General features: G+C 65.3%; 54 protein-coding genes (2 of these 54 running past the window's edge). 34 read left to right on the top strand and 20 right to left on the bottom strand.

The annotated features are described in order from the left end of the window. Positions 1-412, top strand: the 3' portion of a protein-coding gene (locus XI02_RS43485) for a lipopolysaccharide assembly protein LapB (RefSeq protein WP_069280557.1). It extends 347 nt beyond the left edge of the window; only the last 412 of its 759 coding nucleotides appear in the window; the start codon falls outside the window, past its left edge; it ends in the stop codon at positions 410-412. Positions 413-797: 385 nt separating this feature from the next. Here the strand turns inward: XI02_RS43485 and XI02_RS43480 are convergent, their stop codons facing one another. Next, a complete protein-coding gene (locus XI02_RS43480; protein WP_069280463.1) occupies positions 798-1,511 on the bottom strand; it encodes a hypothetical protein in 714 nt (237 codons plus the stop codon). Positions 1,512-1,835: 324 nt separating this feature from the next. Between XI02_RS43480 and XI02_RS43475 the strand changes: the two genes are divergently transcribed. Beyond that, positions 1,836-3,371, top strand: coding sequence for an aspartate ammonia-lyase (locus XI02_RS43475; RefSeq protein ID WP_172646421.1), 1,536 nt, complete (start codon positions 1,836-1,838; stop codon positions 3,369-3,371). 182 nt (positions 3,372-3,553) lie between these two features. Beyond that, positions 3,554-4,720 (top strand): integrase core domain-containing protein, encoded by a 1,167-nt coding sequence (locus tag XI02_RS43470; protein WP_244620959.1) that lies wholly within the window; start codon positions 3,554-3,556, stop codon positions 4,718-4,720. Positions 4,721-4,940: 220 nt separating this feature from the next. Here XI02_RS43470 and XI02_RS43465 read toward each other — a convergent pair whose 3' ends face one another. Next, on the bottom strand, positions 4,941-6,776 hold the full coding sequence (locus XI02_RS43465) for a cytochrome c (RefSeq protein ID WP_172646422.1): 1,836 nt from the start codon (positions 6,774-6,776) through the stop codon (positions 4,941-4,943). 262 nt (positions 6,777-7,038) lie between these two features. Between XI02_RS43465 and XI02_RS43460 the strand changes: the two genes are divergently transcribed. Then, on the top strand, positions 7,039-7,719 hold the full coding sequence (locus XI02_RS43460) for an alpha/beta family hydrolase (protein WP_172646423.1): 681 nt from the start codon (positions 7,039-7,041) through the stop codon (positions 7,717-7,719). A 157-nt stretch (positions 7,720-7,876) separates the two neighbouring features. Next, positions 7,877-8,608 carry an aspartate/glutamate racemase family protein gene (locus tag XI02_RS43455; protein WP_172646424.1) on the top strand — a complete coding sequence of 244 codons (732 nt, stop codon included), beginning with the start codon at positions 7,877-7,879 and terminating at the stop codon, positions 8,606-8,608. Here XI02_RS43455 and XI02_RS43450 read toward each other — a convergent pair. Beyond that, positions 8,600-9,382, bottom strand: coding sequence for an SDR family oxidoreductase (locus XI02_RS43450; protein WP_172646425.1), 783 nt, complete (start codon positions 9,380-9,382; stop codon positions 8,600-8,602). The genes XI02_RS43455 and XI02_RS43450 overlap by 9 nt on opposite strands. A 40-nt stretch (positions 9,383-9,422) precedes the next feature. Further along, complete coding sequence (locus XI02_RS43445; protein ID WP_172646426.1) at positions 9,423-10,397, bottom strand: 2-dehydropantoate 2-reductase; 975 nt, start codon at positions 10,395-10,397, stop codon at positions 9,423-9,425. A 178-nt stretch (positions 10,398-10,575) separates the two neighbouring features. On the opposite strand from XI02_RS43445, the gene XI02_RS43440 reads away from it, so the two are divergent. Beyond that, positions 10,576-11,373, top strand: coding sequence for an enoyl-CoA hydratase-related protein (locus tag XI02_RS43440; protein WP_172646427.1), 798 nt, complete (start codon positions 10,576-10,578; stop codon positions 11,371-11,373). A 2-nt stretch (positions 11,374-11,375) separates the two neighbouring features. Here XI02_RS43440 and XI02_RS43435 read toward each other — a convergent pair whose 3' ends face one another. Then, positions 11,376-11,639, bottom strand: coding sequence for a type VI secretion protein (locus tag XI02_RS43435; protein WP_244980894.1), 264 nt, complete (start codon positions 11,637-11,639; stop codon positions 11,376-11,378). 63 nt (positions 11,640-11,702) lie between these two features. Next, a complete protein-coding gene (locus XI02_RS43430; RefSeq protein ID WP_172646428.1) occupies positions 11,703-12,587 on the bottom strand; it encodes a LysR family transcriptional regulator in 885 nt (294 codons plus the stop codon). A 116-nt stretch (positions 12,588-12,703) separates the two neighbouring features. On the opposite strand from XI02_RS43430, the gene XI02_RS43425 reads away from it, so the two are divergent. The 4 genes from XI02_RS43425 (at position 12,704) to XI02_RS43410 (ending at position 16,868) form a co-directional block, all read left to right on the top strand. Next, positions 12,704-14,065 carry an FAD-dependent oxidoreductase gene (locus XI02_RS43425; RefSeq protein ID WP_172649003.1) on the top strand — a complete coding sequence of 454 codons (1,362 nt, stop codon included), beginning with the start codon at positions 12,704-12,706 and terminating at the stop codon, positions 14,063-14,065. Positions 14,066-14,077: 12 nt separating this feature from the next. Further along, on the top strand, positions 14,078-15,082 hold the full coding sequence (locus XI02_RS43420; RefSeq protein WP_172646429.1) for an ABC transporter substrate-binding protein: 1,005 nt from the start codon (positions 14,078-14,080) through the stop codon (positions 15,080-15,082). 192 nt (positions 15,083-15,274) lie between these two features. Next, entirely contained in the window at positions 15,275-16,048 is a 774-nt protein-coding gene (locus XI02_RS43415; RefSeq protein ID WP_172646430.1) for an ABC transporter ATP-binding protein, read from the top strand. Beyond that, a complete protein-coding gene (locus XI02_RS43410; protein WP_172646431.1) occupies positions 16,041-16,868 on the top strand; it encodes an ABC transporter permease in 828 nt (275 codons plus the stop codon). The genes XI02_RS43415 and XI02_RS43410 overlap by 8 nt, the downstream gene beginning before the upstream one ends. Before the next feature lie 185 nt (positions 16,869-17,053). Here the strand turns inward: XI02_RS43410 and gtdA are convergent, their stop codons facing one another. Continuing rightward, complete coding sequence (gene gtdA / locus XI02_RS43405) at positions 17,054-18,094, bottom strand: gentisate 1,2-dioxygenase (RefSeq protein ID WP_016844090.1); 1,041 nt, start codon at positions 18,092-18,094, stop codon at positions 17,054-17,056. Between the two features lie 157 nt (positions 18,095-18,251). Between gtdA and maiA the strand changes: the two genes are divergently transcribed. From maiA to XI02_RS43390, 3 genes are read left to right on the top strand one after another with little or no spacing between them, the layout of a single operon-like run. Next, positions 18,252-18,884 (top strand): maleylacetoacetate isomerase, encoded by a 633-nt coding sequence (gene maiA / locus XI02_RS43400; protein WP_172646432.1) that lies wholly within the window; start codon positions 18,252-18,254, stop codon positions 18,882-18,884. Next, entirely contained in the window at positions 18,874-19,386 is a 513-nt protein-coding gene (locus tag XI02_RS43395; protein WP_026191972.1) for a MarR family winged helix-turn-helix transcriptional regulator, read from the top strand. The genes maiA and XI02_RS43395 overlap by 11 nt, the downstream gene beginning before the upstream one ends. Continuing rightward, the gene (locus XI02_RS43390) at positions 19,386-20,570 is read left to right on the top strand and encodes a 3-hydroxybenzoate 6-monooxygenase (protein ID WP_172646433.1); all 1,185 of its coding nucleotides are present in this window, start codon (positions 19,386-19,388) and stop codon (positions 20,568-20,570) included. Before XI02_RS43395 ends, XI02_RS43390 begins: the two co-directional genes overlap by 1 nt. Before the next feature lie 202 nt (positions 20,571-20,772). Here the strand turns inward: XI02_RS43390 and XI02_RS43385 are convergent, their stop codons facing one another. The 5 genes from XI02_RS43385 to XI02_RS43365 form a co-directional block, all read right to left on the bottom strand. Beyond that, entirely contained in the window at positions 20,773-22,383 is a 1,611-nt protein-coding gene (locus XI02_RS43385; protein ID WP_244980895.1) for a benzoate-CoA ligase family protein, read from the bottom strand. Beyond that, the gene (locus XI02_RS43380; RefSeq protein WP_172646434.1) at positions 22,380-23,510 is read right to left on the bottom strand and encodes an FAD-dependent monooxygenase; all 1,131 of its coding nucleotides are present in this window, start codon (positions 23,508-23,510) and stop codon (positions 22,380-22,382) included. The genes XI02_RS43385 and XI02_RS43380 overlap by 4 nt, the downstream gene beginning before the upstream one ends. A 115-nt stretch (positions 23,511-23,625) precedes the next feature. After that, positions 23,626-23,838, bottom strand: a complete 213-nt coding sequence (locus XI02_RS43375; RefSeq protein ID WP_194483341.1) for a hypothetical protein — start codon at positions 23,836-23,838, stop codon at positions 23,626-23,628. A 109-nt stretch (positions 23,839-23,947) separates the two neighbouring features. Then, positions 23,948-24,169 carry a cysteine rich repeat-containing protein gene (locus XI02_RS43370; protein WP_172646436.1) on the bottom strand — a complete coding sequence of 74 codons (222 nt, stop codon included), beginning with the start codon at positions 24,167-24,169 and terminating at the stop codon, positions 23,948-23,950. A gap of 40 nt (positions 24,170-24,209) precedes the next feature. Continuing rightward, positions 24,210-24,992, bottom strand: a complete 783-nt coding sequence (locus XI02_RS43365) for a cysteine rich repeat-containing protein (protein ID WP_194483340.1) — start codon at positions 24,990-24,992, stop codon at positions 24,210-24,212. 249 nt (positions 24,993-25,241) lie between these two features. On the opposite strand from XI02_RS43365, the gene XI02_RS43360 reads away from it, so the two are divergent. Both XI02_RS43360 and XI02_RS43355 read left to right on the top strand, forming a co-directional pair. Next, entirely contained in the window at positions 25,242-26,399 is a 1,158-nt protein-coding gene (locus XI02_RS43360; protein WP_172646437.1) for an efflux RND transporter periplasmic adaptor subunit, read from the top strand. A gap of 12 nt (positions 26,400-26,411) precedes the next feature. Next, a complete protein-coding gene (locus XI02_RS43355; RefSeq protein ID WP_172646438.1) occupies positions 26,412-29,579 on the top strand; it encodes an efflux RND transporter permease subunit in 3,168 nt (1,055 codons plus the stop codon). Between the two features lie 368 nt (positions 29,580-29,947). Here XI02_RS43355 and XI02_RS43350 read toward each other — a convergent pair whose 3' ends face one another. Then, entirely contained in the window at positions 29,948-30,949 is a 1,002-nt protein-coding gene (locus tag XI02_RS43350) for an NADP-dependent oxidoreductase (protein WP_172646439.1), read from the bottom strand. 240 nt (positions 30,950-31,189) lie between these two features. Between XI02_RS43350 and XI02_RS43345 the strand changes: the two genes are divergently transcribed. From XI02_RS43345 to XI02_RS43325, 5 genes are all read left to right on the top strand, one after another. Further along, a complete protein-coding gene (locus XI02_RS43345) occupies positions 31,190-32,479 on the top strand; it encodes a dicarboxylate/amino acid:cation symporter (protein ID WP_026191970.1) in 1,290 nt (429 codons plus the stop codon). 12 nt (positions 32,480-32,491) lie between these two features. Beyond that, positions 32,492-33,433, top strand: coding sequence for an amino acid ABC transporter substrate-binding protein (locus tag XI02_RS43340; protein ID WP_172646440.1), 942 nt, complete (start codon positions 32,492-32,494; stop codon positions 33,431-33,433). A 272-nt stretch (positions 33,434-33,705) separates the two neighbouring features. After that, positions 33,706-34,512: a hypothetical protein gene (locus tag XI02_RS43335; RefSeq protein WP_244980896.1), complete on the top strand. Its 807-nt coding sequence runs from the start codon at positions 33,706-33,708 to the stop codon at positions 34,510-34,512. 128 nt (positions 34,513-34,640) lie between these two features. Further along, on the top strand, positions 34,641-34,997 hold the full coding sequence (locus tag XI02_RS43330; protein WP_244980897.1) for a response regulator: 357 nt from the start codon (positions 34,641-34,643) through the stop codon (positions 34,995-34,997). A 20-nt stretch (positions 34,998-35,017) separates the two neighbouring features. Further along, positions 35,018-35,218, top strand: coding sequence for a hypothetical protein (locus XI02_RS43325; RefSeq protein WP_016840598.1), 201 nt, complete (start codon positions 35,018-35,020; stop codon positions 35,216-35,218). A gap of 58 nt (positions 35,219-35,276) precedes the next feature. Here XI02_RS43325 and XI02_RS43320 read toward each other — a convergent pair whose 3' ends face one another. Next, complete coding sequence (locus XI02_RS43320) at positions 35,277-36,212, bottom strand: RimK family alpha-L-glutamate ligase (protein ID WP_172646441.1); 936 nt, start codon at positions 36,210-36,212, stop codon at positions 35,277-35,279. Between the two features lie 297 nt (positions 36,213-36,509). Between XI02_RS43320 and XI02_RS43315 the strand changes: the two genes are divergently transcribed. The 3 genes from XI02_RS43315 (at position 36,510) to XI02_RS43305 (ending at position 40,737) form a co-directional block, all read left to right on the top strand. Then, positions 36,510-37,283 carry a ferredoxin--NADP reductase gene (locus XI02_RS43315; RefSeq protein WP_016840601.1) on the top strand — a complete coding sequence of 258 codons (774 nt, stop codon included), beginning with the start codon at positions 36,510-36,512 and terminating at the stop codon, positions 37,281-37,283. A gap of 390 nt (positions 37,284-37,673) precedes the next feature. Continuing rightward, a complete protein-coding gene (locus tag XI02_RS43310) occupies positions 37,674-38,543 on the top strand; it encodes a patatin-like phospholipase family protein (protein WP_172646442.1) in 870 nt (289 codons plus the stop codon). Between the two features lie 568 nt (positions 38,544-39,111). Next, positions 39,112-40,737, top strand: coding sequence for an FMN-binding glutamate synthase family protein (locus XI02_RS43305; RefSeq protein ID WP_172646443.1), 1,626 nt, complete (start codon positions 39,112-39,114; stop codon positions 40,735-40,737). A 12-nt stretch (positions 40,738-40,749) separates the two neighbouring features. On the opposite strand, the gene XI02_RS43300 is transcribed toward XI02_RS43305, so the two are convergent. The 4 genes from XI02_RS43300 to XI02_RS43285 form a co-directional block, all read right to left on the bottom strand. Continuing rightward, positions 40,750-42,222, bottom strand: coding sequence for an FAD-dependent monooxygenase (locus XI02_RS43300; protein WP_172646444.1), 1,473 nt, complete (start codon positions 42,220-42,222; stop codon positions 40,750-40,752). 103 nt (positions 42,223-42,325) lie between these two features. Further along, complete coding sequence (locus tag XI02_RS43295) at positions 42,326-44,314, bottom strand: carbohydrate porin (RefSeq protein WP_244980898.1); 1,989 nt, start codon at positions 44,312-44,314, stop codon at positions 42,326-42,328. A 374-nt stretch (positions 44,315-44,688) separates the two neighbouring features. Further along, positions 44,689-46,344, bottom strand: a complete 1,656-nt coding sequence (locus tag XI02_RS43290; protein WP_172646446.1) for an NRAMP family divalent metal transporter — start codon at positions 46,342-46,344, stop codon at positions 44,689-44,691. Positions 46,345-46,520: 176 nt separating this feature from the next. Continuing rightward, on the bottom strand, positions 46,521-46,826 hold the full coding sequence (locus tag XI02_RS43285) for a hypothetical protein (RefSeq protein WP_172646447.1): 306 nt from the start codon (positions 46,824-46,826) through the stop codon (positions 46,521-46,523). 338 nt (positions 46,827-47,164) lie between these two features. Between XI02_RS43285 and XI02_RS43280 the strand changes: the two genes are divergently transcribed. Further along, complete coding sequence (locus XI02_RS43280) at positions 47,165-47,434, top strand: metal-sensing transcriptional repressor (protein WP_016840607.1); 270 nt, start codon at positions 47,165-47,167, stop codon at positions 47,432-47,434. A 117-nt stretch (positions 47,435-47,551) separates the two neighbouring features. Here the strand turns inward: XI02_RS43280 and XI02_RS43275 are convergent, their stop codons facing one another. Both XI02_RS43275 and XI02_RS43270 read right to left on the bottom strand, forming a co-directional pair. Further along, complete coding sequence (locus XI02_RS43275; RefSeq protein ID WP_018269139.1) at positions 47,552-47,821, bottom strand: hypothetical protein; 270 nt, start codon at positions 47,819-47,821, stop codon at positions 47,552-47,554. Between the two features lie 145 nt (positions 47,822-47,966). Next, positions 47,967-48,773 (bottom strand): creatininase family protein, encoded by an 807-nt coding sequence (locus XI02_RS43270; protein ID WP_172646448.1) that lies wholly within the window; start codon positions 48,771-48,773, stop codon positions 47,967-47,969. 144 nt (positions 48,774-48,917) lie between these two features. Here XI02_RS43270 and XI02_RS43265 point away from each other — a divergent pair, with 144 nt between their 5' ends. The 10 genes from XI02_RS43265 to XI02_RS43220 all read left to right on the top strand — a co-directional run. Continuing rightward, positions 48,918-49,961, top strand: coding sequence for an ABC transporter substrate-binding protein (locus XI02_RS43265; RefSeq protein ID WP_069280433.1), 1,044 nt, complete (start codon positions 48,918-48,920; stop codon positions 49,959-49,961). Between the two features lie 328 nt (positions 49,962-50,289). Beyond that, a complete protein-coding gene (locus XI02_RS43260) occupies positions 50,290-51,096 on the top strand; it encodes an ABC transporter ATP-binding protein (RefSeq protein ID WP_172646449.1) in 807 nt (268 codons plus the stop codon). Continuing rightward, positions 51,093-51,881, top strand: a complete 789-nt coding sequence (locus XI02_RS43255; protein ID WP_016840612.1) for an ABC transporter permease — start codon at positions 51,093-51,095, stop codon at positions 51,879-51,881. Before XI02_RS43260 ends, XI02_RS43255 begins: the two co-directional genes overlap by 4 nt. Then, positions 51,881-52,864 carry a 2-hydroxyacid dehydrogenase gene (locus XI02_RS43250; RefSeq protein ID WP_016840613.1) on the top strand — a complete coding sequence of 328 codons (984 nt, stop codon included), beginning with the start codon at positions 51,881-51,883 and terminating at the stop codon, positions 52,862-52,864. The genes XI02_RS43255 and XI02_RS43250 overlap by 1 nt, the downstream gene beginning before the upstream one ends. Next, the gene (locus tag XI02_RS43245; protein ID WP_069280431.1) at positions 52,864-53,559 is read left to right on the top strand and encodes an AprI/Inh family metalloprotease inhibitor; all 696 of its coding nucleotides are present in this window, start codon (positions 52,864-52,866) and stop codon (positions 53,557-53,559) included. The genes XI02_RS43250 and XI02_RS43245 overlap by 1 nt, the downstream gene beginning before the upstream one ends. Positions 53,560-53,836: 277 nt before the next feature. Then, positions 53,837-54,232 (top strand): YciI family protein, encoded by a 396-nt coding sequence (locus XI02_RS43240; protein WP_016840615.1) that lies wholly within the window; start codon positions 53,837-53,839, stop codon positions 54,230-54,232. Between the two features lie 48 nt (positions 54,233-54,280). Beyond that, positions 54,281-54,451: a hypothetical protein gene (locus tag XI02_RS43235; protein ID WP_194483339.1), complete on the top strand. Its 171-nt coding sequence runs from the start codon at positions 54,281-54,283 to the stop codon at positions 54,449-54,451. Then, positions 54,415-55,671 (top strand): RNA polymerase sigma factor, encoded by a 1,257-nt coding sequence (locus tag XI02_RS43230; RefSeq protein ID WP_194483495.1) that lies wholly within the window; start codon positions 54,415-54,417, stop codon positions 55,669-55,671. Before XI02_RS43235 ends, XI02_RS43230 begins: the two co-directional genes overlap by 37 nt. Positions 55,672-55,866: 195 nt before the next feature. Beyond that, positions 55,867-56,244 (top strand): hypothetical protein, encoded by a 378-nt coding sequence (locus XI02_RS43225; protein ID WP_172646451.1) that lies wholly within the window; start codon positions 55,867-55,869, stop codon positions 56,242-56,244. Between the two features lie 194 nt (positions 56,245-56,438). Then, positions 56,439-56,520, top strand: the 5' portion of a protein-coding gene (locus tag XI02_RS43220; protein ID WP_018269137.1) for a putative zinc-binding metallopeptidase. The gene runs 947 nt beyond the window's last position; the window shows 82 of its 1,029 coding nt (coding positions 1-82); it begins with the start codon at positions 56,439-56,441; its stop codon lies off the right edge, out of view.

Genomic DNA, 56,520 nt, shown 5'->3' with positions numbered 1-56,520 from the left:
TGCTCTCGCGCCCGGGAGCCTCGAGTTTCAGCTCCTGCTGGCGCAGCTGCTGCCCCAGCGCAATGAGCGCGGCCGGGCGCGCGAGATTCTGGAGAAGCTGCGCATTGCGGCGCCGGGACATCCGGATGTTCTGGCCGCGCTCGCGCGTGTGCTGCTGCTCGATGGCGAATATGCTGCCGCAGCGGATCTCTACCGCCAGGTGATGGCGCAGCGCCCCGACGACCCCTTGATGCGTCTCAGCTTCTCCGCCAGTCTTCTGGAAATGGGCGACCGCGCCGCCGGCGAGGCCAATCTGCGCCTGGCGTTGCGCGGCCGGCCGCAAATGATCGGCCGCACGACCGCCGCGCTGATCATGTCATCGCACGGCCGCTTCTTCTTCCGTCGCAGCGCCTTTGCGGAATTCCTGAGCTAGCGTTTTCGGACACCCGGTTCGCGCCAGGAAAACGCGTCAAAACTACAGTCTAGAGCTTCCAGCCGCTGGGGCACGGAATTCCAGGATGGGCCGGCTTTCCCTGAGTCCTGAAAGGGGCGGAACGAAGAGCAAAGCTCGGACAGATCATGTCGCGAGAATGCGGATGTGTGACTCACAGATCGTGCAACACACTCATCGTCGTCCCGGCGAAGGCCGGGACCCATAACCACAAATGCTGCTTGTTGCGCGACGTTGGAACGACGGGTCCTGTTCACAACACCCGCTGCGGCGTCTGGGTCCCGGCTTTCGCCGGGACGACGCGTGAAGAGAGACTTGCCCCACCAAGCCCCGTCATCGCCCCGCAGCGCAGCTTCGCGCGCCCGCTCTACGTCCGGAATTGGCGCCGATAGAGTCCGGACTCGCGGGCCATCCTGTTGGTCAGTTCCTGGGCGCGCGATGTTTCATCCGGCGTCATCGCCGCGGTCTGCGCGACCCAGTTTTCGCGCTTCACGGGGAAGCACTGCGCAACCGGCGTGCCCTTGGGCAACACGCCGTTGAAACTGGTGTCGTGCCAGCGTGCCGGGAAATGAACCCAGCTGTCGTGAAACAGATCGCAATCGACCATGCCGGTCAGCGTGGTGAACGGCAGGTCGAACCGGTTGACCGGATGTGTGAAGAACAGCGAGTAGCCCGGCGGCGCCTCGATGGTCCACAGATTGATGAACTTGATGACGAAGCGGTCGGGCTCGAACAGCGGCGAGCCGACCACCTGGCTTTCGTCGTGGAATCCGACCGGCGAGCGCGGGAATTCGAGCGCGCCGCCGGCCGGAAGGTCATTGTCCCAGGTGATCGCGCCATTCTCGACCTTGAGATCGCAGACCAGCGGCAACAGGAAACCCGATGTCATCGCATCGACGAATGGCGGGCAGCGCTTGACGGTATCCTCGTCGCGATTGCTCATCGTATTGAAGGCCTGCGTCGGCATCGCCTTGAGCCATCCGGGAAGACCCAACGACGCCGGCACCGGCGGCGGAATCTTGCCCTCGAGCTCCGCCGGGCAGCGGAATTTGATGGTGATCGCTTCGTTGTTGTTGGACACGGCTTTTTGGCCCTTGGTTCGTTCAGTGTCGGCGGCGCCCTTGCGCCAGTCGATGCTCGTCTAGCACGCGACGACGGGGCGGAGAAAGCAGCCGCATCGGTCGCCAAGCGAGCCACGATATCGAGCTATAAGTTGTTGTTATCATGACGGATAAGGCAAAGCCCTTAATCTCCCGGTTCGGCGCGCGCCAATGCCGGTTTTCCGCGTCTGGCCACTCGCCGGTGTGCAAGACTCTGCCGATAGGCATTGGCTTTCGACGCGCACCGGGCGCATCATCGCCGGCGTCGCCGACGACAGGATCTGCGAGAGGTAACGGAGATACCGATGGCCGAATCGAAGGTTGAGACCGCCAAAACTGCAGCTGCCGCGTCCGCCTCCGGCGAGAGCGGCAGCCCCAGCCACCTCGCGGTCGCGACCGTCCGCACCGTGCCGATCGAGCAGGCGCAGTCCCGCACCGAGCACGATCTGCTCGGCGAGGACGACGTGCCGGCCAATGCGCTGTGGGGCATTCACACCAAGCGCGCGGTGATGAACTTTCCGATCACCGGCGTGCCGGTCGGGCACTTCCCGGAATTCGTCCGCGCGCTGGCGCTGGTGAAGCAGGCCGCCGCGCGCGCCAACAAGCGGCTCGGCTACCTTGCACCCGAGAAGGCGGATGCGATCGAAGCGGCCTGCACCCAGATTGCGACCGAAAAGGTCTATGCCGAGTCCTTCGTCGTCGACGCGATCCAGGGCGGCGCCGGCACCTCGACCAACATGAACGCCAATGAGGTGATCGCCAACGTCGCGCTGCGGCTGATGGGGCGCAAGCCCGGCGATTATCACGCGCTGCATCCGAACGACGACGTCAACATGGCGCAGTCGACCAACGACGCCTATCCGACCGCGCTGCGGCTCGCGGTGATCTTCGCCACCCAGCCGCTGGTGCGCGCGCTGGACGATCTCGCCTACTCCCTCAAGGGCAAGGCGGTGGAGTTCGCGGACGTGTTGAAGATGGGGCGGACCCAGCTTCAGGACGCGGTGCCGATGACGCTCGGCCAGGAATTCGATGCCTTCCACGTGACCGTGAAGGAGGACGTCGCGCGCTTGAACGAGATTTCCGCGCTGTTCCGCGAGGTCAATCTCGGCGCCACCGCGATCGGTACCGGCATCAATGCTGATCCGCGCTATGCGGCGCTCGCGGTCGAGGAGCTGTCGCGGCTGTCCAGCCAGCCGATGGTGCTGGCCTCCAACCTGATCGAGGCGACGTCCGATCTCGGCGCCTTCGTGCTGTTCTCCGGCGTGCTCAAGCGCGTCGCGGTCAAGCTGTCCAAGATCTGCAACGACCTGCGGCTGCTGTCGTCCGGGCCGCGCACCGGCATCGGCGAAATCCGCCTGCCGGCCGTGCAGGCCGGCTCGTCGATCATGCCCGGCAAGGTCAATCCTGTCATTCCCGAGGTGGTCAACCAGGTGGCGTTCCTGGTGATCGGGCACGACCTCACGGTGACGATGTGCGCCGAGGGTGGCCAGTTGCAGCTCAACGCGTTCGAGCCGACCATCGGCTATTGCGTCTTGAGCTCGCTGCGCATGCTGACGGCGGCGGTCGATACGCTGACCAAGCGCTGCGTCGACGGCATCGAGGCCGATCGCGAGCGCTGCCGCAGCCTGGTGCAAGGCTCGATCGGCCTGATCACGGCGCTGGCGCCGTCGCTCGGCTATGAGGCCTCATCGCGCGTGGCGCGCCGTGCGCTCAAGGAGAACCGCTCGGTCGCCGACATCGTGCTGGAGGAGAAGCTGCTGACCGAGGCGGAGCTCAACCAGTTGCTTGAACTCGAAGCAATGACCCGCCCGGCGCGCCGGCAGCCGGTGCCGAAGAGTTGAGGGACAACCGCTGCATCGGCAGTCGGCTCCCTCTCCCGCTTGCGGGGGAGGGCTGGGGTGGGGGCTCTCTCCACGGTACAGACCGGATAGATACCCGACAGTTTAGACCGGCATGATTGCCGACAGGTTTCTAGAAGCATCGGCGGGAGGGCCCGACGATGCCGTTCAGAGAGACCAGTCGGATGGAAGAGCGTATCCGGATGTTTATGGAGTACGAGAGCGGGAACTGGAACGTGTCGGAGTTGTGCCGCCGTCACGGTATCTGCCGCGACACGTTTTACGCATGGCGCCAGCGGAAGCAGAGCGGCGATCCGGAGTGGTTCAGGGACCGTTCGCACGCGCCGCAGCAATGCCGACAAACGACCGATGCAGCGATTGCAGAGAAGGTGATCGCGGCTCGGCAGCGCTTTCCCTATCTGGGACCGCGCAAGCTGCTCGCCTTGCTCGACCGCCAGGCGCCGGAGATCGATTGGCCGGCGGCGTCGACGATTGGGAGCATTCTCAAGCGCGCGGGGCTGATCTCGCCGGTGAAGCGCCGTCGCCGTCCGCTCGACCAGCGGCGTCCCTGCACGCCGGTGCAGGAGCCGAACGACGAGTGGAGCGTGGACTTCAAGGGCTGGTTTCGCACCCGCGACCAGTGCCGGGTCGATCCCCTGACGGTGGCCGACAGCCACAGCCGCTTCCTGATCGAACTGCAGATCGTCGCACCGACGACCGAGGGCGTCCGCCCCCGCTTCGAAAGAGCTTTCCGCGAGCATGGCCTGCCGCGGGCAATCCGCTGCGACAATGGTTCGCCGTTCGGCTCGCGCGGCGCCGGCGGTCTCACCACATTGTCGGTCTGGTGGCTGAAGCTCGGCATTACGCCGCGCTTCATCCGTCCGGCCTCGCCGCAGGAGAACGGTCGCCATGAGCGCATGCATCGCACCTTGAAGGCGCAAACATCGAGCCCACCGGCAGATAATGCGTCGGAGCAACAGGCCCGCTTTGACGCCTTCCGAGAGCATTACAATAGGGAACGTCCTCACGAAGCGCTGGGCCAACGGCCGCCGGAAGACGCCTATCGAGCATCTCAACGCACCATGCCGGATCGCGAGCAAGACCCCTGGTATGACGCCAATCACCAGGCCCGCCGTGTTCGCGGCAACGGAGAGATCAAATGGAAAGGCAAGTTCGTCTTTATCGGTCAGGCGCTGGTGAACGAACTTGTCGGCATCGCCGAACTCGATACCGGTGACCACGTCGTCCGCTTCTGCGACCTCGACGTCGGTCTCATCGACCGCCGCGGTCTGTTCACCCGGTTCGCTCCGCCGCGTGAGGGGCTGCGCGAACCGGGTGAACAGACCGCTTAACCCAAACTGTCGGGGATCATGCCGGTCCAAAATGTCGGGAATCATGCCGGTTGAACACACGAGTCGCATCGTGGAGAGAGCCCCCACCCGCCGCGCGCGCAGCGCGCGTCGGCCTCCCCCGCAAGCGGGAGAGGCGAAGGCAGCCCGCGGACGATTTCCGCAGACGTCATACGCGATAGGCCCCCCGCAAGCGGGAGAGTGGGCGCAGCCCCTTCGGGGCCTACAGCGTCTTGATGAACTCGATCAGGGCGCGGCGCTCGTCTTCCTTCAGCTCCGGCCCGATCACGCCGGTGCGCTTCTCGTTGGAGAATTCGTGTCCGGAATTGCTGTTGCCGCGCTTGGTGGTGTCGAGCAGGAAGGCGTTCTTGATCTTGTCCTTCCAGACATAGCCGAGATCCTTGGGATCATACTCCCGGCTGCCGAGATAGAAGGTTGCGGGACGATCCTTCACCGGCGACAGCAGTGCGTAGATGGTCGGGACCGAGCCGTTGTGCAGATAGGGCGGGGTCGCCCAGATGCCGTTGAGCGGCCGGACCTTGTAGGCGAGTGGCGCCTGGATCTCGTTCGGCCGGTAGCCGTTGATGCGCTTGCGATCCTCCGGCGGGACCTTGTTCTGGTCGTACCAATAGTCGACGGTCTTCTCGACGAGGTCGCCGAGCGCCGGACCGAAACTGCCGTCCTTGATGTTCAGATTGGCCGGCGTCTCGACGGTGCGGTGCGCGAGGCCTTCGGCTTGCGCGCTGTCGGTGCCGATATGGCTGATCGGAATCATCTCGACGTCGAGCAGCGGCTGGCCGGCCTCGTTCTTGAGCCAGCGCTTCTTGTCCTTGAACAGCGCAAAGGCTTCGCTCGCGGGCAGCGCCTTGCTGTCGATCGCCGGGCCGTGGCAGCCCTGGCAATGCGTCTTGTAGAGCTCGCCACCCTTCTTCGCGAGATCCATGTTGATTGGCGGCAGGATGTTCTCCGGCCATTTCGGCGACGCCAGTCCGCTAAAGCCCTTGTCCTCGCTGGGCGGCTCGCCGGCGATCATCCGCTCCATCTCGTGCAGCACGTCGATCCGCGCGCTCGATTTGTAAAGCCCCTTGGACTCGTCGAGCAGGTTGAGCTCGGCGCTGACGCCGAGCGCCTCGCCGGCGTTGCGCACCATCGGCTGCATGATCGAGCCGTCATATTGCACCCAGCTGAACCAGGGTGCGTTCCAGATCCGCGGGAAATGCACCGGCGCCGAATGCGAGGCGTAGTTGTTCGGGTTGTTCAGGTCGATCGAGAACACCTGGTTGCCGATCCGGTTCAGCGCGTCGAGCCGCGCATAGCCTTCCTCGACGCTGTTGGCGGCGACCCTGTTCTCGAGCGAATTGATGTTGGCGTATTGCTTCAGCACGAGGTCGAGTTGGCCGCGCAGCGCCATGCGCTCGTCGAGGCTGGCATCCTTGCCGAGGATCTCGTCGGCAAAGCGCGAGAAGCGCCCCGGCCAGAACCGCGTCAGCAGCAGCGAGACGCCGACGCTCTTCTGGAATTCGAACAGATTGGTGTTGGCCGGCCCGCCGTCGATCACGATCTCGGTGCCGCGATAGTTGAAGCTTCCGGTGTGGCAGGCGGCGCAGGTCAGCCCGACGCCGGTCATGTCGGCCTTGCTGTGCGGGTTGCGCCAGGGGGCGCCGTTGGCATCGGCCATCGGGCCGCCTTGCGCAAAGCCGATCGGCAGCGCATCCGGTTTGCCCGGAATCACCGTGTCGGGAATAAAGCCGAAGCGGCCGAGATAATTGGTCTCGCTGAGCCGCGGCGCCGCCGTGAACAGCGGCCAGACCGTCGGCTGCTCCAGCGCCATGAACCATTCATGGGGAATGCCGAAGGTCCGCGTGCCCTGGTCGGCGTGATAGAACCAGCGCAGCCGCTCGGCGCTGACATTCTGATCCAGCCACACGGTCTTTGCCGGCGGCTGGTAGTCGACGACCTTGACGCGGAAGCCGCTCGCGACCGTCTCGATATCGTCCTTGAAATAGAGGACGCCGGCGACAATCAACAGTCCGATGACGAATATCGTCTTGCGAGGCATGCCCCGTTCCCCCAATTCGCGGTACCCGCGCGTCATATGGACGAGTTGTTAAAATTCGCCGAAAACCAGTTCGCGTTAAGCGTGTGATGCGGTGTGCGCCATCCTACAGTGGCGGCGCTTGGTCTAACAACGGAAATGTTGCAAAGGAAATGCTGGTTGGCTGTGAGCCAGTTCACTTGCGGCGTGCCGGTTGCGGCGGCATTTGCGCGCATCGAGGCCTGCGACTAGAAGTAACGGCGCAACAATTCTTCGAGATGTCATCTTGAACGCGTCAGGCGCGCAACCGCTTTCGATCACCGTCTCGGACGACAGCACGGTGTCCGCGCTGCTGCTGCGGCCGGCGCAGGCCCGCAGCGCCTATGTGTTTGCCCACGGCGCCGGTGCCGGCATGACGCATCCGTCGATGGCCGTGATCGCGGAGGGTCTGGCGGAGCGCGGCATCGCGACATTGCGCTATCAGTTTCCCTACATGGAGAAGGGCAGCAAGCGGCCCGATCCGCCCGCCGTCGCCCATGCAACGGTGCGCGCCGCGGTGGCGGAAGCCGCGCGTCGTTGCGGCGAACTGCCGCTGTTCGCCGGCGGCAAGTCGTTCGGCGGACGCATGACCTCGCAGGCGCAGGGCAAGGTGCCGCTCGCCGGCGTGCGCGGGTTGGTGTTCCTCGGCTTTCCGCTGCATCCCGCCGGCAAGCCGTCGAGCGAGCGGGCCAAGCATCTCGCCGAGGTCAAGATCCCCTTGCTGTTCCTGCAGGGCACGCGCGATGCGCTGGCCGAGCTCGACCTGCTCGAGCCCGTGGTGAAGGGATTGGGCACGCGCGCGACGCTGTATCTGGTGCAGGAGGCCGACCACTCCTTCCATGTCCTCAAGCGCTCCGGCCGCAACGACCGCGAGGTGATGACCGAACTGCTCGATGCCTTCGCGGGCTGGGTGGCGAAGCATGCATAGGTGTGTAGCCCGGATGAGCGAAGCGACATCCGGGGTCTGCATGCCGAGGGCGAGATCGGTCCCGGATATCGCGGAGCCTGTCATCGGGCGCGCGTTCGCGCGACCGTTGGCTCATCCGGGCTACGCTTGGCCGCGAAAGGGATGTTATTCTCCACCCATGACAAAGATCCTGATCGTCAATCCCAACACCACCGCGTCGATGACCGCGACCATCGCGGCCGCGGCGCAAGCGGTGGCCGCACCGGGCACCGAGATCGCCGCCGCCACATCTGCGATGGGACCGGCCTCGATCGAGGGCTTCTATGACGAGGCCTTCGCCGTGCCCGGGCTGATCGAGGCGCTGCTGAAGACGCCCGATGCCGATGCCGGCATCGTCGCATGTTTCGACGACACCGGGTTAGATGCCGCGCGGTCGGCGGCGCGCTATCCGGTGGTCGGCATCTGCGAGGCGGCGCTGGTCACCGCCGGGCAGATCGCCAAGCGCATCGGCATCGTCACCACGCTGCCGCGCTCGATCGTCCCTCTGGAGGAACTGGTGCGCCGCTACGGCTTTGCCGACCGCGCGGTGGTCACCGCCTGCGACGTCGCGGTGCTCGATCTCGAGAAGCCGGGTTCGGGCGCCAAGGCCAAGCTGGAGGCCGAGATCGCGCGGGCGCTGGACAAGGGCGCGGACGCCATCGTGCTCGGCTGCGCCGGCATGGCCGATCTTGCCCATGAGCTGTCGATGCAGTTCGGCGCGCCTGTGGTCGACGGCGTGGCCGCCGCGGTGAAGCAGGCGGAGGCGCTTGCCGGCCTCAAGCTGACGACGTCGCGTCGCGGTGCTTACGCGTCGCCCGCGGCCAAGGCCTATTCCGGCCTGCTGGAGAAATTCGCGCCACCGTCAGCCTGACGCCGCACCGCCATAGATCCGGTCGCGCAGGCGGCGCATGCCGGACAGCCAGCGCTCGCGATTGGTGGCCTTGCGCTGCATGTATTCCTGCACCTGCGGATGCGACAGAATCAGGAAACGTTCCTCCGCCATCGCCTCGATCACCATCCGCGCCACCTCGCCCGGCTGCAGCACGCCGTCGACGCGCGCGGCACTCGGGCCCGGCGTCGTCATCCCCGTCTGCACCGACTGCGGACAGAGCACGGAGACGCGGATGCCGCGATCGCTATACTGGATGGCGAGATGCTCGGCGAGCGCGACCGCGGCGTTCTTGGTCACGCCGTAAGGCATCGAGTTCAGCGAGGCCAATAGCCCCGCGGCGGATGCGGTGTTGATGAGATAGCCGGAGCCGCGCGCGAGCATGCCGGGCACCAGCGCGCGCGCCGCGAACACGTGGCTCATCACGTGCACGCGCCAGCTCACGTCCCAGTCGGCATCGGACGCGGTCTCTTGTCCCTTGCGCGACAGTCCGGCGTTGGAGAAGAACACGTCGACTGGGCCATATTTGTCCTCGGCCGCGGCGATCAACGCCTTGATGTCCTCGTCGAGCCCGACATCGGCGGTGACCGCGAGCCCGTCGATATCGCCGGCGACGCTGGCGAGCCGGTCGCGCGAGGTCCTGAGGTCGGCGACCACGACGCCGCGCGCGCCGGCCTCCGCATAGGCCCGCGCCACCGCTTCGCCGATCCCGCTCGCGCCGCCGGTGACGACGCAGACCTTGTCCTTGACTTGCATGGTTCGATGTCCCTGCTTGTTATCGTGGTGGGTCGGATTTTCAGCCCTGATACAGGCCCTTGTCACGCGCCTTCTGGATCGCGAGCGCGGCCATCAGGTCGAGCATCGGGGTGGAAATGTCGGCCGCGCTGGCAAATGCCGCCGGTGCGCGCACCAGCACGTCGATCTCCATGGCGCGCCCGAGCTCGTAATCCTGCAGGATCGATGGCTTGTGGTCCGGCGCCGGCCCGCTGCGGGTGACGCGCTTGACCGCGGGGATATAGCGTGTCGACACCGCATTGGCTTCGTCGAGCAGGCGCGGGATCACGTCCTGCATGTCAGGATCGTCGCGGACGCCGCGCGCGGTCAGTCCGGTCAACAGGCAGAGCACCGACATCGACATGTTGGTCAATAGCTTCGACCAGATCGTCTCGCGGATCTCCCTGACCTCGGGCGATTCGATTGAGGCGTCGTTGAGCGCCGCGCGCAGGCGGACGATGCGCTCGCTCTGCCGATCGTCGCATTCGCCGATCAAGAGGCGGTTGCGGTCCGGCGACAGGTTGGCGACGACGCCGGGCGCGACCACCTCGTTGGAGGAGAAGATCACGCCGCCGATGATCCGCTCCTTCGGGACGGCGCTGCGCAAATGCCCGTCGGGATCGAGGAAGCCGAGGTCGGGGATGGCGGGATGCTGCGGCGGCAGGCCGAGATCATACCACCAGGGAATGCCGTTCTGCGCGAACACGATTGATGTGTCGCGCTGAAGCAGCGGCGGGAGCCCGGTTGCGAGCACGCCGATGCCGGTCGCCTTCAGTGTGCTGATGACGACGTCCTGTGCCCCCAGATCGGCAGGATCGGCTGAGGCCTTCACCTTCGCGGTGGCGCTGCTATCGCCGACCTTCAGCGTCAGTCCGCTGGTCCTGACCGCGTCGAGATGCGGCCCGCGCATCACGCAGGACACATCGTGGCCGGCGCGCGCGAGCCGGACCGCGAAGTGGCTGCCGACGGCGCCCGCGCCGAAAATGCAAATACGCATGAGTGGAACAATTCTCCGCAATGTGCCCCGTCAGTTTCCACAAGCGCGGGGCATCGCGCAACCCGTCATGCGCGTGGCGCGGTCGCGCGCGCTCGAAAGTGATGGATCAAGGCATCTGCTCTCGCCATAGTGCAAGCTGGTACAAGACAACAGCAATGCCGAACGAGGGAGAAACGTCATGTCGGCCAGCCCAGTCCTGTGGAGCCTCGATGCGCGCGGGGTCGCGACCGTCACGCTGAATCGTCCCGAGGTCAACAATGCCTATGACGGCGCGCTGATTGCGGGCGTGCTCGCCGCGATCGACGATCTCTCGACCAGGCCGGTGCGCGTCGTCGTGCTGAACGGCAACGGCAAGCATTTCCAGGCCGGCGCCGACCTGAAATGGATCAACGGCGTGCGGCCGAAATCGTTCGAGGAGAACGAGGCGGCATCGCGCGCCACCTTCGAGGCGGTGCAGCGTCTCAACACGCTGCCGGTCCCGACCGTGGCGCTGGTGCAGGGCGGCTGCTTCGGCGGCGGCACCGGCGTGATCTCGGCCTGCGATATCGTGATCGCGGCCGACAATGCGCTGTTCTCGATCACCGAGGTGCGCTGGGGTCTGACCGCGGCGATCATCGTCCCGCAGCTCTGCGATGCGATCGGCGTCCGCCAGGTGCGCCGCTACGCGCTGACCGGCGAACGGTTCGGCGCCGAGGATGCCCGCCGCATCGGCCTCGTCCATGAGGTGGTGCCGCTGGCCGATCTTGACCGCGCCGGCGCCAAGGTCGTCGAGCAGCTGCTCGGCAATGCCCCTGATGCGATGGCCGAGACCAAGAAGCTTGCGATGGAAAGCTCGTTCGGCGGCATGGCGGTGGACGATGAGGCCTACAAACGCCTCGTTCATCTGCATTCGGCCAAGCGGCAGACCGCGGAAGCTGCCGAGGGGCTTGCGTCCTTCGCCGAGAAGCGCGCGGGCCGCTGGGGCGGCGGCGCGTAAGCTCAGCAGCCGCGGCAGATGCCGCGCATGCTGCGATAGACCTCTTCGTCGTCGCGGCGCATCTGCTGCAGCTGATCGAACGTCTTCGATTCGCTCGACCGTGTCGCCGGCGGCTCGGGCTTGCGCTTCGCCGCAAGTTCCTGCTCCTGCCTATGGTAGCAGGCCTCGCGCTCCGCCCTGGCCTCAATGAAGCGGCAGGTCTCGATCGCCGCCGCGGGCGTCGCAACGATGATGAGACCAAACGACATTGAGATCAGGCGTTTCAAGCGGGGGATCCCTTTCGCGTCCTTGTCTCAGGTCGGCATGCCGACGGCAAGGCCGGCGTCGCATTACAGCGGCAGCGACAGCGATTTTTTCAATGTCTTGAGCAGCGCCTGCACCGCGGCGGCATCGATGCGACGCTCGGGAACGGCGGCCTTGACCCACAATTCGGGGATCGGAAAGTCGGTGAGGACCGGCTGCAAGGCGCCGTCGCGCAGCGCGTCCGCGACCAGATAATGCGAGAGCAGCGCAATGCCGTTGCCGGCGATGGCGCTTTGAGTCAGCACGCGGCCTTCGTTCGAGGAGAGGATCGGGCGCACCTGGATATTGATGCGGCCGCGCGGTCCCTCGAACGGCCATTCCGGTCCGGTCGGCAAAAAGCTGAGGCAGCGATGATCGACCAGGTCGCGCGGATGCTTCGGTATGCCGTGCTTCTTCAGATAGGCCGGCGAGGCGCATACGAGGCGCGGCAGCCGGCACAAAGGTTCATCTACGACGCCGCCAAAGGAATGCGGGAAGGCGCCGATCGCGAGGTCGAAACCTTCGGTGACCGGATCGACCGGGCGGTCGATCATCACGATCTCGAGCTTCACGCTTCCGTTCTGCTTCTGGAAGATCGTGAAGGCATCGGCGAGCCGCGCAACCGTCAGCGAGGTCGGCGCCTTGACCCGCAGATGATCGGAGAGGTCGCGCTGCTTCTCGCCCATCCGCGACAAGAGATCGCCGACATCGGCAACCACGCCACGGGCGCGATGCACATATTGCTGCCCGGCCTCGGTCAGCCGCAACTGGCGGGTCGAGCGGTGGAACAGCGCGGTGCCGATCCGCTCCTCGAGCTGGGTGACGCGCTTGGCGACAACGGATGTCGCGATATTGAGCTTGCGCGCCGCGGCGGAAAAGCCGCCGGCGTCGGCGGTGGCGAGAAAGGCTTCGAGATTAACCAGCGTATCCATCTGCCTTGCTCGGGCCTTTCTCGATTCGCGACAGCTGATTACATAATTTGGTGGATTGTACTGCAATCTGCATCAATTCATAGTTGGCCCAATCAACTTTGTTCAGGGCGGAAATGATGCGAGCGAGCACGATCGAAGAACCTGCGCGGCAGGTTCCGGTCTATGGCGAATATGACGTGGTGGTGCTTGGCGGCGGACCGGCCGGCATCGCGGCAGCGGTCGGCGCGGCGCGTGCCGGACGGCGGACCTTGCTGATCGAGCGGTACGGATTTCTCGGCGGCATGGGCACCGCGGCCGGCGTGACCAACTTCTGCGGACTGCACGCCAACATCTTCGGCGAGATGCACCGCGTGGTGCAGGGCATCGCCTCCGACCTGCTGGCGCGGATCGACCGGCTCGGCGGGCTGAACGCGCCGCATCTGATCCTCGGCAAGATCTTCGCGCAGGCGTACGACACCGCGGCCTACAAGATCGCGGCCGATGATCTGCTGGCGTATCACAAGGTCGACATCCTGTTCCACGCGCTCGGCGCCGGCGTCGTCATGGACGGTTCGCACATCCGTGCGCTGATGGTGGAAACCAAGGCCGGGCGGCAGGCGGTGCGGGCCGGCATCTTCATCGATTGCTCCGGCGACGGCGATCTCGCGGTGTGGGCCGGCGCGCCCCATGAGGTCGGCGACAACCAGGGCGGCATGCTCTACCCCTCGATGATGTTTCGCCTCAACGGCATCGATCCCGCGAAGGCCGGCGATGCCTGGCGCACCATCCCGGCGCGGATGGCGCAGGCCGAGGCTGCCGGCACGCATAAATTCCCGCGCAAATCCGCCATCGTGCGGCCGCAGAAATCGCAGATCGAATGGCGGGTGAATTTCACCCAGGTGACGCGCAACGACGGCGGCGCCATCTCCGGCATCGATCCTGATGACATGACGCGCGGCGAGATCGAGGGGCGCCGCCAGGCAGTCGAGGCGTTCAAGTTCCTGCGCACGGTGCCCGGCTTCGAGAATTCCTACATCGTCGATCTGCCGCCGCAGCTCGGCATCCGCGAGACGCGGCGTGTGATCGGCGGCTACATGCTGTCCGGCGAGGATGTGCTGGGCTGCGCCTCGTTCGAAGATTCGATCGGCGTCAATGGCTGGCCGAAGGAATCCCATGTGCCAGGCGATGTGATCTTCGAGTTTCCGCCGATCCCGGAGAGCCGCGGCTACAATGAATTGCCGTACCGCATGCTGGTGCCCGAAGGCGTTGACAATCTGTTGATCGCCGGCCGCTGCGCCTCGATGACCCATGAAGGGCAATCGGCGGCGCGGGTCTCCGGTGCCTGCTTTGTGATGGGCGAGGCAGCGGGAACCGCTGCCGCGCTCGCATTGTCGGGCAATACGATTCCGCGCGACATTTCCGTCGAAAAGTTGCAACAACAGCTCGGCAAGCAGGGCGCGTTCATCGGCCGCGATCAGGCCGTGCCTGAAGGATTATGAGTGGAGACGGCAATGAAGGGTTGGGCGCGGCTCGCACTCGCGGGTCTCCTGGTGTGGGCTGCGAGCGGCCTCGCGCGGGCCGATGATCTCCTGAAGGCGAAGATCGGCGTGTTGCGGCTGTCGTCCTCGGCGCCGGTGTTCATCGCGCAGGATAAGGGCTATTTCCGCGACGCCGGGCTCGATGTCGAGCTGAAGTTCTTCGACGCGGCACAGCCGATCGCGGTCGCGACCGCGTCGGGCGACGTCGATTTCGGCATCACCGCCGTCACCGCGGGGCTCTACAATCTCGCCGGAAAGGGCACGCTGAAGGTGATCGGCGGCATGAGCCGCGAGAAGGCCGGCTATCCCCTCATCGGCTACTTCGCCAGCAACAACGCCTATGCGAGCGGCCTCAAGACGCCGAAGGATCTGGCGGGCAAGCGCGTCGCGGTGACCCAGGTCGGCTCCAGCTTCCATTATTCGCTCGGCCTGCTCGCCGACAAATACGGCTTCAAGCTGTCCGACGTGAAGGTGGTGCCGCTGCAGTCGCTGTCGAACGCGGCCGCGGCGCTGAAGGGCGAAACCGTCGACGCCGCGCTGCTGCCGGTCTCGACCGCGCGGACGCTGATGGATTCCAACGGCGCGAAATTGCTCGGCTGGGTCGGCGACGAGACGCCGTGGCAGCTGGGGGCCATCTTCGCGTCGCCGAAGGCGCTGACCAATGCACCGCTGGTGACCAGGCTGCTCACCGCGCTGACCCGTGCCGACCACGAATATCACGACGTGATCCTGACTGCGATCAAGGACGGCGTGGCGCCGATCAACGACAAGACCGGGCCGCTGCTCGAGATCATCGCCAAATACACCAACCTGCCGGTGGCGCAGGTGGTCGGCAACTGCGCCTATATCGATCCCGACGGCAAGCTCGACGTGAAGAACCTCGACAACCAGATCAAATGGCTGCAGGGGCAGGGTTTCGTCGACAAGGGTTTCGATGCCAATGCGATCATCGCCAAGGATTATGTGAAGGCGGATTGATGTGGGACCGCGTGCACAACTCTATCCCAGTCACCCTGAGGAGCGCGCACTTGCGCGCGTCTCGAAGGGTCGACGGCCGAGCTGCTACATCCGGGCCGTCGACCCTTCGAGACGCCGCTGCGCGGCTCCTCCAGCGACAAAGGCGTAGCCTTTGCGCGGGGGTGACGGGTCTGGCAGTGAGTTCATGACGCCATGGACCTGATCGCCGACCATATCAGCCATCGCTTCGGCGCGCTCGACGTGCTCGACGATGTCTCCTTCACGATGCGCGCCGGCGAGATCGTCGCGATCGTCGGTCCGTCCGGCTGCGGCAAGAGCACGCTGCTTTCCATTCTTGGTGGCTTGCTGCGGCCGAGCAAAGGCGTCGCCGAGCTGCGCGGCGCGGCGCCGGCCGGCAGCCTCAATCCGCTGACCTTCGTGTTCCAGGATTTTGCGCTGCTGCCGTGGAGCACGGTCGAGCAGAATGTCGCGTTTCCGCTGCTCCATACGGGCTTGAGTGCCGGCGAGCGCCGCGCCGTGATCGACGATGCGCTGCGCCGCACCGGGCTGTCGGATTTTCGCGCCGCCTATCCGAAGCAGCTGTCCGGCGGCATGCGCCAGCGCGTCGGCATTGCGCGGGCACTCGCGGTTCGTCCCGCGATCCTGCTGATGGACGAGCCGCTGTCGGCGCTGGATTCGCAGACCCGCGAGCTCCTGATGGAGGATTTCGTGCGTCTGCTCGCCGACGGTGCAATGGGCGCGGTCTATGTCACGCATAATCTCGAGGAGGCGGTGCGGCTCGCCGATCGCGTCGTGGTGCTGTCGCGCCGTCCCGGCCGCATCCGGGAGATCGTGGCCATCCCGATGACGCGCGCCGAGCGTGGCATGGCGGATGCCCGCGGACAAATGGCCGCGCTGCAAGGTGAGCTGTGGTCGCTGATCCGCAAGGAAGCGATCGATGCCGAGCGCGAGGTCCAGCATGCTTGAGCGCTCTCCGCAGGATACCAAGGACCAATCGGTGGAAGCGACGCGCCCCGTCGCGTTTCGTGGCGCCGGCTTTACGCCCGGCGGCAGCCGCCGTGCCGGTTGGATCGCGCTCGCGCTGGTGATCGCGATCTGGCAGCTCGCCGGCAGCGCAGGCTGGGTCAATCCGCTGTTCCTGCCGGCGCCGTCGGCGATCGCGGTCGCGATCTATAAGCTCGCGATGTCGGGCGCGCTGTGGCAGCACTTGTCGTGGTCGATCATGCGGATCGGTACCGGCTGGCTCATCGGCACGGCCGCCGGCGTCGTGGTCGGCTTTGCGATCGGGCTGTCGACCATGGCGCGCGGCGTCGGCATCACCTTCATCTCGGCGCTGTTCCCGATCCCGAAGATCGCGCTGCTGCCGTTGCTCATTCTGTGGCTCGGGATCGGCGAGGAGCCGAAGATTGCGACCATTGCGCTAGGCGTGTTCTTCTCGACCGCGATCTCGGTCTATAGCGGCGTCGATGCGGTGCCGCGCAACCTGATCCGGATGGCGCAAAGCTTCAACGTGCCGTTCCACGCCATCGTGCGCCGCGTGATCTGGCCCGGCGCGCTGCCCTCGATCCTCGCCGGCTTCCGCATCACCGCGTCGGTGGCGCTCTTGCTCGTGGTCAGCGCCGAGATGATCGGCGCGCAATACGGCATCGGCGCCTTCGTGCTGCAGGCCGGCAATCTGATGCAGACTGATCAGCTGCTCGCCGGCGTCGTGATCCTGTCGCTGTTCGGGCTTGCGGTGGGTAAGTTGATCAATTTGCTCGAGACGCGGTTGCTGCACTGGCGGTGAGAGCACGCTGCCGCCACACACAAGGTGTCGTCCCGGCGAAAGCCGGGACCCATAACCACGGGGCGTGGTTGTTAGAAAAAGGCTGGGGCCCCAACGCGTTCAACCAATCGAGATTGGTGGTAATGGGTCCCGGCCTTCGCCGGGACGACGTGAGGTGAGCGCTGCGTGCCTTGCGCAGACGATCGTTACGCGTTGCCCCTGTCCTCGCGGAACAGGTCGAGCTTCTGCTGCACCGGGCGGTCGGAGAACGAGAACAGCACGGAGTCGGCATCGGCCTCGTGGGTGACCCAGTGCCAGCTCGGCACCACGAACAGGTCGCGCGGTCCCCACTCGAAGGTCTGGTCGCCGACCCTTGTGCGGCCCTTGCCTTCGATCGCGGCGAACACGGTTGCATCGGTTGCGCGATAGCGCGCGGTCTTGAAACCCTTAGGCAGCAGCTGGATGAAGGTGCCGATGGTCGGCATCGCGAAATCGCCGGTCTCGGGGTTGGAGAATTTCAGCTTCAGGCCGTGGCAGGCATCCCACTCGTCGCCGACCTTGGCCTTCTCCAGCGCCTCGCGGGTGTATTCATAGGGGTAGTTGAAGATCGGCGAGGTCTTCGACGTCCGCTTCTGGTCGATCGGCAGCAGATTGTGTCCGTAACGCGCGAAGCTCGCGCCGGCCGGCTTGGAGATCGACTGCTGGTCCTCCTTGGCGCCTTCGGCAAACGAGCAGTCGAAGAACTGCACCATCGGAATGTCGAGCCCGTCGAGCCAGAACATCGGCTCATTGGTTTCGTTGGAATGGTCGTGCCAGGTCATCGACGGCGTGATGACGAAGTCGCCCGGCGACATCGCTGTGCGCTCGCCGTCGACGGCAGTGAACGCGCCCTTGCCCTCGAGCACGAAGCGCAGCGCCGATTGGGCATGGCGATGGGCGGGAGCGATGTCGCCCGGCACCACCATCTGCACGCCGGCGAACAGCGAGGTCGTGATCTTGGACTGGCCGCGCAGGCCGGGATTTTCCAGCACCAGCACGCGGCGCTCGGCTTCCTTGGCCGTGATCAGCTTGCCGGCCTCGTTCATGTAGTCGCGGATCTGGTCGAACTTCCATAAGTGAGGACGGCAGGCGCTTTTCGGCTCCGGCGTGATCAGATCGTTCATCACGTTCCACAGCGCCGAGAGGTTCTGGCCGTCGATCTTCTTGTAGAATGCCTCGCGCTCCGGGGTCTTCTGCACGGCTTCCATGGCAAGCCTCCCATCATTCTTGTCGGTGCAATTTAATTGACAGTATACTGACAATATGGCTAGGGTCAATCAACCAGGCCGTAGCGTTTTCGAGCGAAGTGGATACGGTTCGCGCAAAGAAAACGCGTCAAACCAGAACAATGCAAGGGAGGTTCCGATGAAGCTGCATGGCTATTTCCGGAGCAGCGCGTCCTACCGGGTCCGGATCGCCCTCAACCTGAAGGGGCTCACGTCCGAGCATCTGCCGCATCATCTGCGCAAGGGCGAGCAGTGCGCGCCGGCCTATCTCGCGATCAATCCGCAGGGGCTGGTGCCGACCCTGGAGAGCGACGCCGGCGCGATCCTCACCCAGTCGCTCGCGATCATCGAATGGCTCGACGAGACCAATCCCAATCCGCCGCTGCTGCCGAACGATCCGCTGCGGCGCGCCAAGGTGCGGGCGTTCGCGCAGGCGATCGCCTGCGACACCCATCCGGTGCAGAATTTGAAGGTGCTGGCGCGGCTGCGTCAGCTCGGCCTTCCCGAAGCGCAGGTGACCGAATGGGCGGCCTGGGCCAATCGCGAGGGACTGTCGGCCTGCGAGACCCTGATCGCGGCGGAGTCCGGCCCGTTCTGCTTTGGAGACCAGCCGACGCTTGCCGATCTCTGCCTGGTGCCGCAGCTCGCCAATGCGCGGCGCTTCGGCGTCGACGTCTCGGCCTATCCGCGCCTGCTCAAGGCCGAGGCCGCGGCCAAACAGGTCAAGGCGTTCGCCGACGCCGCCCCGGACAAGCAGCCCGATGCCGAATAACAAGCCAACGCCCGTCACGATGGACGCGGTCTACACCGCGCCCGGCTACCTGTTCCGGCGGATGCAGCAGATCGCGGTCGCGCTGTTCATCGAGGAGTGCAAGGCATTCGACCTGACGCCGGTGCAATATGCCGCGCTGGTCACGATCTCGACCCATCCCGGCATCGACGCCACAAGGCTTTCGGCGGTGATCGCGTTCGATCGCTCCACGCTCGGCAACGTGATCGAGCGGCTGCAGGCCAAGGAGTTCATCGTGCGCAAGCCGGCGCCCGAGGACAAGCGTGTCAAGCTGCTCTATCTCACCAAGGCCGGCGCGGCGGTGCTGAGCGATATCATGCCCTCGGTCGACAAGGCACAGGCGCGGATGCTGCAGCCGCTGAAGCCGGCCGACCGCAAGACGTTGCTGGCGCTGTTGACCCAACTCGTCGACCTCAACAATGAGGCCTCGCGGGTGCCGCTGCGCGCCGAGGATGCGCTTGAGCATCTCGGGAGGTCGGGCTGATGGCGCAGACGAGACCGGTCCTGATCGCGGGCGGCGGCATCGGCGGTCTCGCCGTCGCGCTCGGCCTCGCGCAGAAGGGCATTCGCTCCATCCTGCTGGAGAAGGCCTCAGCGCTCGGTGAGATCGGCGCCGGCATCCAACTTGGGCCGAACGCGTTCCACGCCTTCGACTATCTCGGCGTCGGCGAGGCCGCGCGCAACATGGCGGTCTATATCGACCAGCTCCGGCTGATGGATGCGCTGACCGCCGATGAGATCACCCATATCGATCTCGGCGATGCCTTCCGCGCTCGGTTCGGCAATCCCTATGCCGTGGTGCATCGCGGCGATTTGCACGGCGTGTTCCTGCGCGCCTGCCAAAATCACGAGCTGATCGAACTGCGCGTGTCCAGCGAGGTGACAGGCTACGAGCAGGATGGCTCGTCCGTGACCGCAAAGCTCGCCGGTGGCGAGCGGATCACCGGCCGTCTTCTGATCGGCGCCGATGGCTTGTGGTCGAACATCCGCAAGCAGGTCACGGCCGATGGCCCGCCGCGCGTCTCCGGCCACACCACCTATCGCTCGGTGATTCCGACCGAGCAGATGCCGGAGGATCTGCGCTGGAACGCGGCCACGCTATGGGCCGGCCCGAAATGCCACATCGTGCATTACCCGTTGTCGGGCTGGAAGGTGTTCAACCTCGTCGTCACCTATCACAACAATGCGCCGGAGCCGGTCGCGGGCAAGCCGGTGTCCGAAGCCGAGGTGATGAAGGGTTTTACCCACGTCCATGAGCGGGCGCAGAACATCATCCGCCACGGCACCAACTGGAAGCTCTGGGTGCTGTGCGACCGCGATCCGAACGCGCAGTGGATCGACGGCCGCGTGGTGCTGCTCGGCGACGCCGCGCATCCGATGCTGCAATATTTCGCGCAGGGCGCCTGCCAGGCGATGGAGGACGCGGTCTGCCTGTCGCACATGCTGGCCAGTCACGATGATCAGGCTATGGCGCTTGAGGCCTACAGCGCGCAGCGCTTCCCGCGCACTGCCCGCGTGCAGCTGATGTCACGCGCGATCGGCGAACACGTCTACCATCCCTCGGGCGAGCACGCCCGCATCCGCAACGCGATCATGAGCGCGAAGTCGCAGGCCGAGTGGTGCGACGATATCGCCTGGCTGTATGGTGGGACGGGGCTGAAGGCGTAGCCGCCGGTGGCTAATGTAGACGAGCAATTGCCACATCTTCAGTCGTCGTCCTGGCGAAAGCCAGGACCCATAACCACAGATGTGTGTGGTGCGAAGGCTGGGGCCCCAGCTTACCTCAACAAGGACTATTCGTGGTTATGGGTCCTGGCTTTCGCCAGGACGACACCGAATTTTTGGCCGCCGCGCCCTACGAAACGCGCCCTCACATCCGCATCACCGCCTGCCGGTCGATCTTGCCGGTGCCGGTCTTCGGCAGCTCGTCGATGAATTTGACCTCGCGCGGATATTTGTACGGCAACAGCTTCGTCTTGACGTAATCCTGCAGCCGCCGCGTCGTTTCGGCCGTGTCGAAGCCGGCCTTGTTCATGACAACCACGGCGCGCAGCGTCATGCGCCGGTCGGGCAATTCGGCGGCGTAGACGGCGCATTCGCGGACGTCGGGGTGATCGGCGAGACAGAGCTCGACTTCCAGCGGATAGACCCACTGGCCGGAGATCTTGATCAGATCGTCGGCGCGGCCGCGGAAGAAGTGGAAGCCGTCGCTGTCGCGCATGAAGCGGTCGCCGGTGTAGATCCAGCCGTCCTCGCGCACGGTCTCGACGGTCTTGTCCGGCCGGTTCCAGTACAGTGGCGTCGCGGAATCGCCGCGCACCCACAAGATGCCTTCCTCATTGTCGCCGACCTCGCGGCCGTCGCTGTCGCGCAGCATGATCTCGTAGCCGGGCACGCGCAGGCCGGCGGCGCCGAGCTTCTTTCGTTCCGCGCGGTTGCTGAGATAGACGTGCAGCACTTCGGTCGAGCCGAGGCCTTCGATGATCTCGAGCCCGGTGAGCCGCTTCCAGCCGTTGAACACATCGGCCGACAGCACCTCGGCGGCCGAGACCGCCATTCGCAGCGACGAGAAATCGGTCTGCTCGGCGCCCTCGGCCTTGGTCAGCGAGATGTAGAGCGTCGGCAGGCCGAAGAACACGGTCGGGCGATATTGTCCGATCGCCGCGAAGATCGCAGCCGGCTTCGGCTGGCCCGGCAGCAGCAGCGTCGCGGCGCCGACCGAGAAGGGAAACGTGATCGAATTGCCGAAACCGTAGGCGAAGAAGATCTTCGGCACCGAGAAGCAGATGTCACCGGGCTCTAGGTTCAGCACATTGCGGGCAAAGGCGCGCTCGCTATAGGCCATGTCGTGCTGCAGATGCACGATGCCCTTGGGACGGCCGGTCGACCCGGACGAATACATCCAGAACGCCATCTCGTTGCGGTGGGTGTCGGGCGCGTCGAGCTCGATCGGAAATCCTTGCAGCCAGTCGCCGGCGTTGCGCGCCTCGGCGACGGCGTGATCGCCGGCGGCGCCGTTGACCACGACCAGCGTGCGCAGCGGCGTGTCCTTGCAGGCTTCCGCGTTGAAGCGCGCACAGAATTCCGCATCGGTGACGGCGACCTGCGCGCCGGCGTCGGACAGGTAGAATTGCAGCAGCTCGGGCGTGGTCAGCGTGTTGATCAAGAGCGGCACGAAGCCGGCACGCACCGCGCCGAAGAATGCCGCGGGATAGGCCGGGGTATCGTCGAGGAACAGCAGGATGCGGTCGCCGCGCTGCAGTCCAAGCGACCGGAAGGCGTGGCCCCAGCGTGCGGCCTCAGTGCAGAGCTCGCGATAGGTCCGCGTGCCGGCCGGGCCGGTCAGCGCCAGGCGCTCGGCATTCCCGTTGCCGAGATTGTCGAACAGGATGCAGCTCGCGTTGTAGCGCTCGGAGATCGTAAAGCCGATCTCGCGCGCACCGGGATTGTCCAGCGGAACCTGGTCGGCGATCCCGGTCATGATTGTCCCTTTGCGGCTGCGTAGCGGGCCATGAAGGCGGGCGACATCGCGCGCAGCCGCGCGTCATCGATCCGGCCGGAGCGGGTGATGTAGCTGTAGGCGAAATCCATCAGATCGAGCTTCATGTGCGCGGGGAAATGCTCGTACCAGTCGGCACTCGTCCGCGCCGCGGTGACGAGCTTCTTCACGATCGGCTTGCGCTCGCTCTCGTAGCGGGCAAGCGCGGTGGCGATGCCGCTCTCGGTCTCCAGCGCCTTGGTCAGTGCGATCGCATCCTCGATCGCAAGCCGCGTGCCCGAGCCGATCGAGAAATGCGCCGAATGCAGTGCGTCGCCGACCAGCACCATGTTGCCGTGCGACCAGCGCTCGTTCCAGATCCACGGGAAATTGCGCCACACCGATTTGTTCGAGATCAGCCGGTGGCCGTCCAGCGTCGCTGCGAACACGTCTTCGCAAATCGCCTGCGACTCCTCGATGCTCTTGTCGGCGAAGCCATAGGCCGCCCAGGTCGCCGCGTCGCATTCGACCAGGAAGGTGCTCATGTCCTTCGCATAGCGATAGTGATGGGCGTTGAAGCTGCCGCGCTCGGTCGCCACGAAGGTCTGCGACAGCGTCGCGAAGGTTTTCGTGGTGCCGTACCAGGCGAACTTGTTTGAGGACTGCGAGACCGACGCGCCGAAGGCGGACTCATAGCCGCGGCGGACCATCGAGTTCAGCCCGTCGGCGGCGACGATCAGGTCGTAACCTGCGAGCTGGTCGACCGACTGCACCACGGTGTCGAAGCGCGGCGTGACGCCTGTGCTGCGGACGCGCTCCTGCAGGATCGTCAGCAGCGCCAGCCGGCCGATCGAGGAGAACCCGACGCCGTCGATCTCGACGCTCTCGCCGCGCAGATTGAGGGTGATGTTCTTCCAGCTCTCCATAAGCGGGGCGATGGCGTCGACCGTCTCGCGGTCGTCGGCGCGCAGGAAGTCCAGCGCCTGCTCGGAGAACACCACGCCGAAGCCCCAGGTGGCGCCGGCGGCGTTCTGCTCGAACAGGTCGATCTCGGCGTCGGGATGACGCTTCTTCCAGAGATAGGCGAAATAGAGCCCGCCGGGCCCTCCGCCGATCACGGCGATCCGCAACGTCTGCCTCCCAGATTGACAGTGTACTTACAATTTGAGCCCAGACTAATCGCCCTCTGGCGGGAACGCCAGAGGGAAAATGCGCGCGGCGACTAGCCGCCTGGGGCTGAAAGTCTCAGTAGCAGCGGCGGACCTTGACCCCGTCGACCCACACCCAGCGGCAGCCGGCGGCGACGGGTTTGCGGGCGACGACCGCACCGTTGGGACCGGCGCAGCCGGCGCGATAGACGCCGCGCGCGCAAACGACCGCGTTGGCGTCGGAGGACTCAAAGATCATGGTCGCGGCAAAGGACAGCAGGGCTGCGGCGATCAGCACTATTGAACGCATGAAATTCCCTCTCCCGGGTGAGGTATGCTTGCCCTGTAGGTGACAACAAAGTGCTACGGTTCCGTGCCCCGGCGATCGCCGGGCACATGTCGTCTCACCGCCTGCGCGGCTATTTCTTTTCCGCTTCCGCCAGCACCTTCTTGCAGGCGGGCGCCAGCTTGTCGCTCTGCTTGGCGAGACAGGCGATGATGCGGCCGCCGCCGGGCGTCACGCTTTTGCAAAACTTCTCGTAATCACCCATGCAGGCGTCGCGTTGCGCTGATGTCAGCTCCTGGGCGTAGGCGGCGGTTGCGCCGCAGAGCAGCGCGGTGGTCAGGATAATGCGCAGCATTGTTCGCTCCCCTTTTCCGGTCGATCGCGTGACGACAGGATTACCGCGCCGCGAACGGCGCCAGCACGTCGCGGCACGCCGGCGACAGCGAGCCGGCATTGGTCGCGAGGCACTGCACGATCCGCCCGCCGCCCGGCTGGACGCCGCCACAGATCGAGCGGACGTCGGCGCCGCAGGCCGAGCGCAGCACGAGCAACTCTTCGCGCGGCCGCAGTGGCCGCAACGCGATCACGGCCGGCGCCGCGGCTGGCGCTGCCGTCGTCGCTGCAGCGCCCGCGGCCGGCGCGGCGGCACCGCCACCGGCGGCGGCCACGGCCTTCTCGCAGGCCAGCGAAAGCTTGCCCTTGTTCTTTTCGAGGCACTGCAGCGCCGGCGCGCCGCCGGTCGGCACGCCCGCGCAAACCTTGGGATAATCGGAGCGGCATGCGCTGCGGACCGCGGAGATCTGCGCGTTGGACGGCGTCCCGGCCGCCCTCGGTGCGGCGGCTTCGGTGGCAGGCTTGGCCGTTGCCGCCGGAGCAGCTTCGGTCTTGGCCGCCGCGGGCGCAGAGTCTGCCTTCGGTGCGGCGGCGGGCGCTTCGACGGCCTTCACCGCGCTGGCGCAGCCCGGCCCGAGGCTCGCCATGTTCTTCTGCAGACATTGCAGCGAGGCTTCGCCGCCCGGCGGTACGCTGGAGCAGTGGGCGATGTAGTCGTTGCGACATTGCGACTTGATGGCGTCGCGCTGCGTCGGCGCCTGCGACAAGACCGGTGCGGTGCTCATGAATGCCGCAAGCGCAAGACATGCGGACAGCTTCGTTGCTCGTGTCAACGCATTGATCATCTGAATAAATCCTCTGGTCGCGCCGGATGCGTCCGGCTCAACTGAACTGAGTTCTGAAAAGTCTTTGTTGTAACAACCTCGGCGCGCGACATCATTTTCGCTTTCGAGTTCCGCCGCAAGCGGATTGTTGCTATGGATGAAGCAGGCGGATTTTTTGCCCGTCACGAGATCTTTGAATTTGGTCATTTGAATCGAGGCTCGGAAATGAGGCATGCGCGCGCGTCGGCACATTTCGGTCGGAGCAGTTTTGTGCGGCTGCGAAATGCACCGCTTGCGCGCATCGCGTTCGTCGTATCGGCCTTCGTCAGTTTAAGTGCCTGCGAGCAAAACAGTTTTGTTGCACCGCCGCCGCCCAAGGTCGAGGTTGCGCCGCCGGTGCAGCGCGCGATCACACGTTATCTGGACGCCACCGGAAACACCGCGCCGATCCAGACCGTCGATCTGGTCGCGCGCGTGCAGGGCTTTCTGCAGGCGATCAACTATCAGGACGGCTCTTTCGTGAAGGAGGGGACCACGCTGTTCACGATCGAGCCGGAGACCTACAAGCTGAAGCTGGAACAGGCGCAGGCCGCAGAGGTCGGCGCGCAGGCGACGCTGAAGCAGGCCGAGCTCGACTTCAAGCGGCAGACCGATCTGGTGCAGCGGCAGGCGGTCTCGCAGGCGACCCTTGATACCTCGACCTCCACCCGGGACAACGCCCAGGCCAGCCTGCAGCAGGCCCAGGTCAACACCAGGATCGCCGCGGTCAACTACGGCTACACCAACGTCGCCGCGCCGTTCGACGGCATCGTCAGCAACCACCTTGTGTCGGTCGGCGAGCTGGTCGGCGTGGCATCGCCGACCCAGCTTGCCACCATCGTGCAGCTCGATCCGATCTATGTGAATTTCAACGTCAACGAACAGGACGTGCAGCGGGTGCGGGATGAAGCGCGCCGTCGTGGTCTGACGGTCAACGAACTCAGGCAGTTGCCGGTCGAGGTCGGCCTGCAGACCGAGACCGGCTATCCGCACAAGGGCAAGCTCGATTACATCTCGCCGACCCTCAACCAGTCGACCGGCACGCTCGCGGTCCGCGGCGTGTTCCCAAATCCGGACCGGACCTTGCTGCCCGGCTTCTATGTCCGCGTTCGCGTGCCGTTCGAAAAGCAGGACGACGCGCTGCTGGTGCCCGACGTCGCGATCGGCAGCGACCAGGCCGGCCGCTACGTGCTGGTCGTCAATGCCGAGAATGTGGTCGAGCAGCGCAAGGTGACAACCGGCCCGCTCGATGAGGGGCTGCGCGTCATCGAAAGCGGCCTCAAGCCGGACGACCGCATCGTGACCGCCGGATTGCTGCGCGCGATCCCCGGGCAGAAGGTCGATCCGCAGGTGCAGAAGGCCGACGCGGCGCCGACAGCCGCCAAATAGGACGCACGCGCCATGATCTCGAAATTCTTCATCGAGCGCCCGGTCCTTTCCAACGTCATCGCGATCCTGATGATCCTGATCGGCGGCGTGGCGCTGTACAATCTTGCAGTCGCGCAATATCCCGACGTGGTGCCGCCGACGGTGCAGGTGACGACGCGCTATCCCGGCGCCTCGGCCAAGACGGTGGTCGATACCGTGGCGCTGCCGATCGAGCAGCAGGTCAACGGCGTCGAGGACATGCTGTACATGCAGTCCTACAGCGGCGCCGACGGCACCTATACGCTCACGGTGACCTTCAAGATCGGCACCGATCTCAATTTCGCGCAGGTGCTGGTGCAGAACCGTGTCTCCAGCGCGCTGTCGCAGCTGCCGACCTCGGTGCAGAACCAGGGCGTCACGGTCCAGAAGCGGTCGACCTCGATCCTGCTGTTCGTGACGCTGACCTCGCCGAACGAGACCTATGACAGCCTGTTCCTGTCGAACTACGCCACCATCAACATCCGGGACGAGCTGTCGCGCCTTCCGGGCGTCGGCAACGTCACGGTGTTCGGCGCCGGGCAGTATTCGATGCGGGTCTGGCTCGATCCGAACAAGCTGCAGGTGCGCGGGCTGGTGCCGCAGGACGTCATCCAGGCGATCCAGCAGCAGAGCCAGCAGGTCACCGCCGGCCAGGTCGGCGCGCCGCCGACGCCGGCGGGCCAGGCGTTCCAGTACACGCTGAACGTCAACGGCCGGCTCGACGACAAGAGCCAGTTCGAGGACATCATCGTGAAGACAGGCAATGTCGGCGACGTCACCCGGGTGCGCGACGTCGGCTGGGTCGAACTCGGCGCGCAGACCTACAGCCAGATCTTCTCGCTGAACCAGAAGCCCGCGACCGGCATCGGCGTGTTCCAGTCGCCGGGCGCCAATGCCTTGCAGGTCGAGAAGGCCGTCGAGAAGAAGATGGCGGAGCTCGCCAAGCAGTTCCCGCAGGACATCAAATACGACACGCCGTTCGACACCACCAAATTCGTCAACGCCTCGATCGAGGAGGTCTACAAGACCCTGTTCGAGGCCGGCCTCCTGGTGCTGGTCGTGATCCTGGTTTTCCTGCAGGACTGGCGGGCGATGCTGGTGCCGGCAACCACCGTGCCGGTCACGATCATCGGCGCGTTCGCGGCCATGGCCGCGCTCGGCTTCACCATCAACCTGTCGACGCTGTTTGCGATCGTGCTGGCGATCGGCATCGTGGTCGACGACGCCATCGTCGTGGTCGAGGGCGCGGCGCACAATATCGAGCGCGGCATGTCGGGCCACGACGCCGCGATCAAGGCGATGGACGAGTTGTTCGCGCCGATCGTCGGCATCACGCTGGTCTTGATCTCGGTGTTTTTGCCGGCGGCGTTCCTGCCCGGGCTGACCGGACGGATGTACGCGCAATTCGCGCTGGTGATCGCCGCCACCGCGCTGCTCAGCGCCGTCAATGCCGCGACGCTGAAGCCGACACAATGCGCGCTATGGCTGCGTCCCCCCGCTCCGCCCGAGCAGCGCAACTTCTTCTATCGCGGCTTCAACGCGGTCTATGACCGGCTGGAGCGCGGCTACACCCGGCTGGTCAGCGGCATCGCCGGGCATGCCAAGACCTCGGTCGCCGTTGCGCTCGTCATCATCGGGCTTGCCGGCTACGGCCTGTCGCGGGTGCCGACCGGATTCATTCCGATCGAGGACCAGGGTTATCTGCTCGCCGCGGTGCAATTGCCCGACGGCGCGGCCCTCGACCGCACCCAGCACGTGCTCGACGAGGTCACCAGGATCGCCGGCAAGACCCCCGGCGTCGACCAGGTGGTCAGCATCGCCGGCATCTCGGCGCTCGACAACTCCTCGAGCCTCGCCAATGCCGGCGTCGCCTATCTGATCCTGAAGGACTGGGGCGCGCGCGGGCCGGGCGAGGACCTGCGTTCGCTGGTCTATGGGCTCAACGACAAGCTCGCGGTGATCCCGGAGGCGCGCATCCTGGTGATCCCGCCGCCGCCGATCCAGGGCATCGGCAACGCCGCCGGCTTTGCCATGCAGGTCGAGCTGCGCGACGGCAATGCCGATTACGGCAAGCTGCAGGCGGTCACCGGCGCGATCGTGGCCAATGCGCAGACCCAGAGCGCGCTGCAGCGGGTCCAGTCGTCGTTCCGCTCGATGGTGCCGCAGTTCGACGTCGACGTCGATCGCATCAAGACGCAGACCCTGCACGTCACCCCCGACCAGATCTTCGCGGCGCTGTCGACCTATCTCGGCGCCAGCTACGTCAACCAGTTCACCAAGTTCGGCCGCACCTTCCAGGTCTATACCCAGGCCGACGCACAGTACCGCCTGAGCCTGCGCGACATCGAGAACATGATGGTGCGCAACAGCAACGGCGACATGATCCCGCTCGGCACGGTCGCCAGGATCACGCCCTCGATCGGACCGTCGCTGATCAGCCTTTACAACCTCTATCCGTCCGCCTCCATCATCGGGCTGCCGGCGCAGGGTTACTCGTCCGGCCAGTCGATGGCGTTGATGGAAGAGATCGCGGCAAAGACGCTGCCGCCCGGCTCGGGCTTCGAGTGGACGGCGATGTCGTACCAGGAGAAGGAGGTCGGCAGCCAGATCTACTATGTGTTCGCGCTGGCGCTGCTCCTGGTCTATCTCGTGCTCGCCGGACAATATGAGAGCTGGTACGCGCCGATCTCGGTGATCCTGGCCGTGCCGCTGTCGCTGCTCGGCCCGACGCTGGTGTTGCTGAGCCTGAATATCGAGAACAACCTCTACACCCAGATCGGCACCATCCTGCTGATCGCGCTGTCGGCCAAGAACGCGATCCTGATCGTCGAGGTTGCGCTGGAGCGTCATCTGCGCGACGGACGGTCGGTGCTGGATTCGGCCATCGACGCGGCGCGCGCGCGATTCCGGCCGATCCTGATGACGTCGTTTGCCTTCATCCTCGGCGTGCTGCCGCTGGTGATCGCGACCGGCGCCGGCGCCAACGCCCGCAAGTCGATCGGCATCACCGTGTTCTCCGGCATGATCGCCTCGACCTGCCTCGCCGTGCTGTTCGTGCCGGCGTTCTTCGTCGTGGTGCAGGGTTTCGAGAACTGGCGCAAGGCGAAAAAGGGCAAGACGGCGCCGCAAGCTGCACCGCAGGCGTCGGGCACGGCGCATTAAGTTTGGTGCCGAGTGCATTCAGATCTCTCCCCGTCACCCTGAGAGAATGTGAATGTATTCACCGTCGTCCTGGCGAAAGCCAGGACCCATTTACCCCAACCGCTTGTTGTTGTGTGACGCCGGGGCCACTATCGCACTCTCAATCGAATTCGGTGGTTATGGGTCCTGGCTTTCGCCAGGACGACGACGTTGGGAAGCCACTCGCTACAACTCTTACACCGTCACCCTGAGGAGGCCGCGAAGCGGCCGTCTCGAAGGGTCGACGGCCACCAGCCGGGCTGTGCATCCTTCGAGACGCGCTACGCGCTCCTCCAGCGACAAAGGCGAAGCCTTTGCGCGGGGATGACGGGTTCGGAGATGTTCCCCAGCTACACCTTCACCATGCGCTTGCCGCGGTTTTCGCCGGCGAGCAGGCCGATCAGCGCCTGCGGCGTGTTCTCGATGCCGTCGATGACGTCCTCCTGCACCTTGAGCTTGCCCGAGGCGACCCAGGACTGCAGGTCGGCGAGTGCGGCGTCGCGTTGGTCCATGTAATCCATCACGATGAAGCCCTGCATGATCAGCCGCTTCACCACGATCAGGCCGGGCACGCCGCGCGGGCCGTGCGCGGAGGGGACGCCGTCATATTGCGAGATCGCGCCGCAGCAGGCGATCCGGCCGCGATTGTTCATCTGCGCCAGGCAGGCTTCCAGAATGTCGCCGCCGACATTGTCGAAATAGACGTCGATGCCCTTGGGCGCCGCCGCGCGCAGCGCCTTGTAGGTGGCGCCGTCCTTGTAGTCGACCGCGGCGTCGAAGCCGAGCTCGCTGGTCAGCCAATGGCACTTGTCCTTGCCGCCGGCGATGCCGACGACGCGGCAGCCCTTGATCCCAGCGATCTGGCCGACGATCGAGCCGACCGAGCCCGCGGCCGCCGACACCACCACGGTCTCGCCTTCCCTGGGCTTGCCGACATGGAGCAGGCCGAAATAGGCGGTCAGGCCGGCAACGCCGTAGACGCTGAGCAGATGCGTCATCGGCTGGAGCTTCGGCATCTTCGCCAGGTGCTTGGCGGGCACGGCGGCATAATCCTGCCAGCCGGTGTCGCCGAACACGATATCGCCGGGCTTCAGGCCGGGATCCTTCGACGAGATCACCTCGGCGATGCTGCCGCCGGCCATCACGGTGTTGGCTTCCACCGCAGCGCGGTAAGTGGCGCCGTGCATCCAGGCGCGGTTGGCGGCATCGAGCGAGATGTAGCGCGTCCGCACCAGCGCCTCGCCGTCCTTCGGCGTGGGGATCGTCCCCTTGGTCAGACGAAAATGTTCGGGGCCAAGCTTGCCGGTCGGCTTTTCGACAAGCAGGATCTGGCGATTGACGGTGTCGTTCATTGCAATGTCTCCCCCTTTTGCCTTCCCTTTGCCTTCCCTTGGCGTTGGTTGTTTCGCATGCAATTGACTGCGACGCGCGCAGCGCCTTGCACAGATTGTGCGCTGCATGAACGCTAATCCGCGCGCTGACATTCCACAACGGGAACGTTTCGGCAAAGTCGCGCTGGACGCGAAGCGTGTTGCGTAGCTGCGTAAATCTGCCACACTTGCCCTTCGCCGGGAACTTACGGGGGTAAGAGAATGTCCAGCAGGTTTACGCAGTATATCCTGATTGCGATGGTCCTTGGCATCGCGATGGGGACGATTGTCTTCAACTACTTTCCTGACAGCCGTGCCGAGATCGCAGCAGACGTCAACCTGATCGCGATGCTGTTCCTGCGCCTGATCAAGATGATCATCGCGCCGCTGGTTTTCGCGACCCTTGTCGGCGGCATCGCCCATATGGGAAGCGGCGCCAAGCTCGGGCGCATCTTCGCCAAGACCATGGGCTGGTTCGTCTCCGCCTCCTTCGTCTCGCTGCTGCTCGGCCTCGTGATGGTCAATCTGCTGCAGCCCGGCGCCAACTTCCCCGGCACGCTGCCCGACAAGGCGCAGTCGACCGGCCTGCCGGTGTCGGCGTTCTCGATCGAGAAATTCCTCACCCATCTGATCCCGACCTCGATCGCGGATGCGATGGCGCAGAACGAGATTCTGCAGATCGTCGTGTTCGCGGTGTTCTTCGCGGTTGCACTCGGCGCGATGCCTGAACGGGCCAAGCCGATCATGAGCCTGATCGACGACCTCGCGCACATCATGCTCAAGGTCACCGGCTACGTGATGTTGTTCGCCCCGCTCGCGGTGTGGGCCGCGATCATGGCGACCGTCTCGAAGAACGGCCTCGGCGTGCTCTGGAAGCTCATCGTCTTCATGGGCGGCTTCTATCTCTCGCTCCTGATCCTGTGGGGCATCCTGGTCGTCGTCGGGTTCATCGTGATCGGGCCGCGCTACAGCCATCTCTTGCGGCTGATCCGCGAGCCGCTGATGATCGCGTTCTCGACCGCCTCGTCGGAGGCGGCCTATCCGAAGACGCTGGAGGGGCTGAACAGGTTCGGCGCTTCCTCGCGCATCTCGGCCTTCGTGCTGCCGCTCGGCTATTCCTTCAACCTCGACGGCACGATGATGTACTGCACCTTCGCGAGCATCTTCATCGCGCAGACCTACCACATCGAGATGTCGATCGGCACGCAGCTCGCGATGCTGGCGACGCTGATGATCACCTCGAAGGGCGTCGCCGGCGTGCCGCGCGCCTCGCTGGTGGTGATCGCCTCGACGCTGGCGCAGTTCAACATCCCCGAGGCGGGCCTGCTGATGATCATGGGCATCGACACCTTCCTCGACATGGGCCGCAGCGCCACCAACGTGATCGGCAACTCGCTGGCGACCGCCGTGGTCGCGAAGTGGGAGGGCGAGCTGAAGGCCGAGCACGAGCTCGGGCCCGACGACGCGGTGCCGCAGGATGCGGTGCCCGGCGCCGTGATGGCCGGCCATTGAGGGGAGGGATGCATGCATCGCGCCCGCTGGAGGCCGATACGGGCTGAGGCGCCTCTGCTGTCAGCGTGTCTGCTGGCGGCAAGCCTGCTCGCCGCACCGGCCTCCGCGCAGCCGGCGGGCGAGGGGCTCAGCCCGACGCTCGCCAACATCAAGGCCACGCACACGGTGCGGATCGGCTATCGCGAAAGTTCGCCGCCGTTCTCGTTCCTCGACCACTCCAACCGGCCGATCGGCTACAGCCTCGAGCTGTGCGATGCGATCGTCGAGGAGATCGGGACCGAGGTCGACGACGCCAATCTCAAGGTCGACTACGTCAAGGTCACTTCCGACGACCGCATTCCGGCGGTCGTCGACAAGAAGATCGACCTCGAATGCGGATCGACTACGGCGAATGCCGAGCGCGGCAAGCTGGTCGCGTTCTCGCCGCTGATGTTCGTGGCCGGCACCAAGCTGATGGTGCCGAAAGCCTCGGGGGTCACCCAGGTCGCCGACCTCAAGGGCAAGACGGTGGTGGTGACCAAGGGCACCACCAACGAGCAGGCGATGCACAATGTCGACGCCAAGCAAAAGCTCGGCCTCAACATCGTCACGGCGCCCGACCACGAGCAGTCCTACCAGATGCTTGTGGACGGCAAGGCGGATGCGTTCGCGACCGACGACATCCTGCTCTACGGCCTGATCGCGCGGCACAAGTCGCAGGACAAATTCCGCGTCACCGGCGACTACCTGTCCTACGACCCCTACGGCATCATGTACCGCAAGGGCGAGCCGCAGATGAAGGACGTGGTCGAGCGCGCGTTCCGCAGGCTCGCCTCGAATCGCGACATCGTCCCGCTCTACAACAAATGGTTCGTCGCCCGGCTGCCGACCGGCGAGAAGCTCAACGTCGCGCTGTCGCCGCAGCTCGAAGAGGCCTTCAAGGCGCTCGACGATTCACCGGGCGGGTCGAACTAGAGCGTTTTCGAGCGAAGTGGGCACCGGTTCGCGTGAGGAAAACGCGTCAAGACAAGAATCTAGAGCTTCGGTTCTGATTCAATCAGAACCGAAAATGCTCTAGCCGCGAATTTCGACCTCTCCCCTCGCGGGAGAGGTCTGAATCCCGGCGCGGCATCGTTCACCGCCAATAGCGCCGCGACAAATCCAGGCACTGCCGGACCCAGTATCCGTTCACATGGATCAGCTGGCATGTGCTCGGAGGCGGCTCCTTGATGATCGGGTAGCCGTGGATGTCGATATTCGTCGGGGCCGTGACGCCGCGCCAAAACACCGCATTGGCGGCCGGAGGATTGAAGGCGGCGGCGAACGCCGCCAGTGCGACGAAGCTCAAAAGAAGTTTGCGCATAATCTGTTTCCGGATCAATCAATGCACGGAAGCGTACTCCCTTGCGCAGGATGAGCAAGGCGCCGAATCGATCAAAATGACGGCCAGAGCTTCCGTGCCGGCCGCACCATGGTCCCCCGCGTCAGCCGCCGCGGACCGCTATGCATGCGAGGGCAACGATGCCGACCGCCGCCAGAACAACCATGACCTGGAAAATCGCGCGCCCAAGAATCGCTCCAATCGCTCCCATCAAAGCTCCGTCGATCCGGCGGGATCTTCCTTCGAGTGTCCACGCGCCGCGATCTCTGGAGCATCATCGGCAGGCAAGATTCGGCTGTTGAAGTCGGCGAACTCGTCGCTTCACCAGCTAATGTCGTTCGGCGACAAGTCGATCGACCTGTTGCTTCAGCTCTGCTTCCATTTCGGAAATGACGTCGTGCGGCAGACGAGCGCGAAGCGGATCGGTCGTCTCGTGCCGCATCCTGGGCTGCTTGGCGAGCGCGGGTCGTTCAAGCGCCTGATCCTCGATCGATCGTCGAGAGGACGCATAGCCTGTCGCGCCAGCCGTCACGTCAGCGCCGTAGGGCTCGCAAGAATCCTGATCCGACTGCACAGCGTTCTTCATGAGCTCTGCCTCCTGGCACTATCTCGCAAGAATTCCCTTGCTCAGGCTCGAACCGTTCGGCTCGTCCGGCTTGTCGCCCATCAATGACGCTGAAACCTCCAAAGTTGTTCCGCTTGGAACTTGCAAAGGTTCGCCGGAGCAGTCCCTCATGAAGCGGGAACCAGAACCATAAACATCCTCATTCGTTAACTCTGGTTGATCGTTCGGAGGTCGCCATGGCTTACGCGAGACCAGTTCGTCAAATAGCAATTGTGGTCGAAGACGACACGATCCAGCGCGACATGATTGCGCTGTTGTTGCAGGAAGGCCATTTCGACGTCATCCAGTGCGAGGACGCCGAGACGGCAGCGCTGGCCATCAAGATGCGTCACCCGTCGCTGGTGGTTACCGATATCAAGCTCACGGGCAAAATGGATGGCGTCGAGCTTGCACGTTTGGCCGTCGATTGCGATCCGGGTGTGCGCGTTATGGTCATCTCGGGTCGGCCCCCGGACAGCGCGCTGCCCGAGGGCGTCAAGTTTTTCGAGAAGCCGGTTTATCCACCCATGCTGCTGCGAGAGCTGGCGTCGTAATTCTCGCCGACGGGTGGCCCATGCAAGACGATCCTGAAATCGATTGGCACCGGGAGCAGATTGCGAAGAACCGGGAGCTGATCGCGGAATTGCAATCCGGAAATACGGCGGGGGCTGACGTGTTTCCAGAGACGCAAGCCGAGATCGACCGTCTCACCGCACAGATCGAGCAATCGGAACTGATCGTCGCCGCCTATGAAAAGGAGCACCCGCAAGCCTGATCGGGCGTTCACAGTGCAGGATAGCGCCGTCGAGCCCGCGTCATCGGGCGGGGAGACGCTACGCGAACACTTCGTCCAGCGCCGCCGAATAGGCCGCCTCGACCAGCGCCGGATGCCGGCGCCCCAGCGCTTCCATCTTCACCCCGGAATTCACCTCGAGGATTTTCCACACGCCCTCCGTGCGCACGACGTCGATCGAGGCGAAGCGGATGCCGACGGCTTGCGCGGCCCTGATCGCGAGCGCGACGCAGGCCCCGCGCGTCGCGTCATCGGCGAGCAGCACGGGCTCCGCGCCGGCATCGAGGTTGTGCCGCCAGTTGAGCAGAAGTCGTTCGCCGGCGGGCGGAACGGCGTCGAGTGCGGCGGCATCGAAATCCTCGGTGATGGTCTTGAGTTGCTCGGCCGTCGCGTTCGCCTGCGCCAGCGCGCGCAGCGACTGGATGCCGTCGCCAACCACCGACGGGCGCGTCTTGCCGTAGACGATCAGCGCGCGCGCATCGAGCAGCACCACGCGCACCTCGTCTGCGATCTCGACGTAGGGCGAGATGGCAAGACTTGGATGCGCGGCAAGGATGCGCGCAACCGCCGTCTCCAGCTGCGCCCGCGTCGTGACGCGGAAGACAAGCTCGCCGGAGGTCCCCTCATTGGGCTTGACGACCAGCCCCTGCGGATGCTGTTCGAGGAGACGCTGCATCGCGTCCAGCGAGTCCGATCCCGGAATGTGCTTGCTGAACTTCGCGCCCAGAAACAGCGTGTGCGGAATGGCGGGAACGCCGGCCAATGCCAGCACGTCCGCGCAGGCCGATTTGTCATTGGCGACCTGATGCGCGACCGCGCTGTTCAGCCCGACGTCATAGCCGATCGCGAGCCGCCGCGCGTTGCCCTTGGTCATGGTGACCAGCCAGCCGCCGGACCGCACCTCGACGGCAATCGCGTGCGCCAAACAATATTTTTTGATGGTTTCCAGGAAGATTCGCTGGCTGATCAGGACCACGAGATCATTTTCCCTTCACCGCGGTTTTCGTAGCAATTAATTGCCAGATCGATGCCGATCCCAGCAAGTAAATTACGTGCAGCACCACGTGTTAACGATGACGCGGTTGAACCTCTGCGCGAAATCGAACGACTGCCATTCTGAGATCGCATTTGCACGCCAGTTGATCTTGACTATCTCCTGCATTGGCGCAATGGACACGCGAGATCTTCAGTGATTTCGGCCACTTCCGCGCCGTCGCGAGCCGTCTAGAAATCAAACTATTCTAATTCTGGTCAGTCGAGAAAACGAAAACCCATGAGCGCGTTCTATCGAGAGAAAGTTCTTTCCGTTCAGCATTGGACCGATACGCTTTTCAGCTTCCGGGCGACCCGCGATTCCGGTTTCCGCTTCCAGAACGGGCAGTTTGCCATGATCGGCCTCGAGGTCGACGGAAGGCCGCTGCTGCGCGCCTATTCGATGGCGAGCGCCAATCACGAGGAAGAGCTCGAGTTCTTCTCGATCAAGGTGCAGGACGGCCCGCTCACCTCCAAGCTGCAGAGGATCCGCGAGGGCGACACCATCCTGGTCGGCCGCAAGGCGACCGGCACGCTGATCACCGACAACCTGATTCCCGGCAAGCGGCTGATGCTGCTGTCGACCGGCACCGGCCTCGCGCCGTTCGCCAGCTTGATCAAGGACCCCGAGGTCTATGATCGCTACGAGCAGATCCTGCTGGTGCATGGCTGCCGCCAGGTCTCCGAGCTCGCCTATGGCGAGGAGCTGGTCGCCAAGCTGCGCGACGACGAGCTGTTCGGGCCGCTGCTGTCCGAGAAGCTCTCCTACTACCCGACCGTGACGCGCGAGCCGTTCCGCAACCGCGGCCGCATCACCGATCTGATCACCTCCAACCAGCTGTTCACCGATCTGCATCAGGGTCCGCTCGATATCGAGACCGACCGCATCATGATGTGCGGCAGCCCGGCGATGCTGGAAGAGCTGAAGCAGCTGTTCGAGACGCGCGGCTTCAAGGAAGGCAGCGGCAACACCCCCGGTCACTTCGTGATCGAGAAGGCGTTCGTCGAGCGCTAAGGCCGCCGAGCGTTAAGATTGTCGTCCTGGCGAAAGCCAGGACCCATTACCACCGCTCCCTGTTTTGCGAAGGCTGGGGCCCCATCGGGCTCCAGCCTTTTGCATTTGGAAGGTACAGCGGCGAACTCGGTCCGCCTCTCCCGCTTGCGGGGGAGGCCGTATCGCATCGAAGATGCGATACGGGTGGGGGCTTTCTCCACGCAATGAACAGCCTCGTTGCGGCGATACCCCCACCCCAGCCCTCCCCCGCAAGCGGGAGAGGGAGCGCAGCTTGCCTGCGGTCACCACTCGGCAAAACATCGGACCGTGGCACTACTCATTCCCCCATTGCTATAAATCCCCCAACGCCGCGCGGCCGTTGCCCGAACGCGGCGATCTGGGAGCAGCACCTTGGCCATCACCGATCCGGATGCACCGAAGACCGCCTTTGTGTTCGCCGGCGGTGGCAGCTTTGGCGCGATCCAGGTCGGCATGCTGCAGGCGCTGGCCGCGCATGGCGTGGTCGCCGACATGGTGGTCGGCTCCAGCGTCGGCGCACTGAACGGCGCGTTCTATGCCGGCGACCCGACGGTCTCGGGCGTGGCGCGGCTGGCCGAGATCTGGCGCGGCCTCGACCGGCAGGACGTGTTTCCGGTAACCTGGCGGACGCTGGTGAGCTTCCTGTGGCGGCGCGACTTCCTGATCCCGCATGACGGCGTCCGCAAGCTGATCGACGACTACATTCCGTTCCGCAATCTCGAGGACGCGCGGATCCCGATCCACATCGTCACCACAGACATCATCAGCGGCGACAGCGTGGTGCTGTCGGAAGGTTCGGCCGCGGAGGCGATCGTCGCATCGACCGCGATTCCCGGTGCGTTCACGCCGGTGCACTACCGCGATCATTTCCTGGCCGATGGCGCGATCTCCAGCAACACGCCGGTCCGCGTCGCGCTCAGGCACGGCGCCAAGCGCCTGATCGTGCTGCCGACCGGGCATGCCTGCGCCAACCAGGCGCCGCCGGTCGGCGCGCTCGCCAATGCCCTGCACGCGCTGACGCTCCTGATCGCGCGGCAGCTCGTCAACGAGCTCGAGAACATCGCGCCCGATGTCGAGTATTTCGTGGTGCCGCCGCTCTGCCCGCTGGTCGGCTCGCCCTACGATTTCTCGCGGACCGCAGATCACATCACCCGGGCGCTGGACACCACCAACGCCTGGCTTGACGGCGACGGTCTGAAGCCCGGGCACATCCCGCACGAACTGCAGCCGCACGAGCATTGATGCGGACGGTGCTCTCTCCTCATCTCCCCCGCAAGCGCACTCACATGCGCGGCACCGCGTGGTGTGACGCCTTGAATCGAGAACCATCCTCATCGTCGTCCCTGCGAAAGCAGGGACCCATACGCCGCGGCGGATCTTGTTGAAGGGACTCGTCGTTCCAGCGTGGCCCAACAATTGGCATTTGTGGTTATGGGTCCCTGCTTTCGCAGGGACGACGGGTTAGAGGAGCCGCAGACTCACACCACGATTTCGGAATAGTGGAATTGTGCCGGTGAGTTGCCCGACGTGTCAAGTCGCCCTGTCGAGCACCGGCCGCAGCCGGCTCCTTTGCATGGGGTTGTTTTCGATATTTTGGCAGCGCGCCCCTGCGACGGCAGGTTGTCGCATCCGCTCCGCTTCGTTGCAGTGCAAAAGCCGGTCTCGTTTCAATTTGACCGGTATCCGCACCCGCCGATTCGGGCGGTTGTCACATCTGTGACTGCTCGGCCGTATAACCGTAGTGCACTTGTTCCGCGAGTTGGATTAGGCTCGCGGCCGACAGGGTATTTGGCCAGACCGGAGGAATTTCATGGATACGATGCTGCTTCCGTTCTCGCCACGCTTCATCGTGCTGACGATCTGCGCCGTCGTCACCGCACTGCTGCTGCTGGTTGGAATTTTCGATCACAAGGTCTTCAAGATCGTCCTGATTCCGCTGGTCATCTTCGGCGCCCTGACATTGCTCGGCATCCGCGACCTCACCCAGAAGAACCACGCGGTGCTGCGCAACTACCCGATCTCGGCGCATGTCCGCTTCCTGCTCGAGGAAATCCGCCCCGAGATGCGGCAGTATTTCTTCGAGAGCGAGAAGGACGGCATGCCGTTCTCCCGCGACACCCGCGCGGTGGTCTACCAGCGCGCCAAGATGGTGCTCGACAAGCGGCCGTTCGGCACCCAGGAGGACGTCTATCGCGAGGGCTATGAGTGGATGCACCACTCGGTGGCGCCGAAGCCGCGTGCCGACCAGAAATTCCGAATCACCATCGGCGGCCCCGACTGCACCAAGCCGTATTCGGCCTCGGTCTTCAACATATCCGCCATGAGCTTTGGCGCGCTGAGCCCGAATGCGGTGCGGGCGCTCAATGCCGGCGCCAAGAAGGGCGGCTTCGCCCACGACACCGGCGAGGGCGGTGTCAGCCCGTATCATCGTGAGATGGGCGGCGACATCATCTGGGAGATCGGCTCCGGCTATTTCGGCTGCCGCAATCGCGACGGCACCTTCAATCCGGATCTCTTCGCAAGCGTCGCGGGCGAAGACCAGATCAAGATGGTCGAGCTCAAGATCAGCCAGGGTGCCAAGCCCGGGCATGGCGGCGTGCTGCCGGCGGCGAAGGTTTCCGAGGAGATTTCCAAGATCCGGGGCGTGCCGATGGGCGAGGACTGCATCTCGCCGGCCTACCACAAGGCGTTCTCGACGCCGCTGCAGATGATGGAATTCGTCGCCCGGATGCGCAAACTGTCCGGCGGCAAGCCGGCCGGCTTCAAGATGTGCATCGGCCATCCCTGGGAATTCCTCGCGATCTGCAAGGCGATGCATGAGAGCGGGCTCTATCCCGACTTCATCGTGGTCGACGGCAATGAGGGCGGCACCGGCGCCGCGCCGCTCGAGTTCATGGACCATCTCGGCATGCCGATGCGCGAGGGCGTCAATTTCGTCCACAATGCGCTGATCGGCATCGGCGCGCGCGATCGCATCAAGATCGGTGCCTCCGGCAAGATCGCGACCGCCTTCGACATGGCGCGCGCGATGGCGATCGGGGCCGACTGGTGCAATTCGGCGCGCGGCTTCATGTTCGCGCTCGGCTGCATCCAGTCCCTGAGCTGCCACACCGATCGCTGTCCGACCGGCGTGACTTCGCAGGACCCGATCCGCAACCGCGCGCTCTATGTGCCCGACAAGATCGACCGCGTGTACAACTACCATCACTCGACCCTGCACGCGCTGACCGAGCTGCTCGCCGCCGCCGGCCTCGAGCACACCAAGGAGCTGCGCCCGATCCACTTCTCGCAGCGGAGTTCGACCACCGAGGTCTCTTCCTTCGCCGGGCTCTATCCGACGCTGCGCCCCGGCGAGCTGCTCGAAGGCACCCAGGACCGCCGCTTCCGCGACGCCTGGGCGATGGCGCGCGCGGATTCGTTCCAGCCGGCGGGGTAGGGGCTACGCTCGCTACGTACCAGCGGACGGGCCGAACCATTTGATCAGCGCCTCGGTTAGCCCGGCCTGCGTTCCCTCGCCGACCCACGCCGCATAGCCATCGGGCCGCACCAGCACCGCGGTCGGCGCCGAAACCGTGCCGCGCACAGGAAGCTCCCATGCGCCGCGATACGCGGCATCGACCAGCTGAACCCGGTCGGTCCATCCCGCGATGGCGATGCTGCCGGGCGCGCCGAAATTCAGCAGCACCGGCCGCGCGCAGTGCAGCAGCGCGAAGACCTGTATCGGGCCGTCGGCGGTGACGAGATCGAGATCGGGCATGCGGCGTCCGAGCAGCGGATGGCCCTCGCCAAGATCGTAGTGAAGGTCGAGGCCGGACATCATCGCGGCGAAGCATCTGCGCGGCTCGTCCATGCGCAGCAGGTCGGAGACGATCTCGTTCAGCGCCCTGGTGCGCGGATCGGTGCGGTTGAGCGCGACATGCGCCATGGTGTTGCGCAGCACGCGGGCCGCCACCTTTTGCCGTTCGGCCTCGTAGGTGTCGAGCAGGTTGTCCGGCGCGATCCGCTTGATTACCTGGGCGAGCTTCCAGCCCAGATTCACCGCGTCCTGCACGCCGATATTGAGACCTTGGCCGCCCATCGGCGGATGCACATGGGCGGCGTCGCCGGCCAGCAGCACGCGCTGCTTGCGATAGGTCACGGCCTGCCGGGTCATGTCGGTGAAGCGCGAGATCCAGACCGGACTGTGGATGCCGAAATTGGTGCCGTACGCGGCGACCAGCGCCTCGCTGACGTCGCGCAAGGTCGGCTCCCTGTCGGTGCCGAGTTGCCGCTCGGTCAGCACCAGCCGCACCCGCCCGCCATCTTCCGCCTTGCCGATCGCCGAGATGCCGGTGTCGTTCTGGCGAAAGCCCCATTCCGGCTCGCCCGACATCTCGGCCTCGGCGATCAGCCAGCTCGTGGTCGGATCCCATCCGGCGAATTCGATGTCGGCCGCTTTGCGGACGACACTCCGGCCGCCGTCGCAGCCGACGAGATATTGTGCCCGGAGCAATTGGCCATCCGACAGTTCGACGTCGACGCCGGCGTCGTCCTGCGTGAAGCCGGTCACGTCGCGCGCGCGATAGGTCTGCACCGCCAGTTCGCCGACCCATTCGCCGAGCAGGCGCTCGATATGGTTCTGCCGGAGCCCCAGCGTGAAATTGCGCCGGGTCGGAAAGTCGGTGATATCCAGTGGCACCAGGTGCGAATGGAACAGCACTGCCGGATGGCGCGTTCCCAGCGCGACGAAGCGGTCGCCGATGCCGCGCTGATCGAGCACCTCGATGGTGCGCGCGTGCAGGCCGCCGGCCCGCGCGCCGATCAGGTCCTCCCTCGCGCGACGCTCGACAATCGCAACATCTATTCCCGCCAGCGCCAGCTCGCCCGCCAGCATCAGCCCGGTCGGACCTCCGCCGGCAATCACCACAGCATGTTCCCGCATCCCGCACTCCTCCGTTCGATTGGGCGCGCGTTCTACGGGATGACCCCGGGCTTGCGGCAAGCCCGGGGGGCCTACATATATCTGAGTGGGGAGAGGGTGCGCCTCAGAACTCGCCGTGGACGCGGCCGGAGAAGATGTGCACCGGGCCGCGGTCGGCGTTGTAGGCGGGGTTGGTGATGAACTGATAGTCCGCAGTCAGCGTCAGGTTCTTGTTCACCTGATAGGCGTAGTAGGTCTCGAAGATCCGCTCCGGGCTGTAGTTCAGCGCACCGTCGCCGATCAACAGGCCGAGGCCGCCGGCGGCAAGGTAGTCGCGATGCGCTGATGACAGCCCGTTGATCGCGCCGCCGATGCCGATCGTGTCGTTCGCCCGTCCCCACCTGCTGCCCTTGATCGACAGGCCGCCCGAGACGCTGCGGTCGACATCGGTGAACGACAGGATCTCGGTCCGGCCGTCGTTCCAGCTGAGGCGGCCGAACAGGCCGACGTCGGTTGCGATCTGCTGCTCGCCGTTCAGATAGAAGCCGTATTTCAGATTGTCCTTGCGGATGCCGGCCATCACGTCGTTGATGTCGAGCCCCGGATTGGCGTCCTCGATCGCGAGCGCTTGGGCGTAATTGCCGGTGTTGCCGCGGTTGCCGAACATGCCGACGCGGAGCTTGCCGGGTTGGTCGAAGATCGAATAGCGGCCCTCGAACTCGACCACCGCGCCGCCGGTGTCGAACACCAAAACGTCGCTGTTCGGCGCGTTCGGCACCTGGAACACGCCGGCGCGCACCGCCCAGTCCTTGCGGTTGAGTTCGACCACCGCGCCGCGGGTGTAACCGGGCAGGTCGGCCGGGAAGTCGTAGGCCGCGGACGCCCACATCGCCCAGTTCATGAAATCGGCGCGCGGGTCCTTGGCGTAGGAATTGCCGTCGAAGAAATCGCCGACCGCAAAGCGCCCGACCACGAGCGTGAGGCGGTCGATGTCGCGCTTGCCCGCGATCTGGTTCGGGCCGTCGGCGACGTCTTGCTGCTCGCCGCCAAAGCCGAAGGTCTGCTTGAAGTAGTAGCGCTGCGGCCGGATTTTCGGAAACGGCGCGCCGGCCTTCTGCGCTTCGCCGTTCGAGAAGCCGGCGAGGCCGAGCGTGCCGTTGAGGCCAAATCCCTGCGCGGTTTCCGGGTTGAAGTAGAACTCGCCGCCTTCCCAGAGCCGCACGCCGAGAAACGCCGTCGTGGTCCAGGTCTGCTGTAACTGCCCGGCGCCGGGAAGGCTGTTGGTGCCGGCATAGGGCGAACGGAACGACGCATAGGTCTGCGGCAGCAGCGTCGTCTGGCCGTGCACGCTCCAGTCGCTCGATTCAGGCAGCGCGGTGCGCGTCGGCGTCGCCGACCATGGCGAGTCGCCGAGCTGATAGTTGAGGCCGAATTTCAGCAGATGAATGCGCGGGTCGATGCTGACGCCGGGCATGCCGAATTCATTGAGGCCGAGCGTGCGGCGCGACAGGTCGACATAGTCGTATTCGACCTTGGCGGTCCAATTGCCGCTCACCGCGAATTCGGCGCCGGCGCCGACGGTCCAGCCGGTGTGGTACTGGCCGGGCTCCGAGATCACCTCGCCCGCGGCGTCGTTGACCCGCACCTGGCTGTGGCCCCAGGCGAAACCGCCGGTCACGTAAGGCATCCAGGTGCCGAAAGAGTAGCCGGCGCGGCCGCGCAGCGTGCCGACATAGTCGATCGACGAATTGAAGGGGCCGAGCACCCGCCGCGGCAGGTCGGTCGGGCCGGTGAAGGTCGCATCCGCCTCGACACCGAGCACGAAGCGGTTGGCGAATTCCTTGTTGTATCCGACCTGGAAGCCGCCGATCCCGCCGGTGATGGTGGGCGGAAAGAACACGCCCTGTTCCAGGATCGGGTTGGTGCCGGGACCGAGCGTGCCGTCGCCATAGCCGACATGGGCGCCGACATAGAACCCGGTCCAGCTGTAGACCGCCCTGGCGGCGGGGGATTTGAGGGCCAGATCGGCCGCGGTCGCCGGCGCGCCGAAGGTTGCCGCACCGAGGGCTGCGCCGGCGGCGATCTGGACCCGGAAGAGGCGGACGCAGGTCATGACGCGGCTTTCCGCGAGCAAGTGGCGGTTTCGCCCGGCATCACTGCAGATTTGGTGGCCGCTTGCCACCCGAGATTTGAAATCATCGCCCGTCGTCCCCGGTCCGATCCGTGTCGTCCCATCCAAAGCCAGATCAGCACCTAGCATCCCCTGCTGCTTATTGCAAATAATTCGCAATAGCAACTGAGGCGCGCCCAATACCGCTCCGATTTGCACGCCACCGTGACAGTCACGTAACAGCGCGAGGCGGCAGGCCGCATCGGCTGCGATCGACCACGTGTCTGCGGCAAATCGGTCGAGACCCGACCGTTCAATCGACGCCGCCATTGTCCTCATCCTTTGTGTCGATGAATGCCGGCCGCGACTGAGCGCAGTCACGCCCCCACCGTGGCGAGCTGGACGATCCGCAGCAGCACGAGGCCGGCGGCGACGACGAGATAGCCGCGCAGCACGATCATCCAGATCCGGCTCAGCGCGCTGAGCCGCGCCGGCGGCAGCCGGTCAAGCGGCGGCATCCGCCAGCTGTCGCGGTCGATCAAACAAGGCTCTTGCGAGGGCTTGCGCTTGAAGCGGAAGGACGCGTTTCCGCGCGACGACATCTCGTCGAACTTGACGGCTGCGGTGACCGCCAGTGCCAGCAGGCCGCCGCCGACGAGGATGCCGATGATCCATTCCTCGCCGAGATCGGGGAACAGCACCGCCGCGGTCAGGATCACCGACAGCATCACCAGCCCCGCGACCACCGCGCCGGTGAACAGGTTGAGTTTGGTCGAATTGACCCAGGGCCCGAGGATGTGACGGTCGTTGCACAGCAGCAGCAGGAACACGGTCGCGCTCGGCAGCAGCACGCCGGCCAGCGTCTGCACCGCATTGGTGAGCAGCCCGAGCGGCGTGCCCGGCGTCAGCACCAGCACCGCCGCGAGCACGATCAGGCCGCAATAGACGCTGTAGAAGCCTTTCGCATCCGACGGCTTGCGATGCAGCGAATGCTTGACCGCGAACACGTCGCCGAGCGCATACGCCGTTGCCAGCGAAACCGCTGCCGCGCCAATGATGCAGGCATCGAACAACGCGAGGGCGAACAGGATGGCCGGCAGCCGTCCGGCATATGTCTCGAGCCCGGCCGCGATCCCCAGCGCGTCGGTGTAATTGCCGAATTCGGGCTTTCCCGCGAACACTGCCGCACAGAACGAGATCATCGCCACCGCGCCGACCACGACCAGCACGATGCCGATGCACAGGTCCATCCGCTCATAACGGATGAAGCGCGGCGTGATCCGCTTGTCGACGATGTAGCTCTGCTGGAAGAACAATTGCCACGGCGCCACCGTGGTGCCGACAATGGCGACGATCAGCAGCATCACCTCGCTGAGCTTGGCGTCTTGCGGCATCTTCGGCACGAAGAAGTCCGCCGCGATCTGGCCGATCGGAGGGTGCACCATCAGGATCACGGGCACCAGCAGCAGGCTGCCGGCGACCAGCACGATGCCGAAGCGTTCGAAGCGGCGGAAGTCGCCGGTCGAGACCGCCAGCATCACGATGACAGCCGAGGTCAATACGCCCCAGAACTGCGAGACGCCGAGGAAATGAAGTGCGAGCGTGATGCCGATGAACTCGGTGACGATGGTCAGCGCGTTCAATACCAGGAGGTCGATGACGCTGAAGGCACCCCAGAACTTGCCGAAGCGCTCGAAGATCAGCCGCGCATGGCCGACCCCGGTGACCGCGCCGAGCCGCACCACCATCTCCTGGTTGACGTAGAGCACCGGGATCAGCAGCAGCAGTGTCCACAGCAGCGTGGTGCCGTAATTCTGTCCGGCCTGGGTATAGGTGCCGAACGCGCCGGCGTCGTTGTCGCCGACCATCACGATCAGGCCGGGGCCGACGATCGCCAGCAGCGTCTTCAGCCGGGCCGGCAAGGTCGCGCGCGGCGCGGTGTCGTCGCGCGCGATGCTGCCGAGCGCGCCGTGGATGTCGCCGGCATGCGCGCTATCAAGAATGGCGGTTTGTGTGGTCTTGCTTTCGGTCATTTCGCGTCTCCTCGCCGCCTTTCGGCACGGCGGGAGGGACGCAGGCCCCGTCAGGCGCGGACGTCTCCGCTGCCGTGAGCAGCAGCTTTTCCAGATCTGATGCGGTTCAATGGTCCCGCTGCCGCGCCGCGATGGCGCGCAACGGGACGACTAGGTCCTTCGTCCATGTCGGCCTCCTAGGCGCACAGCCGCGGCTTTGCCGCGGCGTGGCGCGTGGCTGTTGCGCGCGGGCCGAAACGCCGGCCCACACGTCGCTGCTGATCGAGATCACCGCTGGCGTCTTCGACGATCCAACGGCATTCCAGGCGGCCGTCGATCAGGACCCAATGACAGGCCGGGGTTGGACGCCGGCGGCGGCCCGCCAGGCGGCGAAAGCCCGGCAGATTGTCATTGCAATGAATGGTGGCCGGCGGCGGCATGCGCCGCGGCTCGACAACGCGCCGCGGCCCTGCTTGCCGGAATTTTGCGAGCTTCTCGAACATCGCTCACCTCCACTTCCGCTGGTCGCGGCAGGCCGGTGAGGAGCAGTGGTCAGCTTGGGCGCGACCACCCGTCCACGCAGGCGAGATCTGCGCGATCAGTCTTGCTGTGTTGCGGCGTCACCAGTCCCGGCATCGCCGGTCTACTGTCGCCTGAGTTGCTACTGCCCATGTGCCTTCTGTGCTGGCTCGTGGATCGACTTGTCTCCGGGCCAAAGCCCCGGGGCGGAACGAACGTTCCGGTCATCGGGCACTACGCCCGCGACAACGGTCTGTCAAGCCGATTCCGCTATCCTCCGGGGAGGATCATGATTATCCTCCGGGGAGGATAGGAGAGCCAGATGTCCGACGACCATCCGCACGCTGCGATCGCCCGGCGCCTCAAGCGCGCCAACGGCCATCTCGACACCATCGTCGAGATGATCGAGCAGGGCAGGCCCTGTGCGCAGATCGCCCAGCAATTGCAGGCGGTGGAGAGCGCGATCGAGAGCGCCAAGAAGGCGCTGATCCACGATCACATCGGTCATAGCCTGGAGGAGACTCTGAAGGCGTCAGGGCCGAAGGGCCGCGCCGTGCTGCGCGATTTCAGGCTGGTCGCGAAGTATCTGTGATTGCCGCGTTCAAGGAATTGACCCGCCCGGGGGGATCACCGGACGGGTCGGTTGCGACACGGGGTGGATGAGGACCCGTGCCGAACACAGGATCCGCAACCTTAAGAATTGTGTCGATCAGTAGTAGCAGCTGCGCACGCGGCCGATGTAATTGCCGTAGGCGTCGAACTGGCGCACCCAGCCGCAGCGCCGATAGCCGCCGCCGTAGTAATAGCCGTCGCTGGCCGCGATCGCGCTGCCGACAACGGCGGCGCCGACGAGGCCTGCGCCAACGCCCCAGCCCCAGCCATAGGGCTTCGCTTCAGCCTGCGACGTCGTGGACGCGATGGTGCCGGTCACGGCGAGCGCGGTGAGGGCGAGAGCGGCGAACTTGGTCTTGATCGACATGGAATACTCCATCCTGTGTGGGGCGGCGCCGGTGTGGTCCGCATGCCCGTTGGACGGAGGCTGTCCGGTTCCGGTTCGAAGACCTTGCCGGAAATATGGTTTCGCGAATTGTTTCGTCGCGTTTGTCAGGACGAAGCAATCGCGGTCAGTGGTCGCGAAATGCGCTCGGATCGAACCGGTCCACGTCGGCAAGCAGCTCGCAGAACGCGCGCGCGCCGTGCTCGATCAGCTTCGCGCCCTTCTCGGCCGAGGCCTTGGTCGCATCGCCGATCGCGCCGCTCGGATTGAGGTCCTGCGCCTGCCAGGCGAACGGCGCCGGCCGCTGCGTCGACAGAAAACGATGATCCTTCTCGATCTGCACGCTCGCCGGCTTGAAGTCCGCGATCGCTTCCTTGCGCACGGCGTGCGGATATTTCGCCAGCATGATCGAGGTCTCGACCGCGCCGCCATGAATGCCGTGGCGCAATTCGCCGGCGTCGAACAGCCCGTCCGGCGCGCCGAAGCGCGACCAGCCCGTGGTCACCACCAGCATCTGATGGTGCGCGCGCAGATCCTGCGCCACCAGCTGCATCGCGGCGGAATTGCCGCCATGGCTGGTCACGATCACGAGCTTCCTGACGCCCGCGCGCGCCACGCTCTCGCCGAGCGCCATCCAGCTCTTGAGCGCGACGTTGGTCGGCAAGGTCAAGGTGCCCGGAAAATCGATGTGCTCGGTTGAGATGCCGACCGGCTGCAACGGCAGGAACGTGGCGGGAGTGGTCGCCGGCAGCAACTCTCGCACCCGCGAAAGATAGGCCTCGCCGATCATGACGTCGGTTCCGAGCGGCAGATGCGGCCCGTGCTGCTCGGTCGCGGCCAGCGGCAGCACCGCGATCCAGCGCGCGGCGGCATCCCTGGCGATATCGGGCCAGTGGATGGCGGTCCAGTCGCGGGACGGAAGCTGAGAAGTCATCAAGCCGGTCGTTTCAATACAAGCGTTTCACGGGATGGATTTGCAGGCTAGTTTGTTTAACATCATAACGGGTTCGCGTCTCCGGGCGCGGTCCGCGTCTTCCCGCCTTCCATCATGGGCCATAATGATCGACGGAGTCCAACCATGATCCCGGCCTTTTTGCTGCGAGCGTTAACCACAAGTCTTCTGACCGCCGCGCTTTGCGTCGCCGCGGCGCTTGCCCCGGCGCGGGCGCAGACCTCAGACAAGACCTTGGACAAGGTCTCGTTCGGCACCAATTGGGTCGCCGAGGGCGAGCATGGCGGCTTCTTCCAGGCGCTCGCCGACGGCACCTACAAAAAATACGGCCTCGACGTCACCATCGTGCCCGGCGGTCCCAACGAGAACAACCGTATGCTGCTGATCGCGGGCAAGCTCGACTTCTTCATGAGCGCGAACTCGCTGCAGACCTTCGACGCCGTGACCAACAACGTGCCGCTGGTCGCCGTCGCCGCCATGTTCCAGAAGGATCCGCAGGTCTTCCTGACCCATCCCGAGGTCAAGGCGACAAAGATCGAGGATCTGAAGCCGCTCACGCTTTTGATCTCGAAGGAGGGCATTACCAGCTACTTCCAGTGGCTGAAGTCCGAATACGGTTTCGACGAGAACAAGGTGAAGCCCTACACCTTCAACCCGCAGCCCTTCATCGTGAACAAGCAGACCGCGATGCAGGGCTACGTCACCTCGGAGCCCTTCGCGGTCGAGAAGGCCGCCGGCTTCAAGCCGAACGTGCTGCTGCTCGCCGATTACGGCTTCAACTCCTACTCGACGCTGATCGAGACCCGCCGCGACCTGGTCGACAAGAAGCCTGACCTGGTGCAGCGCTTCGTCGATGCCTCGATCGTCGGCTGGTACCACTACGTCTACGGCGACAACTCGGCCGGCAATGCGATGATCAAGAAGCTCAATCCCGACATGAACGACGAACTGCTCGCCTATTGCGTCGCCAAGATGCGCGAGCACGGCATCGTCGATTCCGGCGATTCCATCAAGAACGGCATCGGCGCCATGACCGATGAGCGGATGGCGAGCTTCTTCGACAAGATGGTGCGCGCCGGCGTGGTCAAGAGCGCTATCGACTATCGCCAGGGCTACACGCTGCGCTTTGTCAACAAGGCGGTCGGCGCCGAGCTCCGGCCGAAGAACTGACTATGATCCGATCTGTTTCAGCATCGGCAGTCGACCTCTCCGTTGATAGGAGAAAGCAATCGCGCGTGGCGTCCGCGAAGTTTGCCCGCGGGCTTCCTTCGCCTCTCGCGCTTGCGGGGGAGGCCGGCGCGCGCATAGCGCGGGCCGGGTGGGGGCTCTCTCCCCGATACGAAAAGCGGAGAGAGCCCCCACCCCAGCCCTCCCCCGCAAGCGGGAGAGGGAGCCGACTGCCGCTGCCTCCCGAATCTCTTATGCGGTCGTCACGTTGTTCGACGCGTGCAGAGGTATCTTTCGCGGCTCGGCTGCGCTCACCACTATTCCGCCGTCGATGGTAGAGAGCACCGTGCTGGAAACCGATGCCGGTGACCTCGCCGTGTGCCTGCGCGGCGTCAGCAAGACCTATGACAGCGGCGTGAGGGCGCTCGGGCCGCTCGACCTCGATGTGAGGCGCGGCGAGTTCGTCTCGCTGCTCGGGCCCTCCGGTTGCGGCAAGTCCACCGCGCTGCGGCTCATTGCAGGTCTCGCCACGCCAAGCGCCGGCACGGTCGAGGTCTCGCATCATGGCGCGGAGCAGCGCGGCAGCCACCGCATCGGTTTCGTCTTTCAGGAGCCGACCCTGATGCCGTGGGCTACCGTGCGCGACAATGTCCGCCTGCCGCTGAAGCTCGCCCGGCTGCCTGCGACCGACGCCGACGCGCGCATCGATGCGGCGCTGGATCAGGTCGGGCTTGCGGAGTTCGCGAGAGCCTATCCGCGCGAATTGTCCGGCGGCATGAAGATGCGGGCGTCGCTGGCGCGCGCGCTGGTGACCGATCCGGATGTCCTTCTGATGGACGAGCCGTTCGCGGCGCTCGACGAGATCACGCGGTTTCGCCTCAACAACGACCTGCTGTCGCTGTGGCGCAGCCTGCACAAGACCGTCATCTTCGTGACGCACTCGGTGTTCGAGTCGGTCTATCTTTCGCAGCGCGTGATCGTGATGACCGCGCGCCCGGGCCGGATCGGCGCGGAGTTTCGCATCACCTCGCCGGAGCCGCGCGGTGAGGAGTTCCGCACCTCGGCCGAATATGCCGCGTTCTGCCGCGAGGTCTCCAGCGCGCTGGCGCCATCCTATGCAGGGCAGGCGGGCGCATGAAATCTCCGCAGGACATTGTCCGTTTTCTGCTGCCGCTTGCGGTGTTCGCCGCTGGCCTCGTGCTCTGGGAAGCCATCGTCCGCGGCTATGGCATCCAACCTTACGTGTTGCCGAGCCCGCTGTTGGTGCTGAAGACGCTGGTTGCGGACTGGCCGGTGCTGTCGCAATCGCTCGGCGTCACGCTCCTGACCACGCTCGAAGGCTTCGTTGCCGCCGCAATCGGCGGCATCGTGCTGGCGCTATTGTTCAACCAGTCGAAATGGCTGGAATATTCGCTGTTCCCCTATGCCGTGGTGCTGCAGGTCACGCCCGTCATCGCGATCGCGCCGCTGCTCCTGATCTATCTGCAGCAGCAGACTGCGGTGATCGTCTGCGCCTGGATCGTGGCGTTCTTTCCGGTGCTGTCGAACACGACGCTCGGCCTCAACTCGGTCGATCGCAACCTCGCCGGATTGTTTCAACTTTACGGCGCCTCACAGCTGCAGACGCTGCTGTTCCTGAAGCTGCCCGCGGCGCTGCCCTATATCCTCGGCGGCCTGCGCATCGCCGGCGGGCTGTCGCTGATCGGCGCCGTGGTCGCGGAGATCGCGGCGGGCAGCGCCGGTGCCGGCTCGGGCCTCGCCTTCCGGATCGCTGAATCAGGCTACCGGCTGAATATTCCCCGCATGTTCGCAGCACTTCTGCTGCTATCGCTGGCCGGGATTGTCATCTATGGGTTGCTGGCGCTAGTTTCGCACCTGTTGTTGCGGCGTTGGCATGAAAGCGCGTTAGGAAAGGACAGTTGATGGCCCCGATTTCTTCCGAAAAGATCGATCTGTTGATCTATGGACCGATCCGGCCAATCCTCGAAAACGGCTTTCCCGATCAATTCGTGCTGCATCGCGCCGAGAGCCGCGGCGACCTCGAGCGGCTGACGCCCGATACGTTGGCCAAGATCCGCGGCATCGCCGTCACCTATCACACGATGGCGACCGACAAGACCGCGCTGGCGCTGTTTCCCAAGCTGGAAATCGTCGGCAGCTTCGGCGTCGGCTACGACCACGTCGATTCCGCCTATGCGCGCGATCACAATATCGTGGTCACCAACACGCCCGACGTGCTGACCGAGGAGGTCGCCGACGTCGCGATGGGCTTGTTGATCGCGACGTTGCGCGAATTCGTCAAGGCCGACCGCTATGTGCGCTCCGGGCTGTGGCAGACCCAGAATTATCCGCTCAGCGTCGGCTCGCTGCGCGACCGCAAGATCGGCATCGTCGGCATGGGCCGGATCGGCCAGGCGATCGGACGCCGGCTGGACGCCTCGCGGGTGCCGGTGTCCTATCACTCGCGCAATCCGTCGAAAGACGTCTCCTACAAGCACTATCCCGATCTGATCGAGATGGCGAAGGCGGTCGACACCTTGATCGTCATCGTGCCGGGCGGCGCCTCGACGGCGAAGATGATCAATGCCGACGTCTTGAAGGCGCTCGGTCCGCGCGGCGTGCTGATCAATGTCGCGCGCGGCTCGGTGGTCGACGAGCCGGCGCTGGTCGCGGCGCTGAAGTCCGGCACCATCCTGGCCGCCGGTCTCGACGTGTTCGCGGCCGAGCCGAACGTGCCGGACGAATTGAAGGCGATGCAGAACGTCGTGCTGCTGCCGCATATCGGCTCGGCCTCGGTGGTCACGCGCAACGCGATGGACCAGCTCGTGGTCGACAACATCAAGAACTGGTTTGCCGGCAAGCCGCCGCTGACGCCGGTTGCCGAAACGCCCGTCAAGGATCGCTGATGTCGTTGTCCCGCTTCAATGCCGTGCTGTGTCTGCTGCTGGCCGCATGCGGTCCGGCAGCGGCGCAGGACGTCACGACGTTGAAGAGGGACATGATCGGGCAGTGGGAGCTCGCCACCACCGAGCGCAGCAAGACCTGCGTCGTGACGCTGAAGGGCGATACGGCGCCGCAAGGCTTCAAGCTCGAGCTCGAGCCCGCCTGCGCCGCCGCGCTGCCCTTCACCAAGGACATCACCGGCTGGAGCATCAAGGGCCTCGGCGACATCGTGCGGCTGCAGAACGCGGCCGGCGAGGCGGTGATCGATTTCACCGAGGTCGAGACCGGCATCTTCGAAGGCATGCGCACCAACGAGGGTGTCTATATCCTGCAAAACCTTGCCGCGGCGCGCTCGCTCGCCAAGTCGATGGACCAGATGATCGGCGACTGGTCGATGGTGCGCGGCAACGGCCAGGCGATCTGCACGCTGGTGCTGACCAACACCGACGCCGGCAACGACAATTTCCAGGTGTTCCTGAAGGGCAAATGCGATCCGGCGGTTGCGGCCTTCAACCCGGCCATGTGGCGGCTCGATCACGGCCAGATGATCCTGATGTCGGCCAAGGGCGAGACCTGGCAGTTCGAGGCCGACGACAACGCCCAGTGGCGCCGCGTCCCCGACAGCGCCGACCCGCTGATCATGCTGCGGGAGCAGTAGGTCGGGCGCTGCTTCGTAGCCCGCATGAGCGCAAGCGATATGCGGGGTGTCTCGCGCGGCTCCGGGTATCGCTTCGCTCACCCGGGCTACGGGACTGCCACAAGCTCCGGTCGTCCCTGCTTTCGCAGGGTCGACGATGGGGGCCGGTACGATCTGCTTTTGCCCGAAAAATAATTCCCTTTCCCCTGTCGATTCACCCTCTCCCGGATCGTCGTTCCCCATAGCGAGCCGGTCTTGCGGCGATCATCGCCGCGTCTCGCCCAACAGGAGATTTCCGATGCGCTTCATGTATATCGTCACCTCGCCCCAGCCCCCGGGCCCGCCGACGCCGGCTCTGATGGAGGCGATGGGCAGGCTTGCCGAGCGGGAAATCAAGGCGGGCCGCATGATCGACACCGGCGGGCTGCTGCCGGTCGCGATGGGCGCCCAGGTCCGCATCACCGACGGCAAGCTCAACGTCGTCGATGGGCCCTTCGTCGAGACCAAGGAGATGATCGGCGGCTACGCGATCTTCGAGCTCCGCAACAAGGAGGAGGCGGTCGCCGCCGCGGTGGAGTTCATGCAGCTGCACAAGGAGCATATGCCGGGCTGGGAGGGCACCTGCGAGGTTCGCCCGTTCGCCACCCCTGGCGCCGACGGCGGCTGTCAGATCGATGTGTCCGCCTGCGCCTGATGCGCCGCGCGAACGGGGCGTCCTCAAGCGAAGTGGACGCCGGTTCGCGTGAAGAAAGCGCGTCAGGCAATAATCCAGGTCGGCGGCGATGACGGCGCGTCCGGCCGATCCGCGGTGGCGCATCGGCATGCCGCGGCTGATGGCGAGCAGCCGGCCAAGGCGCTCGGACCGCGCCGGCCCGCATCCGCCGCCTGCGGCGCATCGAGACGCCGCGGCTGATCACCAGCCTGTCGCGGATGCTGCGCGACGTGCCGCTCGCCGAGGACCTGACCCAGGAGGCGCTGGTCGCCGCGCTCGAGCACTGGCCGGCGGATGGCGTGCCGGAGAAACCGGGTGCCTGGCTGATGGCGACCGCCAAGCGCCGCGCGCTCGACCATCTGCGCCGCAATCGCATGCTGGCCGAGAAGCATGGCGTGATCGCGCACGACCTGGCGCGGGAGCAGGAGACCATGCCCGACTTCGATGCCGCGCTCGACGACGATATCGGCGACGAATTGCTGCGGCTGATCTTCACCGCGTGCCATCCGCGCCTGTCGCGGGAGGCGCGCGCCGCGCTGGCGCTTCGGATGATCTGCGGCCTCACCACCGAGGAGATCGCGCGCGCCTTCCTGCAGGCGGAGGCGACCATCGCCCAGCGCATCGTGCGCGCCAAGCGCACACTGTCGGAATCGGGGCTTGCCTACGAGACGCCGCGCGGCGAGGAGCTGTCGGAGCGGCTCGCCTCCGTGCTCGAGGTCGTCTATCTCATTTTCAACGAGGGCTATACCGCGGCAAGCGGCGACGAATGGCTGCGGCCGCAGCTCTGCAACGAGGCGCTGCGCATGGGCCGCGTGCTGACCTCGATCGCGCCATCGGAGCCGGAGGCGCACGGGCTGCTGGCGCTGATGGAGTTCAACGCCTCGCGGATGGCGGCGCGCACCGATGCGTCCGGCGAACCGATTCTGCTGATGGACCAGAACCGCGCGCGGTGGGATCGCCTGCAGGTCCGCCGCGGGCAGCTCGCTTTGGCGCGCGCCCGCGAGCTCGGCGGCGCCGGCGGCTTCTATGCGCTGCAGGCCGCGATCGCCGCCTGCCACGCCGCGGCCGGCACGCCTGATGCGACCGACTGGAACCGCATCGCCGCGCTGTACGGCGATCTCGCCGCGCTGCTGGATTCACCCGTGATCGAGCTCAACCGCGCGGTTGCGATCGGCATGGCCGAGGGGCCGCTTGCCGCGCTCGCGATCGTCGACAGCCTCGCGGATGAGCCGGTGCTGAAATCCTATCATCTGCTGCCGAGCGTGCGCGGCGATCTGCTGCACAGGCTGAGCCGTTTCGCGGAGGCGCATGCCGCGTTCGAGGCCGCCGCCGCGCTGGCCGGCAATTCGCGCGAGCGTGAGTTCCTCAAGCGGCGCGCCGCGATCGCCGCGCGTGCCGCGCAGGATCATGGCTGCCGCTGACGGCTCCGCGATTCGGCGGAGCGAAACCACGTAGCCCGCATGAGCGAAGCGACATGCGGGTCTTTGCCACGAGTGACCCCGGGTGTCGCTTCGCTCACCCGGGCTACAAGGTTGCTGCGGGTCGTCGTGTCCGCGATTTCGACTCAAACCTGCGGCATGCTCGGACGAAATTCTTTTGGACCGGGAACTGCCACCATGACGAAGCCATCCGTGCTGGCGATCGGCCTCGACCCGACCTTCGTCGATCTGTCCGTCATGCCGCAGTTCACGCCCGAACTGGTGCGCGGCTATCTCGACGCACAGATCGAGGGCCTGCGGACGCTCGGCTACGACGTCGAGAGCTGTCTGATCGACCTCGGCGATACGGCGGAAGCCGTAACGGCGGCGGCCCTCAACGCGCGCCGCTACGACTGCGTCGTGATCGGTGCCGGGCTGCGCGAGCCGCCGGAGCGGCTCTTGCTGTTCGAGACGGTCCTCAATCTGGTGCACCGGCTCGCCCCCGATGCCGCCATCTGCTTCAACACCAGGCCGGCCGACACCGCCGCGGCCGTGCAACGCTGGGTCAAGCCCTAGGACGCAAGATGAGCGTCGCCTCGAGCCGGCGAATCGGGGTCGGCGCGCTGCCCGCCGCCCAAGGCGGACGCTCGGGCCGGGTCCGGCCCGCTGCCGGCATTGGCCGGGGGCGCGGCGCGAAGGCCCGGCGGTTGTTGCCGGCGGCAACCTATGACACCATTCAGAGTCCGATTTGTTTTAGACTTTGGAAGCCTATGCCGCGCCGCAAATTTGACTGGGAAAAGCTGACGGACGAGCAGTTGCTCGCGCAACCGCTCAGCCGTCTGAGGGTTGCCG

Source organism: Bradyrhizobium sp. CCBAU 21365, from assembly GCF_015291305.1.
Lineage (GTDB): Bacteria > Pseudomonadota > Alphaproteobacteria > Rhizobiales > Xanthobacteraceae > Bradyrhizobium > Bradyrhizobium elkanii.
Note: the sequence above shows the minus strand (reverse complement) of the source record. Positions and strands in the feature narration are given on the sequence as shown.

Excerpts from the sequence above, each read along its gene's own strand:
- XI02_RS43455 (WP_172646424.1), top strand. The coding sequence starts at position 7,877 with ATGACAAAGATCCTGATCGTCAATCCCAACACCACCGCGTCGATGACC.
- XI02_RS43290 (WP_172646446.1), bottom strand. The coding sequence starts at position 46,344 with ATGACCGAAAGCAAGACCACACAAACCGCCATTCTTGATAGCGCGCAT.
- XI02_RS43440 (WP_172646427.1), top strand. The coding sequence starts at position 10,576 with ATGTCGGCCAGCCCAGTCCTGTGGAGCCTCGATGCGCGCGGGGTCGCG.
- XI02_RS43395 (WP_026191972.1), top strand. The coding sequence starts at position 18,874 with ATGCCGAATAACAAGCCAACGCCCGTCACGATGGACGCGGTCTACACC.
- XI02_RS43450 (WP_172646425.1), bottom strand. The coding sequence starts at position 9,382 with ATGCAAGTCAAGGACAAGGTCTGCGTCGTCACCGGCGGCGCGAGCGGG.
- XI02_RS43465 (WP_172646422.1), bottom strand. The coding sequence starts at position 6,776 with ATGCCTCGCAAGACGATATTCGTCATCGGACTGTTGATTGTCGCCGGC.
- XI02_RS43250 (WP_016840613.1), top strand. The coding sequence starts at position 51,881 with ATGGCCCCGATTTCTTCCGAAAAGATCGATCTGTTGATCTATGGACCG.
- gtdA (WP_016844090.1), bottom strand. The coding sequence starts at position 18,094 with ATGGAAGCCGTGCAGAAGACCCCGGAGCGCGAGGCATTCTACAAGAAG.
- XI02_RS43335 (WP_244980896.1), top strand. The coding sequence starts at position 33,706 with ATGTCGATATTCGTCGGGGCCGTGACGCCGCGCCAAAACACCGCATTG.
- XI02_RS43370 (WP_172646436.1), bottom strand. The coding sequence starts at position 24,169 with ATGCTGCGCATTATCCTGACCACCGCGCTGCTCTGCGGCGCAACCGCC.
- XI02_RS43390 (WP_172646433.1), top strand. The coding sequence starts at position 19,386 with ATGGCGCAGACGAGACCGGTCCTGATCGCGGGCGGCGGCATCGGCGGT.
- XI02_RS43270 (WP_172646448.1), bottom strand. The coding sequence starts at position 48,773 with ATGACTTCTCAGCTTCCGTCCCGCGACTGGACCGCCATCCACTGGCCC.
- XI02_RS43475 (WP_172646421.1), top strand. The coding sequence starts at position 1,836 with ATGGCCGAATCGAAGGTTGAGACCGCCAAAACTGCAGCTGCCGCGTCC.
- XI02_RS43345 (WP_026191970.1), top strand. The coding sequence starts at position 31,190 with ATGTCCAGCAGGTTTACGCAGTATATCCTGATTGCGATGGTCCTTGGC.
- XI02_RS43225 (WP_172646451.1), top strand. The coding sequence starts at position 55,867 with ATGACGAAGCCATCCGTGCTGGCGATCGGCCTCGACCCGACCTTCGTC.
- XI02_RS43305 (WP_172646443.1), top strand. The coding sequence starts at position 39,112 with ATGGATACGATGCTGCTTCCGTTCTCGCCACGCTTCATCGTGCTGACG.
- XI02_RS43365 (WP_194483340.1), bottom strand. The coding sequence starts at position 24,992 with ATGATCAATGCGTTGACACGAGCAACGAAGCTGTCCGCATGTCTTGCG.
- XI02_RS43385 (WP_244980895.1), bottom strand. The coding sequence starts at position 22,383 with ATGACCGGGATCGCCGACCAGGTTCCGCTGGACAATCCCGGTGCGCGC.
- XI02_RS43255 (WP_016840612.1), top strand. The coding sequence starts at position 51,093 with ATGAAATCTCCGCAGGACATTGTCCGTTTTCTGCTGCCGCTTGCGGTG.
- XI02_RS43265 (WP_069280433.1), top strand. The coding sequence starts at position 48,918 with ATGATCCCGGCCTTTTTGCTGCGAGCGTTAACCACAAGTCTTCTGACC.
- XI02_RS43260 (WP_172646449.1), top strand. The coding sequence starts at position 50,290 with ATGGTAGAGAGCACCGTGCTGGAAACCGATGCCGGTGACCTCGCCGTG.
- XI02_RS43430 (WP_172646428.1), bottom strand. The coding sequence starts at position 12,587 with ATGGATACGCTGGTTAATCTCGAAGCCTTTCTCGCCACCGCCGACGCC.
- XI02_RS43280 (WP_016840607.1), top strand. The coding sequence starts at position 47,165 with ATGTCCGACGACCATCCGCACGCTGCGATCGCCCGGCGCCTCAAGCGC.
- XI02_RS43355 (WP_172646438.1), top strand. The coding sequence starts at position 26,412 with ATGATCTCGAAATTCTTCATCGAGCGCCCGGTCCTTTCCAACGTCATC.
- XI02_RS43350 (WP_172646439.1), bottom strand. The coding sequence starts at position 30,949 with ATGAACGACACCGTCAATCGCCAGATCCTGCTTGTCGAAAAGCCGACC.
- XI02_RS43340 (WP_172646440.1), top strand. The coding sequence starts at position 32,492 with ATGCATCGCGCCCGCTGGAGGCCGATACGGGCTGAGGCGCCTCTGCTG.
- XI02_RS43240 (WP_016840615.1), top strand. The coding sequence starts at position 53,837 with ATGCGCTTCATGTATATCGTCACCTCGCCCCAGCCCCCGGGCCCGCCG.
- XI02_RS43445 (WP_172646426.1), bottom strand. The coding sequence starts at position 10,397 with ATGCGTATTTGCATTTTCGGCGCGGGCGCCGTCGGCAGCCACTTCGCG.
- XI02_RS43275 (WP_018269139.1), bottom strand. The coding sequence starts at position 47,821 with ATGTCGATCAAGACCAAGTTCGCCGCTCTCGCCCTCACCGCGCTCGCC.
- XI02_RS43420 (WP_172646429.1), top strand. The coding sequence starts at position 14,078 with ATGAAGGGTTGGGCGCGGCTCGCACTCGCGGGTCTCCTGGTGTGGGCT.
- XI02_RS43425 (WP_172649003.1), top strand. The coding sequence starts at position 12,704 with ATGCGAGCGAGCACGATCGAAGAACCTGCGCGGCAGGTTCCGGTCTAT.
- XI02_RS43285 (WP_172646447.1), bottom strand. The coding sequence starts at position 46,826 with ATGTTCGAGAAGCTCGCAAAATTCCGGCAAGCAGGGCCGCGGCGCGTT.
- XI02_RS43330 (WP_244980897.1), top strand. The coding sequence starts at position 34,641 with ATGGCTTACGCGAGACCAGTTCGTCAAATAGCAATTGTGGTCGAAGAC.
- XI02_RS43470 (WP_244620959.1), top strand. The coding sequence starts at position 3,554 with ATGGAAGAGCGTATCCGGATGTTTATGGAGTACGAGAGCGGGAACTGG.
- XI02_RS43300 (WP_172646444.1), bottom strand. The coding sequence starts at position 42,222 with ATGCGGGAACATGCTGTGGTGATTGCCGGCGGAGGTCCGACCGGGCTG.
- XI02_RS43315 (WP_016840601.1), top strand. The coding sequence starts at position 36,510 with ATGAGCGCGTTCTATCGAGAGAAAGTTCTTTCCGTTCAGCATTGGACC.
- XI02_RS43325 (WP_016840598.1), top strand. The coding sequence starts at position 35,018 with ATGCAAGACGATCCTGAAATCGATTGGCACCGGGAGCAGATTGCGAAG.
- XI02_RS43245 (WP_069280431.1), top strand. The coding sequence starts at position 52,864 with ATGTCGTTGTCCCGCTTCAATGCCGTGCTGTGTCTGCTGCTGGCCGCA.
- maiA (WP_172646432.1), top strand. The coding sequence starts at position 18,252 with ATGAAGCTGCATGGCTATTTCCGGAGCAGCGCGTCCTACCGGGTCCGG.
- XI02_RS43415 (WP_172646430.1), top strand. The coding sequence starts at position 15,275 with ATGGACCTGATCGCCGACCATATCAGCCATCGCTTCGGCGCGCTCGAC.
- XI02_RS43375 (WP_194483341.1), bottom strand. The coding sequence starts at position 23,838 with ATGCGTTCAATAGTGCTGATCGCCGCAGCCCTGCTGTCCTTTGCCGCG.
- XI02_RS43295 (WP_244980898.1), bottom strand. The coding sequence starts at position 44,314 with ATGACCTGCGTCCGCCTCTTCCGGGTCCAGATCGCCGCCGGCGCAGCC.
- XI02_RS43410 (WP_172646431.1), top strand. The coding sequence starts at position 16,041 with ATGCTTGAGCGCTCTCCGCAGGATACCAAGGACCAATCGGTGGAAGCG.